Here is a 56,583-nt window from a genome sequence, read left to right on the forward strand (position 1 = left end):
ATTGCGGGCATGCCGATTATCGAGGCGTACAAGGCGCGTACGGTGATCGTCAACAAGCGTTCGATGGCGGCCGGTTATGCGGGTCTCGACAACGATCTGTTCTACATGGACAAGACCATGATGGTCTTCGGCGATGCGAAGAAGGTGATCGAGGATATGGTGAAGAGTGCTGCTTAAAAGGAGTCCGGCTATGAATGAGAAGTCAATGACAATGCCGGTAAAGAATCTTGGTGAAAGCCGAGCGGGGTTAGGGGCAGATGAGCAACTGAGCGGAGAAGGGGATGTAGCTATGCCGGCTACCAAGGAATATTGTTCGACGTGGGCATGGGTCAATACAACGGGATGGTATGACTGGATGGACTGGCATCACCCGTATCTGCTAACTGAATGACCACTATCTTCGCATCTGTTTTGCGGTTTTACCGCTGCTGATTTCGAGTCCTGTTAGCGATTTCGACGGCGTGCTTCAGCGTTATCGCTCGCGATCCCGATCGACCGGGTGGCCTACCGGCCATTGAGCCGCGATGAGATTGTCGGGACCGAGATGATCTGTCAGTTGCTGTACGGTCTCGTGATGGTCCTCATCACGCAGTACCGCTCGGACGGCACATGTTTTGGTATCCATAATAAAGTTAGTCAAACGTGCAGGGTTTGATGGATCAGCTCGCCCACCGGTGTGCCCAATCTACCTGTTTAAACACAGCTGTGAACCGCGTTACAGACAACGGTTGGTTCTCCATCGCGACCCTGCTTTAAAGGGACTCGCGTCGAAACGCCGGCGTCGCTTCTGCTCGGGCTAAAGCAGATCCGCGACGTCGGTGCTGGGTTCAAGTTGAGAAATTTGTCTGTTAGAACAGGTGATAAATGCCGATTCGGACCACCGATTGGTGGTTGTTAGTTGATGCATCGCCAACTGCACCGTCGAGGATATCAGCCACGCCGGCGCCGCCAACTGCCTTCTGCCATACGGCCATCGCGTAGAGAGATGTGCTTTTCGAAAGTGCGTAAGACGTCGCAAGCCCGACTGATTGATAGATTGGAACCTGTCCGCTGTAGTTGACCTTGCCGTGGGTGTACGTATAGGCGCCACCAACAGAAAACGCCGGGCTGATCGCGTAGCGTACAAACGCTTCGTAATTGTCGAAGCGCACTGAGCTCGTCGTGCCGTTCGCATCTTTAAAATTCGTATCGCTGAAATCCAGGCCGAGCGTTGTGTTACCGATCAGATAGGACACCCCAGCGCCCACGATTTGTTGACTGGCCGGCTGTCCGACGTAGCTGAAGGGGCCGGTCGCACCGATCCCCGCCCCCGTTGTATTCGGCACGTAGTCACCGTCCGTGAGGAGGGCGCCTGGATCCTTGATGTATTCGTAAGCGCCGCCAAAATTAAATTGACCGAAAGAGTAGCTCGCTCCAAGGCCCCAGAGTCCGGTCGTGCTCCGCCCGACGGCATTGGTGTTTGAGAACGAATACATCCCGCCAAACGTTACGCCAGCGATCTTCGGGCTAGCATATTTGATTGCGTTGTCTACACGGAACGAGTTGTCCGTATTGTCGATATCGCCCGAATGGACGAACGGGCCGCCAAATTGGCCACCTGCTGTCATAGGCTGGAGGAAATCGACAACGGGATCGTACTGGCGCCCGAACGTAAGCGTGCCGTATTTGTCGTCTGACAATCCGACGTAAGCCTGCCGTCCGAATTCCAGTCCCCCCTGTCGCATCTGGCCATTTTCGACGCTGAAACCTGCCTCCAGCTTGAAAATGGCGCTGAGCCCTCCGCCGAGGTCTTCGCTCCCCTTCAGTCCCCATCGGCTGCCGTACACGCCATCGTATGTGCCGTCTCGCATGCGCCAAAGAGAATGCCCTCCGCTGTTGGTTACGTAGTCGAGACCTTCGTCGAGTGCGCCATAGAGAGTTACTGTGGACTGTGCCTGCGCACTGAGTGTGAAGAATGCGCACGAGAGCGCAATTGCAGAGATCTTTAAGTTGACTGAAGAATTACTCACAGCGGTCTCCTATTCCATGGTTGGTTTTCACTCAAACGACGATTTAATTTGTATAACTAATCAAAACTCTGACTGGACAGTGACTTCAATGCCCCGTGTCGGCATCTGTTCGTCAAGCCCGGTGCCTCCTGTCCATGTCGTCGATTCTGCATATCAATAGACCTCACCGGGTAACCAATTGTGAGGAGCGGCTTGCAATGCGGGAAACTCCGGACATTTTGCAAATCCTTCGCACGTCAATCCATGAACGGGAACCGTGACTTGAGCATTTAGCAAGGTGGCCTGTTCCTGGAGCCTCGATTTCATGGTCCGATATCAGAACACGCGTTCCATAGGAGACCTTGACTTGATTATAGCCATCGGTTTTTTGTGAAAACAAATAATTTCGTCGAACTGATCGCAAACCCTGATGCCGGTGTCTCTTATATGCAGCTTCGCGTGGGGCCATATGTGGTGATGAGCACAATCTCGGCACCCATCTCGCGCGCAATGCGCACTGACTGGATTGCCGGGTCGACCGGGGTTAGGGCGATTGGTATGAGCGTGAAGGTAGAGATGGCAGTGCTCGAACCGATCTTCGAAGAGCATCTTCTACCTGCGCAGTGCGCTTTAAATTTGGGCCGGGCTGCTCAGCGGGCGTCAATCAAGGTGGAGGAACGGCTGTACGGAGGGAAAATGGGACGTTGTTGACGCTGATATAGCGGACTACTTAGTAAGTGATCGGCCCGACGTGATGTTGTCGCTGACTAATGTGCTATCACGCCTGGAGATTGATCGGCTTTCTGGCGGGGGCGTAAAGGAGGCAGATGGTCACCAATGCGCTAAAACGGAGTCGGGTGCCCTTGGTCGGGCCGAGAGGTCTCGCATCCAAGCAAAATTCGCCCGCGGGCGACGTGGCTCGAATTTCTTAAAAAGTCGACTCTAAAGGGACACTGGACCCATCTGACTCAATCTGGATTGCAGGTTTACTTAAATGCCTCGAAGCTTTCCGGCGCAAGGGGCGACTTAAGCGTCAAGGCCGCGACGGCCAAGAAGCTCGGAAATTTCGTTCGCGGACTGGACTAACAGATTGGTGATGTTCTGTATGTCGGCAAGCATTCGAGCGTTTGGACCACCGACGACCAGCGCCGCCAAAACCTCACCACTTGACTCAAGGATCGGCGCAGCGATCCCATATACATCGTTGGCGGAGCCGAGGTCTGCTGTATCGAGTCCGGACTCAATAACCTTAGCGAGTAAGTCCTTTAGCATGGACTTGCTTGTAACCAATTTCGAGGCGGGGTCGATCCGGACAGTCTTTACGTAAGCGTCCTGCTCAACCCGAGCCATATTTGCCAGGAGCAATCGCCCCGCAGAGGACGAATAAAGTGGTCTTCTATCCCCAACCGACACCATAAATCGCACTTCCTTAGGGCTATCGGCCTTGGCGATATAAACAATGTGTTGCCGGTCTTGCGTGAAATGAGCGATCAGCACAGTCTCACCTGAAGCAGCGGCAAGCGCTTCAATTGTCGATTGAGCAACCTCGGGAAAGCGGCGGTGAGCGACAACCGCTGATGCAAGCTTGAACGCTTCCAAACCTAAAGTGTACGTTCCCTGGACGTTTTTTACGTAGCCGCTTTCGGTAAGAGCCCGCAACAGCGTCAGAAGGCTTGTCTTGGGGGTGGAAGTAAGTTCGCATAACTTACTTAAATTTGCACCTTCGCGCAAATCGGCCAAGAGTCGCAGGACGTGGACTATCCGCGCGGCAGCTCGCGGTGACGGGCGACGCTCCTTCACCGAGGTACTTCCAGTTGCTTTACTCATGCTGATAAATGAATTTTGACTTGGTGTGGATACTGGCATTGCACTCTGAAACCGATCGGGAGGCATACCGCTAAAGTCGCGTTTCCTCAAGGAAGCGAAGACGTCTTGTCGTTCAACGCCCCGCGCCGCTTCCCGTGCCCCTCTAAAGCTTCTGGATGCCTCAAGACTGGTTGAGTCTTATGACGAGATCCGAATGTTTCGGTTTCCATATAGCACATCTCTATCCGCTAAATGACCAATGCAATCCTTCCTCGCGTTGACATCAAAAGAATGCAGCAATAGAATTGTCCCAATTCAGACTATAGGTCACATATCGGACCTTGTCAACAAAAACGAACCAGGTATTTCACCTCGGACACTACGCTTCCAGCCCTCCAGATCTTTGCACGGTTCACTTCGGGGAGCCACGTCGGCGCGAAGGAACACCGGACGGCTTGTACTTCAGTGCGGCTCCATCATGATTATCCACGCGAGGAGGATGAGCAGTGTATGCAATCACGGGAATCACCGGTAAGGTCGGTAGCGCGCTGGCCCTCGAACTTATAGCGGCAGGTCTCCCCGTGCGAGGGATCGTGCGTGACATCGCACGAGCCGCTTCGTGGACGGAGCGCGGTTGCGAGCTTGCCACTGCCCGCATGGACGACGCTACCGCGCTCGCCGCCGCGTTCGATGGCGCGGTTGGCGTTTTCATCCTGCCCCCTTCGGAATTCGACCCCACACCGGGGTTCCCCGAGGCGCGCGCAGTTAGCGACGCCGTATCCGCCTCGATTCTGAAGGCGCGGCCCGAAAAAGTGGTTTGTCTGTCAACGATCGGTGCGCAAGCTAGTGAGAGCAATCTGCTCACACAACACACGATGATGGAGCAGGCGTTGCGCACCATGCCTGTGCCGGTAGCATTCCTGCGACCGTGCTGGTTCATGGAAAACGCCGCGCGGGATGTCGCGTCTGCTCGTGACGATGGCGTCATCGCCAGTTACCTGCAGCCGCTGGACAAGCCCTTGCCGATGGTCTCCATCAGAGATGTAGGCCGCGTTGCGGCTGAACTGCTCCAGCAAACATGGAGCGGCGTGCGTATCGTCGAACTCGAAGGTCCACGCCGAGTGAGCCCTAACGACCTCGCCTTGGCCTTTGCCCGCGTGCTTCACCGCCCGGTACGCGCCGAAGCCATCGGCCGGGACACCTGGGACGCGCTGTTCCGCTCGCAAGGCATGAAGCATCCGCTGTCACGGATACGCATGTTCGATGGACTCAACGAAGACTGGATTGATTTCGAAAATCACCCCGATGAAATCATCCGCGGTCAGATTGAACTGGATGCGGTTCTCGGCGCGCTTGTGCCACGTCCGGCGTGACTGAAACCAGCTGAGCGGCAAGGGTCGCGACACATTCCCCGTCAAAGCCACTTCTCGATAAGTGTTGCAAACGAACGTGAACGAGGTTGCACTGCACTCCAACCCGCTCAACACGAGTTCCGCCTTGGGTCTGCTTCCCTCATTAACACCTCCTGAAATACCTGCCGTTCATCTCACGGTATTAGGTGACTTGAATAACCCAACGAAACCTGGACGCCCACCTCGCACGACTACCGTGGGCTGGCCAATCCCCACAGCCAGGTTTCGTTGACATCAAAGAGTTGGAACAATAGAATGGTCTTCATACGGACGTAATGTCCCATATCGGACCAATGCAGGGCGGCGTAGCGGAACGTAGGCTGCGGTCACTTTAGTATTGGTGGGCTTGCATCTTAAGTAGCGTCCGCGCGTAGGGTGCCAGCACTTCTCACGAATCGGGGAGTACGCAAATGAAACAGCTCGAAGGCAAGAAGGCACTCGTAGTTGCAGGTGCGAATGGCATCGCGCGAGCGTGCGTAGAGCGATTTGCTTTGGCAGGCGCTGAAGTCTGCTTTTCAGATATCAACGAGAATTCTGGTGAGGCTCTCGCAAACGAATTGCAGCGACAAGGTTTCAAGGCGACGTTTTTCCCCTCCGATGCGGGTGATGCGAAGCAGGTGCGGGCCTTGGTGCAGTCGTCGATAGATACCATGGGCGTAGTTGACATCTTGCTCAACAGCGCAGGGGTAGCAACACCGCAGGATCTGCTCGAAATCACCGAAGAGGTATTCGACCGCACCCTGAACATCAATCTCAAATCGGCGTTCATCGCGAGTCAGGAAGTGGCGCGCCACCTGCTTTCAAGAGAAAGCCCTGGTGTCATCATCAATATGTCATCAGTCAATTCCGTGATGACGATTCCTTCGTTACTTGCTTATAACGTTTCGAAGGGCGGAATTAACCAGTTGACCAGAAATATGGCGGTTACGCTCGCGTCTCACGGCATCCGCGTGAATGCGATTGGCCCTGGCACGATTGAAACTGAGCTGGTGCGAAACACGGTGCTGTCGTCCCCGGACGCCGCGGCAAAAATCATGTCTCGCACACCGATGGGCCGCCTTGGCAAGCCAGAGGAAATTGCATCTATTGCTCTATTTCTTGCGAGCAATGAGTCTTCGTACATTACAGGGCAAGTCATCTTTGCAGACGGTGGCCGAATGGGCCTCAACTATACCTGCTGAAGCAGCGCACTCCCGATCTCAAACACCCTGAAGCAGAACACGATCCCTAGCGTCTCACACAAACTGTATCGGACGGCATTTCATGCAATGTTCTCTTTCAACGCCGCGAACTGGCGGGCAAATCCTCATTGATCAGCTGGTACTTCACGGTGTCAAACACCTTTTTTGCGTTCCCGGCGAAAGCTATCTTGCCGCTCTTGATGCACTGCATGACGCGCCCATAGAGGTTACGGTTTGTCGGCAGGAGGGAGGTGCCGCCATGATGGCGGAGGCACATGGAAAACTTTCGGGACGACCCGGAATCTGTTTCGTTACACGTGGGCCAGGAGCCACTAACGCCGCGGCCGGCGTTCATATCGCGCAGCAGGACTCCACCCCGATGATCCTTTTCGTCGGCCAGGTCGAACGCAAAACCCGCGGCCGCGACGCTTTTCAGGAGGTTGATTATCGGGCGACGTTTGGACACCTTGCGAAATGGGCTACAGAAATCGACGATCCTTCCCGGATCCCCGAGATTGTGCTTCGTGCATTCCATGTAGCGACTTCTGGTCGGCCCGGACCTGTAGTGATCGCGCTGCCCGAAGATATGCTTGCAGAGACAGCCATCGCATTAGATCCTCAACCGTTCACGCCGGTCGAGACGTTGATCGGCGAAGCGAACGTTGCCACGCTCGATGCACATTTGCGGGCGGCCGAGCGCCCCGTCGCGATTCTCGGAGGCAGCGGTTGGGACGCCGAGGCTGTGTCCAACTTTGTCCGATTTAGCGAACGATATGGCCTCCCTGTAGCGGTTTCGTATCGTCGGCAGATGCTCTTTCCGGCAACACATCCCAATTTCATCGGCGATCTTAGCTTCGGAGCGAATCCAAAGCTGGTGGCCCGGATAGAAGAGGCAGATCTCGTATTGCTGATCGGCACCCGACTGTCCGAAGCAGCGAGTCAGGGTTATACGCTTTTACGAATTCCGACCCCTGCGCAAAATGTCATTCACGTGCATCCGGACACTAACGAACTGGGGCGCGTTTATCAGCCGACACTCTCCATCAACGCATCGCCGAGGTCCTTCGCCGCCGCGGTTGCAAGGCTGGCCACCCCTGAGCAGCCGTTATGGGCGTCTTCCACGCAGCTTGCGCGTACGAATTACGAAGGATGGAGTGACCTCAGCAGGATCCAGTCTCCGGGTGAACTCCAAATGGCGCGGATCATCGAGTTTCTCCAAAAAAGACTTCCCGCTGATGCGGTTATTTGCAACGGCGCGGGAAACTACTCGATCTGGGTGCATCGCTTTTACCGGTTCAGCGAGTTCGGAACGCAGCTCGCTCCTACATGCGGCTCCATGGGCTATGGCGTACCCGCAGCGGTCGCTGCGAAACGTGTTCACAGTAACAGAACCGTCGTTTCATTCGCTGGCGACGGTTGCTTTCTGATGCACGGGCAAGAATTTGCGACCGCGGTGCAATATGAACTTCCCATCATTTTTATCGTGGTGGATAACAGCATGTACGGCACGATTCGGATGCATCAGGAGAAAAACTATCCTGGCCGGGTTGTCGCCACCACATTACGTAACCCGGACTTCGCCGCATACGCGCAGGCTTTCGGAGGTTATGGCGAACGCATCGAAACCACCGAAGAATTTGAAGGCGCGTGGGATCGGGCATACGCCTCCGGAAAGCCCGCGATCCTGCACTGTCTGATTGATCCCGAAGCAATTACTCCTTTCGCAACTCTTAGCTCATTTCGCGAAGCTGCACTTGGTGCTTCAAAATAAAAGCAAGGTCGCAGAGCGAGAAGACATCGAATCGACAACAAAGGGGATGAAATGACAGGAGCACTATCCGTCAACAGCCCCAGGTATGAAGGCCGTTCGCGTTTCGCAATTACGGCACGGCTGTTTTGCTTCCACTGGAAGATGAAAAATCGTCCTTTTGCAAACCCTCGGCGACTGTGTACAGCCGCTCAACGATGGAGATGTCCATGTCCGAAGTCATTCATTTTCAACGTGACACTGTGTCCTTCGAACCGTTCGGCGAACAAGGTAGCGGATCCGCGTCGATCGCACGCCTGGTCGGTCCTGAACTAAGCAAAACCATGGGTGCGGGTCTCGCGCGTTTCGACAATGTCTCTGTCGAATGGACGGTCCACTACGACGAATTGATTTTTACGCTTGACGGGGCTTTTACGCTGCGCGTCGGTGAGCATGCCTATGAGACAAGACCGGGCGATGTGCTTTGGATTCCCGCAGGTACGTCAGTTCGTTACGAAGGCCGCGGCGCGACCATTTTCTACGCGCTTGCGCCGGTGGACTGGCGCGAGCGGAGCAACCTGACCTAAGCATCTGTCCACCGCTTTCAGATTTCAAAATATCATCGTCGCTGGTGATGTCGCGAGTGAGATTGCAGTCGCTTATTTTTTGGCGTGAGGCGAGGCTCTGGAGAGGTGGGGAAAATATAAAATGATATGCAGTACGTAGGAGTATTAATCATCAAAAAATAGCAAATAAATATGGTGAAAAATGTATGTCTCACACTATCTTTTTGCGGATGGAATGAGGAAGACACTCGGCGTTCTTTTGCCCGGATTAATGACGCTTCCGGCGACTGTTGACGATGTAATTGAGGTATTGGCTGGTCATTGCATGGTTAGGGCGGTCGGTAGAAATGATTGGAGCGAGTATCGCGCCGGGGGTTCGTTTAGTGTTCAACGCGAGAGCTAGATAGATGGGACGGTGTTTGAGACTGTCGATTATGTATGCAGCTACGATGATCGAAAGGTCTGACAGTACGGTCATGGTTCTGCCGCGACGGTGGAGTTCCACGGGAACGGCTGAGCCGTGACGGAATTGCGGAAGAGGACGCAATCAGGATTCCGTATGGAATACCTCCCGAAACGCTGCGTCGAAGCTTTCGGTGCGCCCCATGGTTCGTAGAGAACGCCACGCGTGATGCTAAGTCGACGGCAGAGACGTCCGGGCCAGTGCGAGGTGCAGCACTAGGGTTTGCGCTAAGTACGCAGATTTTTGTTCTTTCTAAAAAAGATCGGGGTCTATAATTAGGCTGTGCGTCCGATATGAAACCTATGGTCGCATATGGGACCTTGAGCGGGTCCGTAGCCCCGTTTGCTCAATCTGAGACTCAAACGGACTTCCCATATTCAGGATCACCGAGGACTCGCAAAAATGTTCAAGTCGCTAAAATTTCGTATGCGGTGTCTTGCAGCCAGCTCCGCACTTCTTGCTCATTCTCTCTTTTTGTCCGCCTACGCGAACGCGCAAGAGACGGTTGTTCAGATCGGGTTAGTGGCGCCTATGACAGGCCCCTATGCTGGCTACGGCAAAGACTGTGAAAACTCCGCGCGGCTCGCTATCGACGAAGCCAACGCGAAGAAGCTGTCGATCAACGGGAAGCCCATCAAGCTGCAACTGGTCTCCGCTGATGATCAGGGCGATCCTCGTATTGCTGTTCAGGTCGCTCAACAATTGGTCGACGAGAAAGTTGTTGCTGTGATCGGGCACTTCACCTCTGACACTACACTTCCCGCTTCACGAATCTACTCAAAGGCTGGTATTCCAATGATCTCGCCAGCTGCGACTAACCCGAGCATTACCCAAGGGGGGTTGTCGACGGTGTATCGGGTTATGCCGACCGATGCACAAAATGCCGGCACGGCTGGTAGATGGGCCGCGACAGCGGGCAACGCGAAGCGGATTGCAATCTTGGACGACCGCACTGCCTTCGGGGCTGGGGAAGCTGACGAGTTTGAAAAGGCGGCGCGGGCTAGCGGCGCAACGATTGTCAGCCGCGAATACACAAACGATAAGGCAGTGGATTTCAGCGCCCAGTTGACGAGAATCAAGAGTACAGGTGCAGATCTGCTATTTTTCGCAGGAAGTGGTGACACGCCTTCTGCCATGGTCGTAAAGCGCATGCGTCAGCTTGGAATGAAGGCGACGTTCGTTGCGGGCGGCGGCGTCGCAGATGCAAACTTTATCAAGATCGCTGGCGATGCTGCGGAAGGCGCATTTGTTTGGGACTACGGTTTACCGCTGCAATCGCTGCCGAACGGCAAAGAGTTTGTTGCGAAATACCGAAAAACCTATGATATTGACCTGCTCCCCTATGGCCCGTTTAGCTATGACGCAGCCAGCGTGCTGATTCACGCCATAGAAGCAGCCAATTCGACGGAGCCGGCCGATATCAACGCAGCAATCAAGAAAATCCAGTTCACTGGGATCACCGGTCCTATTGCCTTCCTTGCCAATGGCGATATCAAAACAGCAATTTCAACACTTTACCAAGTGAAGCAAGGTCAATGGGTCGTTGTGACATCAACCAACAAAGGTGTATGAAATTTAACAGTATGGGGCCATGATCCGGCGGCTGGAAGGGACAGTTTCTTATGAGCTGTAGCAGGTCAGTGAAAACCTGTCGGTCTATCAAGTAGTGGACGCGTGATTGAGATAGGGCAGCGGCCATTGCTTGTGTAGGTCTCGTTACGCGTATTGCTGTGGTCTCAGATTGCAGACCTGGCCGCGCCATAAGCGAAGTTGGTTTTGAATGGGCGTTTTGAAACACTGGACCTGACTTCGCCTGGATAGCCACGTGTGTTGAACAACAAGCCAACCGTTGAGAAGAACTTGATCTCATTCTTCAGTGATCGCGATGCATGGCTTCGAGGAAAAAAATGTACGATTTTGCGCCAGTTTTTAAACAACCAACGGGTTCCCCCATCCGCGAGCTTTCAAGATATCTGAACCAACCGGGAATGATTTCGTTTGCAGGCGGAGTTCCAGCGAGTGATCTGTTCGACGTCCACGGATTTAAACGCGCGAGTGAAATAGCGTTCGAAAATCCAGTGGCGTGCCTGCAGTATGGTGCGACCGAAGGAATGCCCGCGTTAAAGGAACAAATTCTCCGGTTTGTGGAAGAAGATGATATTAGACGCGACGATTCGGAGGTTATAGTCACCACGGGGTCTCAACAAGGGTTCGATCTCCTGTTGCGAGCATTTGTGTCGTCTGGTGATGTGGTTTTTGTCGAAGAGCGTACCTATCCCGCCACGTTGCAAGCACTAAGGCTGCAACAGGCCTCGGTCACCGGAGTCGCTGTGGACAGCGACGGACTGGATACGGTTGCGCTAAAACTACTCCTCGAATCGGATACTCTAAAGGCAAAGCCGAAATTGCTCTACGTCGTGCCTTCGTTTTCGAATCCAAGCGGACTTACGCTGAGCCTGGAGAGAAGGATCGAACTGCTTGAACTGGCTGTTAAGCATCAGTTCGTAATCGTGGAAGATGATCCGTATCACGGGTTGCGTTTTGATGGTGAGCCTATCCCTTCCTTGCTCAGTCTCTCAGGTCGCGTCGAAGGTGCTCGAGACTGGGTGGTTCATCTGGGGAGTCTGTCTAAGATATCGGCGCCAGGCTTGCGGGTGGGATGGACAATCGGACCGGCTGATATCGTGCGCAGATGTGTCATTGCGAAGCAGACCGCCGATCTATGCAGCTCCACCTGGATGCAGGCCGTTGCAGCCGAGTATCTAAAAAGTGGGGCCCTCAGACCTCATCTGAAAAAAATTGCTGACGAGTACGGGAAGAAGTGTGATGTGCTGTGTGACTTACTAAAGCAGGAATTTAGTGACGGCATCGTCTTTGATCGCCCAATGGGCGGAATGTTTCTGTGGGCACGCTTGCGATCCGGAAGTGATACCTCGGCGCTTCTTTCTAAGGCGATTGCAAATGACGTTGTTTACGTTCCAGGAAGGGTGTTTTTTGCTGACCAGCCCGACATTTCGTCACTGCGTTTGTCGTATGCCGCTCCGGGCGAAGTACTGATCAGGGAGGGGGTGCGGCGGCTCAGGCGCGCTTTCGAAGGTTCGCTTTAACACGCACGCAAGCCTCGTAGTCGTAGGTCTGGCCGAGTGCGAGGAACAAATGAGCCTGCTGGCAGACGTTAGTGAGGCAGGGATAGCAGCTCTGCTCAAAGCGCCGTACAGACATGGCGGTTCAACGAGGGTTACCGACGATCGACGAGATAAAGTCGAGGAACGCATTCGTCTTCGCGGGCATATGATTTCGAGAGGGATACAGCACATAGAGAGGCCAGCGTTCGTCGCACCAGTCGGGGAACAGATTGACAAGTCGCCCACTTGCAATCAAGCCTTCAATGCCCAGCTCCATGACCTGGGCGATACAGTATCCAGCCAAACATACCGCATGCATCGTACCTGCATCATTAACCATTAATTGGCCTTCGGGATAAAGCTCCATTTGCGTGCCATTGCGATGGAACTCCCATTTAAATGGCAGGCCTGTCTCAGGATTCCGATATCTCAGGCAAATATGTGAGGAGCCACGCAACTCATCGGGGCTACGCGGGCGGCCGTGCTCTTTCAGGTAAGAAGGCGACGCCACCGTGAGTATTCGTGTTTCGAGCAACTTGCGAGCTATCATGGACGAGGACTTCGGCTCGCCGAAACGGATGGCGAGATCGAAGCCCTCAGAGACGGTGTCGCCGAGTTGGTCGCGTGTGACCAAGTCAAGCTTGAGTTCGGGATGGGCTTTGAGGAACTCGCTTAGGCGTGGTCCAAGAATAAGGTTTGAGAAGAAAGGGTGAACGTTCACTCGCAGACGTCCACGCACGGTCTCCTTGCTGCAGGCAGCTGACTCAGCGGCCTCCTCCAGTGCGGTGAGCAGCGGCACCACCTGTTCGTAAAGGCGACGTCCCTCGTCCGTAAGGGTTACGGAACGAGGATGACGGTCGAACAGACGCGCGTCAAGCCGACCCTCGAGTCGCGCGATCGCACGGCTGACGCCGGGCTGCGACATATTTAGCGCCTCAGCGGCGGCAGCAAAGCTGCCGCTATTGGCCACTGCAGCAAGTACGCTCATCCCATTGAGGGTTCGCTCGTCGAAAGCCATATGGCTTCTCCTGTCGGTGGTATCTTTTCGCAACAGCGATGGTAGCGAAAAGCGAAGGCCTATTGATAACGCATTCCAAGAGACAAGACGGAAGTGTTGTCATTGCCATATCGTGCCGCGCTTGCACTACGTGCCGGTATGCAGATACGGGAGCGAGTGAAACGCGCCTTAATGCCGTCTGAACTACCTATAGCCTCAAAGTATCGGAAATGAGACCGCCGCAAAAGTCCGGTGCGACTTTGACCGAGGGATCACGATGAAAAGGTAACTCATCGGTGCCATAACATGTCAATAATGTGTTGGGTCGTACTACGACCAGCATCGTCTCCATGTGTCAGCGTCCGACAATTCTGCGGGTGTAAATCGACTATCCATGGAGAGCTTTAGCATGAAACGCAATATGATTGCCAATGAAGGTAGTGATGAAGTAGTAGCTATGATCGAATCCAGGATAGAGCCTAAGTGTCAGGGGATGGCCGACGGCTTCACAGGAAGCCTTTAACAGATGAGGTTTGAGCTGAGTCTCAAGAAATTCATCTGCAGCGCCTTGATCAACCAGTAGCGGAAGCTTCTCTGCCGCGGACCTGACGAGGTCGCACGCATCGTATTGCCTCCATGCTGTACGGTCTGGACCCAGGTACGCCTCGAATGCTTTCTTGCCCCATGGCACCTGGGCGGGAGCGACGATCGGCGAGAATGCCGAAACGCTGCGATAGCGGCCCGGATTGCGCAGCGCCACGACGATTGCACCATGGCCGCCCATCGAGTGTCCGCTTATGGAGCGGGCTTCTGAAGCAGGGAATTCCGATTCGATCAATTCGGGAAGTTCCGTGACAACGTAGTCGTACATCCGGTAGTGGGCTGCCCAAGGTTTCTGGGTTGCATTGACGTAAAAGCCTGCACCTTTTCCAAGGTCATAACCCATATCGTCAGCAACCTGTTGCCCGCGAGGGCTGGTGTCCGGAGCGACTATGATGACGCCATGGCGACTCGCGTATTGTTGAGCTCCGGCCTTCGTGGTGAAATTCTGCTCGGTGCAAGTCAAACCGGAGAGCCAGTACAGTACGGGTAGTTTTTTCCTGGATGCCAGCGCCGGGAGAAACACAGAGAAGTTCATTGAACAGTTGAGCGAGGCCGACTCATGCCGGTATACGTCCTGCCATCCGTCAAAACAGGCACGGTGTTCTATCCGTTCCATTGCGACTCCTATAAATAGCGGACGGATCGGTATGAACGATCCGCCCTGGCTTTTTTGCTACTTCAGCACACCACTGCGCTTTGCGATGTGCGCGGCTATCGCGTCCATTAGCGGTGGATTGAGTGCGTCGTGCGGTGCGAGCCCAAGCTCGGTAAGTCTGGCTCGAACGTCATCCATTTGTTCCGGCTTTGCGCCGCCACCTTCGATCACCGACGAGACGAATGCCGCAAAACGTGGCTCCTCCCAACCTTTGTCGTTGGACAGTTCGGTGTGCACGAAGTCGAGACCGTAGAAAGGATGGTCGCGGTTCTCGATCCGACCATACATGTGAGTTCCGCACGCCTTGCAGGCATGGCGCTGGATAGCGGCGTTCTCGTCGACTACCTGCAGCTTTTCCGGGTGAGCCGTGACTTCGACCTTGTCTCTCGGGACGACTCCCACTACCGAAAAAGCGGCGCCAGCGGGTTTCCAGCACTTGGTGCAACCACAAGCATGGTTGTGTGCCACGTTACTGGTTATCCGGACTTCGACTTTGTCCTTCTGACAATTGCAATGGAGGGTACCGCCGGCGAAGCCGGGTGTACCCTTCTTGATACCGGTATCGACTGATGGGTGGATTGCCACAGTGCTCATTTTGAATTCTCCAATGTTTTCAGAATAGGAATCGGCGCAACAACGCTACGCCAATGACTGCGCACGGTCGTGTCCTAATAGTTGATCACGGTGCGAATCGACATGCCGTCGTGCATCAGGTTGAATGCTTCGTTTATCTGATCAAGCGGCAATCTGTGCGTGACAAATGGGGCGAGCTGGATGTCACCTCGCATGGCGTCTTCCACCATGCCTGGTAGTTGTGAGCGCCCCTTTACGCCACCAAATGCTGTGCCTTTCCATGTACGGCCTGTCACCAGTTGAAACGGACGCGTCGAGATTTCCTGACCGGCCCCCGCGACGCCGATGACTATGGACTGTCCCCAGCCACGGTGCGCGCACTCCAGCGCGGCACGCATGACCTTGACGTTGCCGATGCATTCGAACGAATGATCGACGCCCCAGCCGGTCATTTCGACGATCACCTGCTGAATCGGCCTTTCATGGTCTTTCGGGTTGACACAATCGGTAGCGCCGAAGGCTTTCGCGAGATCGAACTTCGAGGGGTTGGTGTCGATCGCAAAGATGCGCCCGGCCTTGGCCTGACGCGCTCCCTGAATTACTGCAAGGCCGATTCCACCAAGTCCGAACACGGCGACACTGTCACCCGGTTGAACCTTCGCGGTGTTGTGCACCGCGCCGATACCCGTCGTTACACCGCACCCCAGCAGACAAACCTGTTCATGGTTGGCAGCGGGGTTAACCTTCGCCAGCGAGACCTCGGCGACTACGGTGTATTCGCTGAAGGTTGAGCAGCCCATGTAGTGGTAGATCGGCTGGCCGTTATAGGAGAAGCGGGTTGTACCGTCGGGCATCACACCTTTGCCTTGGGTCGCACGCACGGCGACACACAGGTTCGTCTTTCCGGATTTACAGAACAGGCATTCGCCGCATTCGGCCGTGTACAGCGGAATCACGTGATCGCCAGGTTTGACAGATGTGACGCCTTCGCCGATTTCCACGACGACGCCTGCACCTTCATGCCCGAGCACGCAGGGGAACAGGCCTTCTGGGTCGTCGCCCGACAAGGTGAAGGAGTCTGTATGGCATACACCCGTGTGAGTGATCTTTACTAATACTTCGCGTTTCTTTGGCGGTGCAACATCGATCTCGACGATCTCAAGGGGTTTTCCTGGCGCGAATGCAACTGCAGCACGTGATTTCATGACAGCTCTCTCAATTGGACGACGAAGACAGGCGATATGAGTATCTGGACGGACTGGGCTGCACATCATCACCGCAGGTAGGTGCGAACGAGATTGATAACGCCGTTGATCGATGCATTGGCGCCGTCCTGGCGGTTGGTCGCGTTAGAAAACTCCTCGCGCAAATGGCTTTCAAGCACGCAGGCCATCAGGCCATTGATCGCGCCGCGCGCTGCGGCGATCTGCTGCAGAATCGCCGCGCACTCAGCACTCGCCTCCAACGCCCGCTCAAGCGCTTCGACCTGCCCACGCAAGCGTCTGACGCGGGTAAGCAGAAAATTTTTTTCCTGGGGTGAATGCGGCACATGACCTCCGTTAGATACTGGGCGTGAGTATGTGGTATTGCCACCGTCTTTCTTTATCTCAACGTCCAGCTTTCTAAGGACGTAAGTGAAAACTCCAGGCTCGTGACGACTAACAGGTTTGTTGCTGAGACCTATGCGGAGAGCACGGTGTAAAACATAACGGACTTCGGGAAAGACCTGGGCAACGCGTTAGACGATCCGATAAGCGTTCGGCCGGACGCAGGTCTAGTATTGATACATAGGATTAACCGGCGAAATTTGTCCGGACAATGCTTGAAACGCGAGGGGCGCTTCCTCGCACGAATAGATCAAATACAGGAGATAGCGTGATGTCGACCGTACAAAAGAACCCTGTCCAACTCGAAGTTGTCGGTTCTGATTCGAAGGAGAACGGGCAGCCGAATACGCGGTTTTTGCAGAACGTCTGGTACTTTGCCGCGTGGTCTGCGGATGTCTTGCAAGAGCCTCTCGAACGGCTCATCATCGACCAACCCGTCGTTTTGTTTCGTACCTCCGAGGGTGAGGTGGCGGCTCTGCGAAACGTGTGCCCGCACCGCTTTACTCCGCTTAGCATGGGCACAGTGGTTGGCGACACCATCGAATGCCTCTATCACGGTCTGCGATTCGCACCTTCGGGGCAATGTGTTCACAATCCCCACAGTGCGACCATTCCCAAAGCGGCTTGTGTCAGGCGCTACCCGGTGGCGGAGCGCGACGGGATCGTGTGGATCTGGATGGGCGCAGCCGAACTCGCCGATGAGTCCACCATTGTTCGTTATCCGGAGTTGAATCAACCCGAAAAGTTTACGTACACCCGTGGGCAAACGATGGAGATGCCCTTGAATTATGAGTTGATGACAGACAACCTGATGGATTTGAGTCACGTTGCCTTTACGCACAAGAATACCTTGGGTTCTGATGGGCTCGTCCCTGGTCAGACGGAAGTACGTGAGGATGGCAACTCGATATGGAGCATGCGGATGGCGCCAAACACAAAGCCCGCGCCATCCTTTTCGATGTCAGGTGGGTGCTCGAAGGACGACGTCGTAGATTACTGGCTGGACATCCGTTGGGATGCGCCAGCGAACTTCTATCTCACATCTGGGCACGCACCGGCCGGACAGGGACGTTATCACGGAGCTCAGATTGATTCCTTGCAGGTAGTGACGCCGTCGAGCGCTAACCGGTGTTACTACTTCTTTATACATCTGCGTAACTATCGTCGCGACGATGATGCCATGACGCACGAACTGGCGGAGTTTATCCGTCAGGCGTTCGCCACGGAGGATGAGCCAATGATCGCGAGCGTCCAGAGGAATATGGACGGTCGCACGCTAGAAGAAATGAAGCCGGTGCTGCTGACATGTGACGCAGCTGCAATGCGGGTCCGCAGGGCGCGCGAGCGGCTTCTGGACCTTGAGGCGAAGAGTGATAGTGATGGGATGGTGGAGCGTCGTAAATGAATGAGTCGTGGATTGAAGTAGAAGTTTCGGCCAAGGAACTCGAGGCGGATGGCGTTGTCCGTCTTGAGCTGGTGGACAGGGAGGGCGGGGAGCTCCCCGGGTTCACGGCTGGCGCACACATCGATGTCGAAGTCGCACCTGACCTGATAAGACAATATTCGCTTTGCAACAGTCCGCGCGAGCGCCATCGCTACGTGATCGGTGTGCTGCGGGAGCCGTCATCGCGTGGCGGCTCACAAGCTGTGCACGACAGCATTCAGGCCGGTCACACAATCCGGATCAGAGCGCCGCGTAACCACTTCGCGCTTGATCCCACTGCAAGCCGCTACATCCTGTTTGCAGGCGGAATCGGCGTGACGCCGATACTGGCCATGGCCGAACATCTCAGTGATTCGGGAAAGCCCTTTGAGTTGCACTATTGCGTGCGCACGGCAGCTCGTGCCGCCTTTGTCCGGCGCATGACGAAATCGTCATTTTCGGCTCATGTGCATCTTCATTTTGATGACGGGCTTCCAGAACAACGGCTTGAGATCCGGCAGGCATTGGGGAGTTCGGACGACGACGCGCACGTGTATGTTTGCGGACCTGCGCCGTTCATTGGATATGTTCTGGAGAATGCGCGCGAACGGGGTTGGCCAGAAGCGCGGCTGCATCGAGAGTTCTTCGCTGCATCGACATCAACCGCCGCGTCTGCAGAGGAATCCTTCGAGGTACAACTAAGCAGCACGGGGCAGATCCTCACGGTTCCTGCGGATCGAAGTATCGTGGAGGTTCTGGGCGAAGCCGGTGTCGCTCTGGAAGTCAGCTGCGAGCAGGGGGTCTGCGGAACGTGTCTGACGCGGGTGTTGCAGGGCGAACCCGATCATCGGGATGTGTATTTGACGGATGCGGAACATCTTCGCAACGACTGTATGACAGTCTGTTGCTCCCGCTCGAAAAGCGCGAGACTCGTTCTCGACTTGTAGGCACCGGACCGGCACGTCATCGGGTGTATTGATTGATGGTCAGACGCGTCAACCAGCGTCGCTATGAACGCGGCGCGGGTCTCATGAATCCACACTGGAATGGGAGCCACACGACCCTCGTCGCCGACGCTAGCCGTGTCCGATTGTCATCTGTCCACTCGCATTCGACTATTGGCCTTTGCATATTCGACCAGGTGCTCCGACAAGTTTTTCACAAGCGTCGGCAGCGTGTCGGGCGGTTGCGTCACCAGGCTTACCTCGCGTATGGCCCAGGGATCTTCGAGCGCGATATAACGTATGTTCATGCTCTTCACGTAGCGCTCCACTGAGGAAATCGGCGCGATGCCGATTCCGACGCCCGCCTCGACCATGCGGCACATGGCCTCGAAGTTGCTGACCTGCACTCGAGGCCGGAAATTCCCGCCGGATTGCGTTGCCACGCGCGCCATGAACCGGTGTAGGGCTGTGTCGCCCGGCAAAGCGATGCAGGAAAGCCTGAGCGTCTCGGTGAAAGAGATCGAAGAGACGCGCGCCAGTTCGGAAGAAGGCGGCAAGATGACGACCAGCCTGTTACTGCCGAAAGGGCGGGCCCACAATTCGCCCGTTCCGACCGGACTGGACACGACGCCGATATCCGCCTCGCCGGCAGCGACCGCCCGTACGATATCGTCGCTGAGTGCCTCTCTGAGCTCGATCTCCACGTCCTGGTGCTGCGCTAGGAATCCGCTGAGCGCCTGGGGCATGAATTCGGTCATCGAAGTCGTGTGCGCGTAGACTTTCACCTGACCCCGCAAGCCACGGCTGAAATCGCGCATGTCGAAGCTTAGGTGCTCCATCTGCTGTATGATCTGCTGCGCATGCGCAAGCAGTGCCCGGCCAGCCGCAGTCAGCGTGGCCCCCTGAGGCGTGCGATTGAGCAGCCGCGCACCAACCGTGGCCTCCATGTTCCTGATCCGCGTGGACGCGGCGGCGGTGGAAATGGCGCTGCGGCTGGCACCTTGAGTCAGGCTGCTAGCATCGGCGATATGGATGAAGAGTTGTAGATCGAACAGATCCAGACGTAGGTTCATGGCGCATCATGATACCGCGGTGAATGAATCATTCGCCTACATGTCGCCATTCAGTTCCAACCGATAAAGGCGTCGCGCGTTTCCACGGAAGAGGCCTTCCACCTCGTCGGCGCTGTAATCTTCGAAATATCGGACATAGTCTTGCCAGACTTCCCGATAGGGCGTGACGATACTCTCCACGGGGTAGTTGCTGGCAAGCGCACACCGGCCAGAGCCAAAAAGATCAACGGTATAGTCCAAAATGGGACGTATCGAATCCAGCGTCCATGCGGTGTCGAACATGCCGAACCCGGATATTTTCACCGCGACATTAGGTAGCTGGGACAGCTTCCGCATGTTCTTGCGCCAGAGCGCATGGCGTTCGGCTTGGTTTGCATAGGGCATGCCGACGTGCGTAAGAATAAATTGCGTGTCTGGGTGCGCGCGCACCAGCCGGACCACGTCTGCTCCCTGTTCGGGGAAGAATTGCAGATCGAAGGTCAGATCGAATTCCTTGATCAACCGAAAATTGCGTTGCCATACCGGGTCGTGCAGTGGGTCGTAGGCGGGCGACGCGTCGAGCCGCCGATGCAAGGCCTGGCGGACGCCCCTGGTATTCCTGAATGCACGATGGCCTTCGAGGACTGCACGCACATCAGGCGCCGCCAGATCGACATTGCCCACGATGACCTGAGGGACCCCTCCGGAACGAACGACATCGTCGGCTACACCTTGCAGCCAGCGGGTTTCGCGGACATGGTCAGAAGGATCGTGCTCTGCCTGGATATGCACCGCAGCAAGCAATTCGAAATCCTCTGAGTCCAAAAGAAAATCCGTCACCAGATAGTTACGCCGTAACGAGCAGTAGTCCGGCACGACCGAAGATCGATTGCCGTCGTTTAGCCACGGGTAATAGTTTTCCTTCAAATCCCACAAATGGAAATGTGCATCGATGATTTTCATTCGAGCCAGCTCGTATGTTGAACACCCGAACATTGTGCGGACAGGTCGCTGCGGCTGGCAATCAGGATTGCATTAACACCGTGTTAGGGATGCGTTGACGGGGGCTTTTAAAAATACTGATAGTCACTTTTCCTCTGGAGCTACATCATGCGTGTTCGATTTCGTTCGCGCCAAGGCATCATGCAGCTATTCGCAACCCCCGCATCGCCCTGGGTCCGCCGGGTCATGATTTGCATCATCGAACTGGGCATCCAGGACAAAGTCACCACGATCCAAACCCGATGGCCGCACTCGTGGGGAACGCACACCGTGCCATTCACGCCCGAATTCGGCCAGGCTACACCGGTTGGCCGCATCCCCGCGCTGGTGACGGATCAAGGGCTGAGCCTCGCGGATTCGATGGTGATCTGCGATTACCTGAACGCTGAGTATGGTCAATACCGGCTGCTTCCTCAGGCAGGCGAACGCCGGTGGCGCATCCTGTCCCAAGTCGCCATCGCGAACGGCATACTCGAAGCGCACATCAGCCGGCGCGCGGAACTGCTCCGCGATCCGGCGGGACGATCCGCCGCTTTCCTCGAAAAGATGAAGGTCCGGGCACAGCGCTGCTTCGTGGCGCTGAATGAAGACGCGGTGGATTTCGCGCCAGAACCGGATCTTGCCCAGATAACCATTGCCGCTGCTTGCGGGTTTTCCGATTTCCGCTATCAAGGCGATCAATGGCGCGCGACATCTCCCCACCTTGCGTACTGGTATGAAAACTTCTCACAGCGTTCTTCCATGGTGCTGACAAGACCCGCGGAGACCCCGCAATAGCCCTCCCGAGTCTCCGATAAAAAATGGCAGCAAGGTTCTACATCAGGAAATTCTAAACAGTCACGATGCCTCGCGAGCTCTCGTTCGCCGCGGACACCATTTTCCAATTTCCTTATTTCAGGAGACGTTCCGCCATGTCTGCCCCGTATTTCCTGTTTCCTTTCGTCGCGATACTGCTATGGGCTGGTAACGTGATGGTTACGAAGCTGGCGGTCAACGCCATCGATCCGACGGCTATCACGTTCTGGCGACTTGCTTTTGCTGTTGCATTGATGAGCACGTTTGTTCAGAAGCCGGTGTGGCGCAGCCGCGCCGTGATCGTGCCGCAATTGCCAAGACTTGCGATTCTAGGTTTTCTCGGCATGGCGCTGTTTCAATGCCTGGCATATCAGGCAGCGAAAACCACCACCGCGACCAGCATGGCGGTCATCACCTCGCTTGTGCCACTTCTGACTATGCTTCTCTCTGTGCTGTTTTTGCGCGAAGCCCCGACGGTGGGCATGCTATGCGGCGGCCTTCTATCCTTGGTTGGTCTTGTCTACCTGGTCAGTTCAGGAAACCCGGCGGCTCTTCTCTCAGGCGGCGGCCACGTGGGTGATCTGCTGATGCTGATTGCGGCTCTTGCTTACGCACTGTACGGCGTGTTGCTCCGACGCTGGAACGTCGGCCTACCGTCATGGCAGTCGACCTATTTGCAGGCAATCGCCGCGCTGGGCTTCATGCTGGTTTTCGAATTTCGGCTACCGCTGCACGCGGCGCTCCCGAATCGGGCGAGCGTACCGTTGATCGTATATGCAGGCATGTCTGCTTCCGTCGTACTGCCGTATTTGTGGATGCAGGGAGTCAAACATCTAGGCGCTAACCGCTGCAGTATGTTTATTAACCTGCTACCTGTCGCGACAGCCGTCATCGCGGTTGGCTGGTTCAGAGAGCATTTGCATGCATATCACCTCCTCGGCGGCGGAGTCACTCTTTTGGGCGTATTGCTGGCACAGATGATTCGCCGACCGTTGCTGATCGGCTGCCGCGCGACTCACAGGCCAGCGAAATGAGGTAAGTGGGAATCCGTAGACCTGGCGCGAATGCATGCTGGACACGCAATCGCCGGACGCGATATCAAGGCCTAAAATGTTGGATGAACTGATCGAGTGCGGGGTTTTTAGCGTCCGCGCTCCATACGAATTCAACTTCATAGGTGCTGGACAGGTCTGGATGACTGATCAGTTGAGCATCAGGCGGGCAGCTGTACTCTGATACATCCGGCACAATCGAATATCCCATGCCCGCAGCGACGAACCCCAAGATGGTGGAAGTATCGACCGCCACTTCTACCAGGCGCGGCACGAACCCCGCTCGCTGGCACTGATCAATCCAAAAATCGTAGTGCGACGGTGCGTTTTCGCGAGCGAACCAGATACAGGGTTCATCTTTGAGTTCGGCAAGTGTAGCTGGCGGCTTACGGGCAAGATTGCTTTGGCGCGGCACCGCGAGCATCAGCCTGCCGCCAAATATGGTGTGCCCAAAAAATGCTTTATCGCTTCGATCCCTAAGCGCGAGAAATCCGCCGTCGAGACTGCCATCAGCAATTTCCTCGATCTGTTTCATAGCGAGTACCGGCTCAAGCGTAACGGCTATATTGGGATGAGTCGTTCTGAACTCGCGTAGTAGTCGCAAGATTGAAGGGTGCCAACTGTAGCTGGCAGATACCCCGATTCGGAGAGCGCCAAGTTGACCGCTTGCTATTCGCGAGACCCGCTCAGTCGCCATCTGTAGGTCATCAAGCAGGCGTGTTGCGTCTACGACAAGCTGTCGTCCCGCCGCAGTGAGTTCAACACCTCGAATGCTGCGGACAAAGAGAAAGGCTCCTAATTCTTCTTCCAGATCCCTGATTTGGCGGCTCAAGGCTGGCTGAACGACGTGCAAGTGTCTCGCGGCCTCGGCAACGCTGCGATGCTCGGCGACGGCGAGAAAATATCGTAAATGGCGAAATTCCATGAGGGACCTCGTTCCCCTATACCTCAAAAGCATAGCATCAATTTTTAAATAGTATTTTTGTTGCTTTTGTCATCCGGTTACCCTAGTGCAGATCAGAAATTTTCCACAGAAATCTACCATCGTCGACGTCGAACCCGCGCGTCGATTGGGCTATGCACCTCCCTGGGTGATTGGCCCCCTCACGATGCTCACACTGGTTTCTCTGTGCCTGTGTTTCGGGCACTAAGGGAAAACGCAACGTACCGGTGTAGGCAAGTCGCTGGCGTCACAAAGGAGAGGGTGTGGCCATCGCGAACTGTCAGATCCTTGAGCGGGTCTGCGCGACAGCGGGCTCCGACCTCTTCCGTGGACGCTCCGCGGATGGGTCGACGGTACTGTTGAAGTTGCCTGCGGAAAACGCCGACCCAGTCCAATTCGCTCTGCTGAAACGCGAACACCTCCTGCTGCAATCTTTAAACGTCGCGGGGATTGCGAAACCGCTCACGTTAATCGATGAGCGAATCGGCCCGGTGCTGGTGCTCGAAGACTTCGCCGGCGAGTCGCTCGAAGCCGTTTTGGGTCGTGCGCCGCGAATGGACCTGCCTGTTTGCCTGCGTATCGGCCGTCATCTGGCGGATACGTTCGCGGGTATCGATGCCGCGCAGGTTATCCACCGCGATATCCGACCCGCCAATCTCCTCGTCGAGCCTGGCACTGGCCGGGTTCTACTGGTGGATTTCAGTATGGCGACGGCAAAGGAAGCCAGCACCGTCCCGACGAGGGAGGTCACCGCCCCCGCTGGAGATTGGGCTTACGTGTCCCCCGAGCAAACGGGCCGCATGAATCGTCCGGTTGATTATCGGACCGACTGCTATTCGATGGGTGTAATGCTCTATCGGATGCTGACCGGCCAGCTGCCATTTCAGGCGAACGACCCGCTGGAATGGACGCATTGCCATATCGCCCGTATGCCGATACCACCGACGGGGATCACGCCCGAGGTGCCACAGCCGGTGTCGGATATCGTGATGAAGATGCTGGCCAAGCTACCAGAAGACCGCTACCAAAGCGCGCAAGGCCTGAAGGCCGATCTCGATCGGTGTCTGGTGCAATGGCGGACCTCGGGTCAGATCGAGCCGTTCCCGCTCGGCAGGGAAGATATCCCGGTACGTTTCCATGCCCCGCACAAGCTCTACGGGCGGCGCCACGAAGCAGCGAGGCTGCTAGGCGCCTTCGAGCGGACGGCGGCCACCGGCGAGGCCATGCTGGCGATCGTCTCCGGGTACTCCGGCATCGGCAAGTCGACGCTGGTCGAGGCGTTGCGCAGGCCGATTGTGGCGAACCGTGGTTACTTCATTTCGGGCAAGTTCGATCAGGGCCAGCGCTATTTTCCTTATGCTGCCATCATCAAGGCGTTTCGCGAACTGGTGCAACAACTACTGGCGGAAAGCGAAGCGCGCGTCGCCGGCTGGCGGCAACGGATCCAGGCCGCGGTCGGCACCAATGGCCAGCTTATTGTCGATGTGCTGCCCCAGGTCGAGTTGATTATCGGCGCGCAATTGCCGGTGTCGGCGTTGCCGCCGACCAAGGCACAAAACCGGTTCCGCGTGGTGTTCCGGCAATTCGTCATGGGGTTCGCGAGCGAGGCACATCCTCTGGTTCTCTTCCTGGACGATCTGCAGTGGATCGATCCGGCTAGCCTGACGCTCGTCGAGGACCTGATCACACACCCGGACACACGCTATCTGCTGCTAGTGGGTGCTTTTCGTGATAACGAAGTGAGTGCCACGCACCCGTTGATGACGAGCGTCGAGAGGATCCGCCAGAATGGCACATCGGTGAACGAGCTTCAGCTCGCGCCGCTGTCGGTCGTGGATCTGAACCGGCTGGTGGCCGACACGCTCCGTGCACCATCTGCTGCCGCCTGCGAACCGCTCACGCGGCTTGTTCGCGAGCGCACAGGGGGCAATCCGTTCTTCTTTATCCAGTTCCTGGATGTGCTGCACCAGGAGGGGTTGCTGCGGCACGATGCGCAACACCGGGCCTGGCGGTGGAACCTGGATCAGATCAGGGCTAAAAATTTTGCCGGCAACGCCGTCGACCTGACGGTGGGTAAGTTGCGACAATTGAGGGTCGCGGCACAGGAAACCTTGCGACTGGCGGCATGCCTCGGCAACACTTTCGACCTTCGCCATGTCGCGCTGGTCAGCGGCAATTTGGCGTTCGCTGCATGGCAAGGCGTGAGGGAGGTCAAGGTCGAGGTCGAGCAAGCCCTCGCGGCCGCGGCGCGCGAAAATCTGATTGTGCTTGCCGACGGCACCGGCAAGTTCCTGCATGATCGGATCCAGCAGGCCGCCTACGCGCTGATTCCCGACGCGGAGCGCGCCGGCGTCCACCTAAGCATCGGTCGCGTGCTGCTGGCCAACCTGACTGCTGACGAACTTGCAGAGCATGTGTTCGATGTCGCGAACCAGTTCAATCGGGGCGCAACCCTGCTCACCGGGCATGATGAGAAAGTGCAGATCGCGGCGCTCGACCTGAGTGCCGGGCGCCGGGCTAAGTCCTCGGCAGCTTATGCGTCTGCGTGCGTGTACCTGGCGGCCGGCATGGACCTGCTCGACGACGGCAACTGGGTCAGCCACCGTGACCTGATGTTCAGTCTGCGGCTCGAACGCGCGGAGTGTGAGTATCTGACAGGTCGCGCCGACAAGGCTGAGCAACTCATCGAGGAGCTATTGCGGCGATGCGTGTCGAGAGTCGATCATGCGGCCGTCTGCCATATGAAGGTGCGGCTGCATATCGTCAAGTCGGAGAACCGGCAGGCCGTCGACAGCGTGCTCACCTGCCTGCGCCTGTTCGGCATCGATCTCCCGGCGCACCCGTCTCAGGAACAGGTCGAGGCCGAATACGAAGCGGTCTGGCGCAACCTGGCGGGTCGCCCGGTCGAGAGCTTAATAGACGTGCCGCTGATGACCGATCCGGAACTGCAGGTCGCGATGCGTCTTCTCTCGACCCTGTATGAATCCGCCTACTTTATCGATTTCCAGTTGTTGTGCCTGCACCTGTGCCGCATGGTGAACATCAGCCTGCTGCACGGCTCGAGTGGTGCGTCCGCGTACGCCTGCTTCGGGTTTATCCTTGGCCCGGTGTTTCGCCGCTACCGCGACGGTTACCGTTTCGCCAGGCTTGCATGCGACCTGGTCGGCGAGGGCGGTTTCCCTGTCGATAAGGCATTAGTCTATATCGCAACGGGACACGTTGCTTTCTGGACCCAGCCGATCGAAACCGTGATTGACTTCCATCGGGCAGCGTTTCGCACCGCGACCGAGACGGGCGATCTGACGACGGCTTGCTACAGTGCGTTCCATTGCACCAGCGACCTTCTACTGCGGGGCGATCCGCTCGAAACGGTCTGGCGCGAGTCGCAGCGGAGCCTCGACTTCGTGCGCAAGGCCGGGTACCTCGACGCGGCGGACGCCATAGTGTGCAACCAACGCTTCATTGCGACCATGCAGGGTCATACCGCGAAATTATCCACGTTTAGCGACTCGCAGTTCGACGAAGCGGCGTTTGAGGCGCAACTGACGGACGACCGGATGAGCTCGATGGTCTGCACGTACTGGATCTTCAAACTGCACGCGAGATTTCTGGCAGGCGACTACGTAGCGGCCCTCGACGCCGCCCAACGGGCGCAACCGCAATTGTGGGTCCTGGTCGGCCTCTTTCAGTCACTTGACTATTTTTACTACACGGCGCTGACGTTGGCTGCACTCTATGAGAACGGGTCCGCTGGCGAGCAGGTCGCGTGGCACGCCCTCCTCGACGAGCACCGGGAGCAATTGCGCGAGTGGGCTGACACCTATCCGCCTACGTTCGCGGACAAGCACGCCTTGGTGTCGGCTGAGATCGCCCGGATCGAAGGGCGGAACCTCGATGCGATGTGTCTGTACGAAGTGGCCATTCAAGCGGCCAGCGATCAAGGGTTTGTCCAAAACGAAGGCATCGCTCATGAACTGGCCGCCGGATTTTGCCGTGCCCGCGGATGGGCGAGCGCCGGCCGCGCCCATCTGAACGAAGCGCGCAGCTGTTTTGAGCGCTGGGGCGCACACGGCAAAGTCAGGCAGCTCGACGCGCGCATATCGCCAATACGCGAAGTGGCAACGTCTCGGCTCGCCACGCCTGTTGGCAATGTGGTGCAACTCGATCTGCTGTCGGTCGCCAAAGCCTCGCAGGCCATATCTAGCCATATCGTGCTTGACGATCTTGTCGACACGCTAATGCACATCCTGCTCGAAAGTGCCGGCGCGCAAACCGGCCGGCTGTTGCTAGCCCACAATGCCAGCTTGGCACTCGTGGCCGAAGCGAGCCTCGCGCAGCAGACCGTTCACGTCCGGCGGCACTTGGGCGACGTGTCGCACGGCTCGGCCCCGCCGGAGTCAGCCGCGCGCGAAGCGGCGTTGCCGGACTCCATCGTCAACTATGTCCAGCGCTGCCAGGAGCGGGTGCTGCTGGATGATGCGACGCAAGCGAACCCCTTTTCGGCAGACGAATACCTTACCCGCCGCCAACCGAAGTCCGTGTTGTGTCTGCCTCTCATGCGCCGTTCCGAATTGATCGGCTTGCTGTATCTGGAGAACAACCTGGCCATCCAGGCGTTCACGCCTGAGCGCATAACCGTCCTCGAATTGCTGGCCTCGCAGGCCGCGATTACCCTCGAGAACGCTCGTCTGTACCGCGATCTGGCGGAACGCGAAGCAAGGATCCGACGTCTCGTCGAGGCCAACATTGTGGGTATTTTCACTTTCCATCTCGATGGCCAGATTCTCGAGGCCAATGAAGCGTTTCTCCGGATCGTGGGATACGACCGCGAGGACCTCGAGTCGGGACGGATGTGCTGGACCGACATGACCCCACCCGAGTGGCTCGAGCGCGACAACCAGCGAATCGCGGAGCTCACGACGACAGGGACATTACAGCCCTTTGAGAAGGAATATTTCAGAAAGGATGGCAGCCGTGCGCCCGTGCTGATCGGCGTGGCGACGTTCGAAGTAGGGCAGCACCAAGGTGTCGGTTTCGCACTTGATTTGACCGTGTGCAAGCGGGCGGAAGCCGAAGTGCGGGAGAGCGAGGAGCGCTACCGTGAAGTGCAGATGGCGCTCGCGCACTCTAACCGGGCCGCGACGATGGGGCAGCTCACAGCCTCGATTGCCCATGAGGTCAGGCAGCCGATCACTGCGGTAGCGACCTATGCTTCGGCCGCCTCGCGCTGGCTGGACGCGAGGCCCGCTAACCTTAATGAGGTCAGGCAGGCGCTCGATGGCATCGTCTATGAGGCAACACGCGCTGGCGGCATCATTAGCGGGATTCGCGACCTGGTCAGAAAAGCGCCTCCACGCAAGGACCGGGTAGACATTAACGAGGCGGTCGTCGAGGTGATCGAACTGACGCGGGGCGAAGCGGCGAAGTACGACGTCTCAGTGCTGACGGCACTCGGCGATGCCTTGCCTCTCGTCCTGGGTGATCGCGTTCAGTTGCAACAGGTGATGCTCAACCTGATCGTCAACGCCCTTGAGGCGATGGGCTCAACGAGCACGGGTCCCCGTGAGCTACTGATCAGCACAACTGCAGATTTATCGGATGGCGTGTCTATCGTCGTGCGGGATTCTGGTCCGGGGCTCCCTCCGGATGAGTTCAGTCGCGTCTTCGATCCGTTCTACACGACGAAGGAGAATGGCCTAGGCATGGGCCTGTCGATCTGCCGTTCAATCGTCGAGACGCACGGGGGGCGGTTGTGGGCTTGCAAGAATGAACCGCGAGGGGCTGTCTTTCAGTTCACGTTGCCTGCTGGGGGGGGAGAGTAAAAGTGGTACCTGCTTCGCTCGGGGGCGTAAAATAATTGCATGCCAACGGGACGCGGCCGCGTTCCGGTTTCGCGAGGTGGCCGAATGACTACTGGAACGAACTCCCGTAAAACAGCCGAAACCGCAGCAACCGAAGGCTCCGTCGTCTACATCGTCGATGATGACAAGGGAATCCGGCTTTCCCTTAGCACCCTTATGCGCTCAGTCGGCCTGCGGGTCGAAGCGTTCGAATCCCCGGACGAATTTCTACGGTGCCCGCCTGCCGCCGGACCAAGTTGCCTCATCCTCGACGTGCGACTCCGCGGAAAGAGCGGCATGGCGATTCACGAAGATATCGTGAATCGCGGCATGCGTATTCCCGTTGTATTCATGACCGGTCACGGAGACATCGAGATGGGCGTGAAGGCAATGAAGGCCGGCGCGCAGGACTTCTTTGCGAAACCGTTTAAGGACCAGGACATGCTCGACGCCGTTGCTCAGGCTCTGGCGCGAGACAACGAGCGGCTCGCGGCAGAAGCCGCGCTGGCCGATCTGCGTGCGTTATACCAGTCCCTTTCGCCGCGCGAGAAAGAAGTGATGGGCTTTGTGCTTTCCGGTCTTCTGAACAAGCAGATTGCCTATGAGATGAACCTGAGTGCGATCACGGTTAAGGTTCACCGTGGACACGTCATGCGTAAAATGAACGCGTGCTCGATGCCGGATCTGGTCCGCAAGGCCGAATCGCTCGGTATAGGGCCCTCTCTGCCTCGCGGCGATCATCATTGAGCGTCATCGTGTCAGGTAATTCGGACTTCTTCTCAGCGCCGTTCCATCGCTAAGGACTACCAAGTGCTACCGAGAGCCAGTGAGTCAAAGTGGCTGTGTCATAAGGTTTCGGCAGCAACACGAGTGCGCCGGCACTCACGACTTGCGCCCGTAGAGGTGAGCTCGGACAGGCGGTGATAAATATGGTCGGTGGATTATGCCCCTGAGCACGAAGGTGCTCATACATCTCGATACCGGACATCCCTGGCATCAAAAAATCGGAAATCAGGCAGGCGGTGTGAGCAGCCTCCCCTGACGAAAAAAATTCCTCCGCCGACTTATACATGCGCACCTGCCAACCCAGCGACCGGATCAGGCTGTCCAGGGCATGACGAACCGCTTGGTCATCATCGACAATCGAAACAACAGGCGAAATTTGCAAAATGCCCTCTCGACCTCTCGTTTTAAGGGACGGCGTGAGGCCGGTGCAGTCCATCTCTTTTTCATCTGCAGATTAGCTTATAACCATGTGCGGCGACATGATACGAACGTATATGCGAATCGAACCAACTCTGCGGCAGTCTCGTCTTTGCGCAGATCGGCGCCGCGCATGAAGCTTCCTTGCCGCGCTTATACCCTCGTATATGCGACTTACCTCAATGCGGCGTCAGAATATCCTACCGGGGAATAGATTCGCTCTTCCGCAAGAGCTACTCTTCTCACATTGAGGCCACACACCGTTACGACAGTGCAAAGCGTGCGGCGCGGCTTGGGCCAACATTGCTGCGGAACTGCCGCCCACCCCGTTTGAGCGTTTAACTTCTTCGAAGAGTCATCTCAATATGTGTCCAGTAGCCGTAAGTTAGTGGTCATTCGACCGTACTGCTAAATTTGATTGATCTTCACTCGTCGCTAAAGAGAGGAACGCGATGTTGAACGCTGAGTGCGATTCGCCCCTTGAGACATTCTTAAACAATGATTCTTACCATGCGTCTATTGGCCCCATGCTGCTAACGGCCGACCTCCTATCATCGCATCGGCCAGCCGGTCATACTTCAGCGGACCCTTGGACTTCGATGCTCGCAACCATCCGTGAGTTTTCTTCACCGCCAGATCCGAAGCGACAGCCTCCGCATTTGTCTAGGCGTTCCTGGTCCGATGGCGGCCAGCGCCTTCCACGCAAGAGCGACCGCGGGGAAGTGCGGCCTTATACGGTAAGGGTTGTGGAGGCATTGTCCAATTCGCGCTTCTCCCTGTGCTGGCACGATCCGACGCTTTGCAACTACGAGGAGCAGGTCTGGGTGCCGTGCCGCGCTCGCTCGTCCGGGCGTTGTGCCTTGTCTGGCAAACGTATTGGCCGCGGCGATTGCGTCTATCGACCCCGAGGCCGCGGACCATCGAGGCCACTCAACGGCGACGCCATGATTCTGGCCAGCGAGCTGGCCACGCACCGCGCAATCGCTTGAGACGCTGTGGGGAGGGGCGATTCGCGCTTACTGGTGAAGCATTGCCAGGGTGTTGCCACTGCAGTCGTGTACTCCAATATCAGGCCGCACGAGGTTTAGCATGAAGCTAGAGTCCGCCAAGTTTTTGCAACTGCGCCGTCTCGCTCCCGTTCTCGATGACGTATTAAGCGCGGGCGAGGTTGAGTACGCGGAGCAGGCCTTGGGACTTGCTTTACTCGCCCAGCTGTGTTTACAGTTGTTCGACGCGTACCAGCGCCAATACCCAGACGAGATCGCGCAAGCGCGGCTTGACGCTCTCCATTTGTAGTAGCGCGTCAGCGCGAGAGAGGCAGCCTACGTGGTCATTCCTTTGTGTGACCGTGCTTGCGTTCGCCTTGAGATTGGCAGACGTATTATCTCCACTTGTTCGTCGTATGAAGGACCGGACACTAACTTCGGTACGCGGTCAGTTCACCAATCCCTTCCTGCATTGCCGTTACCACACCGACGCAAAAAGAAGCGGCCTCTTCGCGCCGAGGCATTCCAGGCGTGGGAAAGCGTGACGCGCGCTCCGGTGCTGTAGCGATACTCTGATTAGAGTCGGCGTCTTTATACACAGTGTGTTCGAGAGCGTGCCGTTCGATAACGTGACAATGCCAGGGGTTGACCGACGGCGCGTCTTTGGAGGGTGTGCCGTTCCGTTTCCATTCAGAGGAAGGCATGGGAATACCAGATGCTCTTCGGATAGAACTGCGGGAGCGACTGTGGCAACTAGCGTAGTGACGGAATTTCGGAAAGGGCAACGATCGTGACAGACCCAAAATTGACGTGAGACGTTTCTTTGCTCGCCTGCGCGAAATGTCGAAATTGAACCTCGAAAAAGTCACGTTCGAGGTTAGCTATGCCATACCGTTATTAAAGACATGACGAAACGGGGGTCCTAATTTGATGCAAGAAGAACGAGAATGATTAGACACCGTATTTGATTCGGCTCTAGCAATATAGGATCCTTTATGTTCTCGGTTGTTGGAGTCGTCAACTAGGTAAGAGGCGGTGGCGCCCGGTCGACTCTAGTGAACGGATGTGACGTTCGCGCTGTTATTCTAAATCCCGAGAAGGTGTCTTCGTTGGTGCCAGGTGTGATGACGCGAATACCATTCGCAGCGAATACCGTATCGATGTTGAAGATCGCAATGATAAACGTCGTGGCGTATCGGAAGTGACTCTTCAGCCAGAGACTGTACAGAAACATTGAGCGGTTCGCCAGACGACAGGCGAGCGTAGCTTTCGTGTCGGTCGTCCGTCTTTATTTTGATTTCGCACGAGATGCACATGGGCTTGTGACGCGCATCGGCGCTGCCATGACGAAACTGCATCTGAAAGATGCCATCTTTGCTGTCGGAAAAGCGGACTTGCTGGGCCAGAATGCGTGTGATGTCGTGATGGCATTCAATCGCTTTTTTTACTTCGATGTGAGCGAAAAACTTTACACGCATCAGGTACAAGACGGGGTGACCGGGGCGCAGCGGGGCAGTGTCTCAGGAACCGAGGATCAGGCAAACGAAGTAGCGATACTTTCAAATCGACGAGGGTCAAGTAATGTCTCAACCAACGACACATTTCTTTAAACGAAAGCGAATCGTACTCCAGATAATGACGCTGGCGGTCGTCGTGGGCAGTAGTCTGCTGCTTAAAACGCATGCATCCGCTTCGGCCGATTCGGTGAACGCCGCGCCAGCACCTCAGGTGACAGTAGCGCAGGCCCGTACGTTTCAGGTGGATGACCGTCAGGTATTCACCGGCAGATTACAGGCCGTCGACACGATTGACGTACGACCACGAGTGAGCGGATACGTGGATGAGGTGCTGTTCAAGGAGGGCACCCGGGTACACAAGGGCGACGTACTGTTCCGGATCGATCCGCGTCCTTATCGCGCCGAGGTAGACCGTCTGACAGCGGAACTCGCGCAAGCTCAGGCGGAGGCGGTGCAAGCCCGGTCCGATTCGGATCGAGGTAAGCGATTGCTGATGCAGAGTGCCATTTCGCGCGAAGCGTCGGAGCAACTTGACACCGCGGCAAGCACATCGCATTCGAAGGCGCTTGCGACCGGCGCCCAGCTCGACGCGGCGCAACTGAATCTCAGCTTCACAGACGTGCGTGCGCCGATCGACGGGAAGGTCAGCTATGCGATGATCACTGCCGGCAACCTGGTCACGCCAGATGCGGTCCTGACCCGCGTCGTCAGCGTCGACCCCATCTACGGATATTTCGACGTCGACGAACAGAGCTACCTTACGCTCCAGCATTTTCGCGATGACGGTCATAGCGTGCCCGAAGTTGCAATGGCCCTCGCGGACGAGCACGACTTCACGCACGTCGGTCATCTGGATTTCGTTGACAATCAACTCGACTCTGGTTCGGGAACCATTCGCCTTCGAGCTGTATTTCCCAACGCGCAAGGTGCGTACACGCCAGGACTCTATGCACAGATCCGCCTTCAGGAGAGCCATCCGGTGCCGCGCATCCTCCTGAGGGACACGGCAGTGGGAACTGATCTGGGGGATCAGTTTGTTTACGTGGTCGGGCCAGATAGCAAGATCATCTACCGCAAGGTGTCGACAGGTCCGGTCTTTGCCGGCTTGCGCGTCGTCGAAAGCGGTATTCAGCCAGGCGAGCGGGTGGTCGTTGATGGCCTGCAACATGTTCAACCGGGCATGGTGGTACTGCCGATCACCGTCTCAATGGATGCGCAGCTCAACGACCGCCAAAAGGCTGAGCTCGCAAGTGTAACCAGACCGGTTGCCGGATCTGGCACAACCGCACTGGCTGCACGATAGCCGCTTCATCGAGACTCAAGTCATGAAAGGTATAGCTAATTATTTTATCGACCGACCGATCTTCGCTGGTGTTTTGTCGGTTCTGTTCGTGATCGCTGGTGCCATTGCGCTAGTGATGCTGCCAGTCAGTCAATATCCGGACATCGTACCGCCGACTGTTGTCGTGCAGGCGAACTACCCGGGGGCAAGTCCCGAGACGATTGTGCAGACCGTGGCCACACCTCTTGAGGAGCAGATCAACGGCGTCGAACACATGCTGTACACATCGTCGCAGGCGACGAGTGACGGACGGCTTGCGCTGACAGTTACCTTCGCACTCGGCACCAACCTCGATACGGCGCAGGTTCAAGTGCAGAACCGGGTGGCGCAGGTGTTATCGCGCCTGCCCGATGAGGTTCAGCGCCTCGGCGTGACGACCCAGAAGAGTTCGCCGGAGGTCACACTGGTAGTGCATCTGGTGTCGACGAACCATCGCTATGATGGTCTCTATCTCTCGAACTACGCCCGCACACACATTCGCGATGAATTGTCTCGTCTCGATGGCGTCGGTGACGTGCAGATCTTCGGTGCGGGTGAATACAGCATGCGCGTGTGGCTGGATCCGCAACGTATGGCACAACGCGGACTGACGGCACCTGACGTTATAAAGGCGATTCGGGAACAGAACGTTGAGGTGGCAGCAGGCACGCTTGGCGCTCCCCCGATGCATACGGACGACGCATTTCAATTGAATGTGAATACTCAGGGGCGTCTCGTTTCCGAAGACCAGTTCCGCCGAATTATTTTGCGCAGCAGTGGCGACACGGGTGTCGTGCATCTTGGCGATGTCGCGCGCGTCGAACTCGGCGCGGACCTGTACGCGCAGCGTAGCCTGCTGAACAACGATCCGGCTGTTGGTATTGTGTTGTTCCAGCGCCCAGGCAGCAACGCGATCCAGACGTCGAACGAGGTCATGACGACAATGAAACGCCTGAAGGCGAATTTTCCGGAGGGTCTGGACTTTCGAATCATCCGCGACGATACGCAGTTCGAGCGGGCGTCCATCGAAGCGGTCGTTCATACGCTTTTCGATGCAATTGCGCTTGTGGTGCTGGTCGTTATTCTTTTCCTGCAGACGTGGCGTGCATCGATCATTCCACTTATTGCGGTGCCCGTGTCGCTGATCGGCACGTTCGCTGTTATGGATGCAGTCGGCTTCTCGCTCAATACGCTGTCGTTGTTCGGGCTCGTGCTGGCGATCGGAATTGTTGTCGACGACGCAATCGTCGTGGTTGAAAACGTTGAGCGGCATATCGAGCTGGGACAGAGTCCGAAGGAGGCGAGCCGACGTGCGATGCGGGAAGTCACTAGCCCAATCGTTGCCACGGCACTGGTACTGTGTGCAGTGTTCATACCGGCTGCTTTTATCAGTGGGCTCACCGGCGCGTTCTATCGCCAGTTCGCGCTAACGATCGCAATCTCGACGGTGATCTCCGCGTTCAACTCCCTGACGCTGAGCCCGGCGCTTGCCGCAATACTGCTCAAGTCTCACGACGCGCCTAAAGATGCGCTGACAGTATGGATCGACCGCCTGTTCGGCTGGTTATTCAGACCCTTCAACCGGCTGTTCGTGACTGGCGCGGGTCGTTACGTCGGCGGTGTGAGTCGGGTGTTGGGCCGTTCGTCGGTTGCGCTTGTGGTGTATGGCGGTCTGATTGTGCTCGCGGCGGTCGGCTTTATGCGAGTACCGACTGGTTTCGTGCCGACGCTCGACAAGCAACTCATTCTCGCATTTGTCCAGTTACCGAGCGGCGCGTCACTCGACCGCACGGAAGGCGTCGTGCGCGAGATGACTGACATCGCAGCTCATCAGCCTGGCGTCTGGCGCTCCGCGTCATTTCCGGGTCTGTCGATCAATGGCCTCACGAATAGCAGCGATTCGGGTGTGATCTTCCTTCTTCTCAAGCCGTTTGAGGAACGGAGGGATCCGTCGCTGTCGGCCGACGCGATCATTGCTGCGTTGAACAAGAAGTATGCGGCTATCTCTGGCGCCAGCATTGGCGTCGTGCCCGCGCCGCCGGTGGACGGCATGGGCGAGACGGGCGGGTTCCGGATGCAGATTGAAGACCGTGCTGGCTATGGTTCGATGGAAATGCAACGCCAGATTGATAAACTCATTGCGCTAGGCGCGAAAGAGCCCGCATTGAGCCCGCTCTATTCGAGCTTCGACGCACGCGTACCGCAAGTCCGCGTGGACATAGACCGCGAGAAGGCGAAGCTTGAGGGTCTCGACATGACCGACGTCGCCGACACGCTTCAGGCGTTCACGGGCACCTTCTACGTGAATGACTTTAACCGCTTCGGTCGCACGTACCAGGTGAATCTCTCCGCTGAACCGGACTTCAGGCGCACGCTTGACAACATCGGGCAACTGAAGGTCCGTAACTCTTCGGGGGTCATGGTGCCACTAGGCTCGTTCGTGTCAGTGCAGCGCACCGTCGGGACGGAGCGTTCGATGCACTACAACGGTTATCCCACGGCGGAAATCAACGGCGGCGCCGCGCCGGGTTACAGCACCGGACAGGCACAGGAAGCGATGGAGCGCATTGCGCGTGAGAATCTGCCGAGAGGGATGACGTTCGAATGGACCGATCTGACGTACCAGCAGATCCTTGCGGGTAATACGGCTGTACTCGTATTTCCTTTGTCCGTGCTGCTGGTGTTCCTCGTGCTCGCCTCCCTGTATGAGAGTGTTTCGCTCCCGCTGGCGGTCATCCTGATTGTACCGATGGTACTTTTGTCAGCTATTGGTGGCGTGTGGCTCACACATGGCGACAACAATATATTCACGCAGATCGGTTTGATCGTGCTGGTAGGCCTCGCGTGCAAGAACGCAATTCTTATCGTGGAATTTGCACGCGACGCACAAGGACGCGGTATGGATCGCAAGCAGGCAGTCCTTCAGGCAGCGCACCTGCGTCTGAGGCCGATCCTGATGACATCGGTGGCATTCATCATGGGTGTTGTTCCACTGGTGTTGGCTCACGGCGCGGGGGCGGAGATGCGACACGCGATCGGTGTGGCGGTGTTCGCTGGGATGTTAGGCGTGACGGCGTTCGGATTGGTGTACACGCCTCTTTTCTATGTGTTGGTACGCGGGTTCGTGGAACGGCGTGAGGCGCGCCGCAGTAAGGCTATCCAAAGCGCGCCGGTTCTCGGGGAGCACTGAAATGAATAGGCTGAATCCTTTCTCGGCTGTTGCAGCAATCCTGTCTGCGCTGGCGCTCGCTGGGTGCGTGTCCGTCGGGCCCGATTACCACGCCGCCGCCCCAGCGGTACCGAAGCTGCTCAACGTCGATCCGATGCGTGAGAACAACGGGAGCTTCCAGGCACAATGGTGGAAGCAGTTTGGAGATCCGACGCTTGATGCCCTTATACAGATGGCGGCGCTCGATAACCTCGATCTACGCGTTGCACAGGCACGCCTCCGTGAGTCGCGGGCCTTCGTAAGCGGCGCGGAGTCGGCGGAGATTCCAACCGTTTCGGCTGGGACCAGTTTTGCGCGCACCTATGGTCAGTATCCGGGAATAACCACGGACCAGGTTAGCTACGACGAGTATCGCGCTGGGTTCGATGCCAGTTGGGAACTTGATCTGTTCGGTGGCATCCGACGCGAAGTGGAATCGTCGAAGGATGAACGCGATGCACGGCAGGCGGCATTGCGCGGCGCCCAGGTTTCCGTCATTGGCGAAGTGGCCCGTAATTACTTCATGATGCGCGGTTCACAGGCACGAATCGCCATTGTCCAGAACGACATCAAGACGCTCCAGGAGACGCTGCGTCTCGTGCAGGCGCAGGCGAATGTTGGCACGGGCTCGGAGCAGGATGTCGCAAGCGCGGGCGCTCGGTTGAGTGCAGTGGAGGCGCAGTTGCCCAATCTCAGGATAGACGAGCAGACCGCACAGTTCCGGCTTGCGGTGCTGCTTGGCAAGCGCCCCGGCGAACTTGACGTCGATTTGTCGCCGCGCACTTCCGAGCCAATCGCCGTGAGCCTACCCATGGGGTCAATAGGCGATGTGCTTGCGCGTCGACCTGACGTGCAGGAAGCGGAGCGTCGACTGGCGGCATCGACCGCGCGTATCGGCGTTGCGGAGGCCGACTTCTATCCGCATGTTTCACTGGTCGGATTTCTCGGCTTTCTCTCGAGCCAGGGCACGGATTTCTTGACGGCGGGTTCGCAGGCATGGTCGATCATGCCGGGTATTACCTGGGATGGTTTGAATGTACAGCGCGTGCGTGCAAACCTTCATGCGGCGCAAGCCCGCTCGGACGCTGCGCAAGCCGCTTACGAGCAAAGCATTCTTCTCGCTATCGAGGACGTTGACAGCGCGCTCACGTCTTACAACGAAACTCATGCTCGGGTCGGCAAACTGATCGATCAGTTTTCGCAGAGTCACCGCGCAGCTGATCTCGCGCGCGTCCGCTACCGGGAGGGATCGACAGGTTTTCTGGAACTGCTCGATGCCGAGCGGGTAGAGCTCGCTGCGGGGGATGATCTGGCGCAGGCCGAGTCGGATATTAACGTACGCGCTGTGGCACTGTACAAGTCACTCGGCGGAGGGTGGGAAGCCTGTGGGGGTGATCGTTGCGATGCACTTGCGCTGACCCAGACCTCAACACAACCCTCTACGGCGCGCTGATCTGGCCGCCTTAACCTCAGCGGCGGTATCAACGTTGAGAGCATTCCGTACATTGATCGCCTCGTTTTCTGTGCCGGAGGTCGCTGGTTGAGACTGGCGGCCTCGATTTTTTTTGCATTTTCAGGTTTTTGCGCAAAGCTCTGCGCGCCATCCATAGATCGTTCGGCGCCTACCTGATCTCCTCGTGACAGGCCAGCGCACCGCCTTAGCATCATGCGCCTTCCGATACCCGATATCCGGCGTGCGCCGTGACAACGTGGGTTGTTGCTTCCCCGCGATTGTCGTCGCATCGCCCTCAATCTGCCAATACCTCTGAAAGATCGCTGGCAGCACCACGGAGCGTTCGAATTGCAAAGGACCTCGGGAAAGACCTGATCACGCAACTGGATTCTTCGATACGCCGTGAGACGATACGATAAGCCAGTAGTCAATTACACACCTAAAGTTGCTTCGCAGGGCTCACGGGCGGATGTGATCTAAGCGAAGTACGAAGACCGAGGGAAGTGACTTCTTCTACTAGATGAAACTGGGAGGTGGTGTCAGGTTGGCCGCATACCGGCGGCTGGTACAACTCGGGACCTTTGGGGCAGATATGAACGAGCGCGGCTCCGGTTCCAGTCGGGACCAGACGATAACCCATCGGTTGTTGCCAGCCTCAAGCGAAGAGTAATGGAGCCTGACGTCACAGTGCGGAGCAATGTGGAATGGACAAATCTATTGTGATGGCAATGATTCAAAAAGTCAGACTGGAGTTTTTCTAACGTATCGGAGGAAACGGTGTCGCTTAAAGATAAACGGATTGTGATTCTCGGTGGATCGTCGGGACTCGGTTTCGCGACGGCGAAAGCAGCGGCAGATGAAGGTGCACTCGTGGTCATTGCATCTAATAGTCAGGCGCAGATAGAGCAGGCGAAGGACAAACTCCCCTCGAGTGCTGAAGGGCACGTGATCAACCTGCTGGATGAGGACAGCATCAAGTCATACTTTGAAAAGATCGGAGCATATGATCACCTCGTGTATACCGCCGGCGATCCTTTGCGAGCGGTCAATCAGAAAGACATGAGCTTTGAGGAAGCGCAAAGGTTTTTTGGAGTTCGCTACTGGGGCGCCTTTCTGGCCACAAAATACGGTGCAGGAAAAATTCGCGAGGGTGGCTCGATCGTCCTTACTTCGGGGATGACATCGCAACGCCCTCTTAAGAGCATGTCGGTGGTTTCGAGCGTCTGTGGGGCGGTTGAAGCGCTCGCGCGTGCCCTTTCAGTAGAACTGGCGCCGCTGCGGGTCAATGTAGTTTGCCCAGGAACGGTCAAGACTGAACTTTGGAATACCTTTCCCGAGGCCGCCCGTGAAGCGATATTCCAAAGTGCGGAACAGAGTCTGCTCGTTAAGCATGCCGGTGAACCTCATGAAGTCGCCGAAGCTTACCTCTATCTGATGCGAGGCGGCTTCACGACCGGTCAGGTAGTGGTAGCCGATGGAGGGTTAGCAGTAGGCTGAGGCATTGTCGCCATGTAAATGTACCGAGTGGCTTTGCGGTGACTTGCCGCTCGGCTCAGTCGAAACAGGGGGCATCCACGGAAAAGTAGCTAACGACGATGGATGTTTGATGCATCAATCACCACAACTTACATAGGACTATTTAGGAAATGACTATTGCGAAAGATTCTGTGTAGCCCATCCGTTTGAAGCGGACGAAGTGGTGGCAGCCCATCTGTAATTGATTCGCAATGGCGGACGTCGATCGTAGACGCCGCGTTAGAGTGGAGTCAGGAAGGCGAAAATCCCTGCACTGACAGTCGTAATAAAATTAGTTATCCAAATGTGTTTTCCACATGAAGAAGGGAGGTTGATTGAGATGTTCTACGAACTGCGCACCTATATCTGTACGCCCGGTCGGCTCCACGCTGTCGCGGAACGATTCGAACATCCGGTACTGGGTATCTTTCATGAACTGGGCATCCAGACAATCGGATTCTGGACCACCGAAGCAGACAGTAAGTCCGAACTGATTTATCTGCTGAAGTGGAACAGCGAGGCCGAACGCGCCGAAAAGATGGGGGCGTTTCTGAAAGACCCACGCTGGCTGGAAGCGAAGCTGAGTTCCGAGCGTGACGGCCCGATCGTCGAATCGTTCTCGGCGAAAACATTGACGCCCACTACGTTTTCCGCGCTGCGATGAGAAAACGCGGGACGCCTCAATCCGAATCTCAGGTAACGGACATTCGAACGAAAGAGACATCCCTGAGTGAAGTCAACACGCAAGATGTGAGCTTTCTCGAGCATGAATGAGGGCTGAGCTTCGCTTACATCGTCGCTAACTGGTCCATTGGACTTTGTCTTGTTTTTGGGTTAGGTCCGCTCGCCATTACCGGCGAGCTGGCCAGCAAACACGTGGGTCTTGAGAAGGAATTACGTAGTCACCTTCGCGTCTTGGTGCCGCTTACGGCTCTGGACGCTAATGATACTTAAATGGAGATATGTTATGAACAGGCTTTCGAACAAGGTGTGTCTGGTTACCGGCGGGGGAGGAGCGATTGGACATGCGACAGCCAAGGCCTTCAAGGACGAGGGCGCAACGGTCATCATTTCGGATATCAGCGAGCGTCTGTTGGATGAATCCGCTGAAGAAATCGGGTGTTCGTCGGTGGTTCAGGATGTCACGAGCGAGGAGCAATGGACGCAGGTCATCGATGAAATCGAAAAGAAGCATGGTCGCATCGATGTTCTTGTGAACAATGCAGGCATTCTGGGGTCCACGGAGAACGTAAACCCGGAGACCACGCAGGTCGACGAATTCCGTCGCATCCAACTGGTCAACGTCGAGTCGGTGATGCTTGGGTGCCGTAGCGCAATTCCTGCAATGAAGCGTGCGGGCGGAGGGTCCATCGTCAACATCTCCTCGATTGCCGCAGTACTCGCAACGCCGTTTGAGGTCGCATATGGTGTGAGCAAAGCAGCGGTTCGCCACCTTAGTTGGTCTGTAGCGGCGCACGGCGCTCCGTTCGGCATTCGCTGCAACAGCATCATGCCGGGCCAGATTGAGACGGGTGACGGCGGCATGATGGATTCGATTTTAAAGGGTGCTGCGCGTCGTGGCGAGTTTTCGGACCCGGAAGCAGCACGAGCCACGTTCACGGCGCTCATTCCGCTCGGTGCGCTTGGGACGCCACACGACGTTGCGATGGGGGCGGTCTACCTGGCCTCAGACGAGAGCCGGTATGTCAGTTCAATTTCGCTGCAAATTAGTGGAGGCTGGCTGGTGCTGTAACGGCGGATTCCGGCGTACTGAAAGCGTTCGAAACCGGTCGGAGACGGCGGTTGTTCTGCAAAGCGCGGGGCGAACCGCCGGCAACCGGAAAAGGCACACTCCGACCGTTCCCATTCATAGTAGTGTTGTCGCGTTGGTGGCAAGTTGAGGGTGACGCGGCGACAACTGCGGGCACGAAACGGACCACGTTGCCGCGGCGCCACCTTCAAAATGAGTGTGTGATGCCGACGCGAGTGACAACCTGGTTTTGCGTGCTGGATGGGTTGAAGGAGGTTATCTGCGCGTATTGGGCGGCCCCAGCGGCGTGTTGGTAGATTCCCATTACGTAGACGGACGTGCGCTTCGAGAGACTGTATTGCGCAATCAGGTTAACCTGGTGGTACTTCGGCGACGTGTCGGTTGCATGCTCGAGGCCGGTCGTGAATGTATATCCAGCTCCGATGATCAACGCGGAGTTGACCGAGTAGATACCCGATACCTCATAGTTTTGGAAGTGCAGGTCATGTCCTCCAGGGCCCGCGGCAAAATCGACGTTCGAATAGTCGGCCCCGACCTTGAGCGAACCAAGCACGTAGGCGGCGCCGGCCGACAGAGCACCCTGATAACGCGCGTTCGCGAGTGCGTCGCCGTAGATCGTGTTGACGTAGCCGCCGCTGCTGCCATAGCCGGCGACCGCCGTGATCGGATCGTTGATGCGAAGGTAGCTGACGCCCGCACTGAACGTGCCATGCGAGTAACCCGCGGCCGCACTGTACGAAGAGTTGTTGGAGAACTGGCCGGCAACACCCCCGAACGAGTAGTGACCCTCGAACGTAAAACCCACGAGATTGGGGCTCACATACTTGACCGCGTTGTTGATTGGGAATCCGTTGTCCAGATTATCCATATCGTTCGGGTGTGCGAAGTACCAGCCGCCATACTGGCCGTTCAGCGTGAACGGCTCGACGATGTCGACGGATGCATCCCATTGCTTGCCAAACGTTAGCTGACCGTATTGATTGGACTTGATGCCGACATAAGCATTACGGGAAAACGCCAGACCACCGCCCAAACCTCCCGTCGCCGCGTCAAAGCCGCTTTCGAGCCGAAAGATCGCCTGATTGCCACCACCAAGGTCTTCCGTGCCGAGAAGGCCCCACCGGCTACCGAGGGGAACGCCGCTTTGCATCTGCGTGAGCTTGCCACCGCTGCCGGGCACAACGTTCCCGTTTGAGCCGCTGACAACGTTGTTCGCGTAATCGATGCCGACGTCGATTACGCCGTAGAGCGTGACGGTGCTTTGGGCATGAGCGCCTGCCATTGCGAGCGCCAGCGGCAGTGCCGCAAGAGTGTTTCTTTTCACTACTGTCTCCTTGTAATGAGGCCGCGAGCGGCGGCCAGGTCTTCTTCGTGTCGAACTTCATGCGCTATGTCGCTTTGCGCAAGGCGACGTATCACCGGCTTCGAAATGTGAAGACAAGTGCGGCTAGCGCAATAATTGCTCCTTGGACCATGGCTTGACCGGCGGCGCCGAGTCCAAAACCGATTAACAGGCTAAAAAGGTAGGTAAGCATGAATGCGCCGACAGCCGGCCCCAGCATGCGTCCCTTACCGCTGCCGAAACTCACGCCACCGAGAATGACTGCCGCCAGCGAGTTAAGTACCAGGTCCTGACCGATGTTCGTGTTGCCCACCGAGACTGAGCCAACGAGCAAAAGAGCGGCCAATGCGGTTGTCAGTCCAGAGAAGATATGGGTAATCGACATGACGCGAAGGCTTGGTATGCCGGACACGGTTGCGGCGGTCGGGTTGGATCCAACCGCGTCTAGATAGCGACCGAACACGCACGTGCGCAAGCTAAGGGCGAATGGGATGAGCACTGCGACCCACACAATCGCCGCGATCGGAAGCGACCCGATGCGACCCGAACCCACGATCCGCAGAAGGTCGGGTGTTTCGCCGGGTTGATGGTATTGGCTCGCTGCAACGACGGAGCCTGTTAGGACGATGGCCATCGCGAGCGTGACGACTACCGCCGACGCCCGGAGGCGAGTGATGATCAGGCCGTTGATGGTTCCGATGAGTGCCCCCGCAAGCAGTGCCAGGAAGACCAGAGCGGGAACCGGCAGCGGGATTGCCCCGCTGGTGACTATCCAGATGACGACTACGACGACCCCACTGATTGAAAGGTCGATGGAACGACTCCGGACCACCAGAGACTGTCCTATGGTGACTACACCCAGGATCGCACCCTGCTTCAGGATTGCAAGAAGCAGCAACGGGGAGAGCAGGGCCGGGCGCGTTGCCCAGGCCACTAGCAGCAGAATTCCGAGGCCATACCAGGATGGCGGTTGATTAGAGAGAAAGCCATAGAGTCTGCGAGCGGCGCGTTGGCTATCGGGAGTTTGTTGGACTGTGATTGCTGGCATGGTATTAAAACCCTATGATCGTTCGACGCTGAAAGCTGATAGCAATGAGCAATAGCACCCCAGTAGCGGCAGATTGCAGGAACGCGTCGATACCAACAAGGTTCATTCCATTGCGCATCAGGCCCAAGGTGAGAACGCCGCAAAATGCTCCCACGGCACTGCCGATTCCGCCGGAGAATTGGACTCCGCCAAGCGCGACGGCTGTAATCGTTGCGAGTGCGAACTGCGCTCCTATGACGGGGTCGCCAGCGCCGATTCGACCTGTAAGTACAACACCAGCACAAGCGGCAAACAGACCTCCGGCAGCGTACGCTGCAACGATGATCTGACGGTCCGTTACGCCGTTAAGCGATGCGTTGCGCGGGTGTGCGCCGACCGCATAAAGGCGTAGACCAAAACGCGTACGGGCGAGAAGCCACCCTACGACTATCACGCAGCCTAGTAGCAGCAATATGCTGACCGGCAGGCCGGCGATAGTCGAGTTGATGAAGGCCGGTAAGAACGGAGGAGCAAGCCCTCCGGCCGTTGGGAGCCAGTACAACGCCAGTCCCTGGACGAACGTCATGGAGCTGAGCGTGGCGATAATCGGATGCATACGGGCCACGGACACCGCGAGACCGTTGGCGATACCGATGACACAACCCAATAAAAGAGCGAGTGCGATACCCGCGGTTGACCCGACAGAAGCGGAGGCGACGCAGGTAGTCAGACTGATTACTGAACCAACGGACAGGTCGATTCCGCCCACCAGGGCGACCAGCAACTGGCCCAATGTAGCAATTGCAAGCGGTGCGATCTGGGCCGAGAGATTAGAAAGATTGCCGCGATTCAGGAAATCGGTGGCGGCAAAGGAAAGCCCAACGATAAGCGCGATCGGCATCGACACGACGTAGGGTTTAAGGCCGGAGCGGGAGTTGGGACCGAATGGGTTCATTGCGTCTTCTCCGTTGATTGTCGCTGTGAGACGCCGAGCGCGTGCGACATGACAGTTTCTTCTGATGCTTGAGTGCCATCAATTTCAGCGACAATAGTGCCTGCCCGCACGACAAGAATACGGTCACACAGCCCGATGAGTTCTGTCAGTTCGCTGGAGCCGACGAGTACCGCTCCACCCTCGTCGGCAAATCCGCGTAGTAGCCGATAGATATCTGCCTTGGCGCCTACGTCTACGCCGCGGGTTGGCTCCTCGATGAGCAGGATGTCGATGTCAGCGATTAGCGCTCGTGCCAGTAGAACCTTTTGCTGATTCCCGCCAGAAAGGGTTGTGACAGACTGCTTTGGATGCTTTACCTTGAGACCGATCCGCGCAATGACGTCTTCTACAAGCGAAGATTGGGCTGAAGCGTGGCCGTATAGCGCACTATCCCGATAGGTGCCTATAACGACGTTTTCCGCAACCGAGAGATCCAGGTACAGGCCTTCCGCTTTGCGGTCGCCGGGTACGAAGGCTATCCCGTGGGCGAGGCGCCGCGCCACGCCGGCACTCGGGTCGACTGGATGGGCTTTGCCGACGCTATTGAATTTTTCAATCGTCGCATGCGGTGTTTGCATGAGACCTGCTGCGGCCCGGATGATTTCCCGCTGCCCTTGTCCCTCCAGTCCAACGAGTCCGACAATCTCTCGTCGGTTCAGATTCAAATTCACGGCGCTGCGTCCAGGACCGGAATTCAGGCGTTCACATCGCAACGCACTGGATAGCTGGCCAGACGACCTGTGCGGGAAGAGGTCCTCGATAGGGCGACCGACCATCAGCGTGACGAGTGTGTGTTCATCCAGTTCGCTGCAAGGAGTCGTAAGAACATGCTGCCCATCCTTCAGCACGGTGACGGTGTCGCACAATCGAAAGATTTCATCGAGTCGGTGGCTAATATAGAAGATGGATTTGCCTCTTGCCTGCAGGTCCTTGATGAGTGTCTCAAGCTTTTTCACCTCGGGACCATTTAGTGCTGCCGTAGGTTCATCAAAAATGAATACCGACGCATCTGTCGTGATGCCCTTGGCGATCTCCACGAGTTGCTGTTCGCTCACGGAAAGGCTGCCTGCGAGCGTCCCAGGATCGATGTCTACGCCGAGGGAGTTCAATGTACGACTCGCACGTTCATGCATTTGCTTCCTGTTGATCCATCCGCGCCTGCCAGACTCGCGTCCGATGAAAATGTTTTCGGCGATAGTCAGATTGGGCAGCAGAGTGAATTCCTGGAATATCGTGGAAATGCCATGCTCTCGGGCACTGCGTGGATTGCGCAGCGTTATGGTTTTGCCATGCATGCGCAATTCGCCGGCGCTCGGCCGATACACACCAGCGAGAATCTTCATGAAGGTCGACTTGCCAGCACCATTTTCGCCAGTCACGGCATGAACGGAGCCAGCGTGGCCGGCTATTGAAACACGAGAAACCGCGCGCGTATTTCCAAAATTCATGGAAATGTCGATGCCTTCGATAAGCGGTGGCCACGCCTTCCGATGCGGGGCTTTTTCAGCTTGATACAGCATGTTTGACTCCGTGTGTCAGGGACAGAATGCACATGGGAGGGACGCCTGCCGGGTTGGAGACTATTTGTTTTGATAGAGGTGCTTAAGCGTTGCATCCGGAAGCAACGAACCCACCCAGTAGGAGTCGTTCAGGTCGGGACGGTAATACTTGGTCAGGTTCTCGCGTGTGATGACTTCTCCCCCGTCGCTCCAGTAGCTTCGATACATCTGGTCACCTTCAAGGAGCAACAATGCCGCTCGAAGTGCGACCGGTCCCAGGGACGGAGGGTAGATATATGCTACAAACGGTCCCCCCGACTTCTGGGCGGCTCTGAGAAAGCCATTGTTGCCCTCACCCGTCACAGGAACTGGAGCTTTTCCGACTTCCTGGAAAACCTCCAGGCATCCTCGCGACATCTCACCTCCGGAGGCCCAGATGCCGTCGACCGGCTTTCCTGAAAGGAGCAGGCTTTCACATGCCTGTTTGCCCTTGGCATAGTTCCAGTCGGCATAGACTTCGGCAGAGACCGGCAACCTGGTTACTTTCAAGGACTGAGCGAGTCCCGCGTAGCGGTCAGTGTCTTCTGTGTTTCCGGCGATGCCACGAAACGCCCAAATGCTACCTTTGCCACCCAGTTGCTTTGCAAGCCAGTCGGCCATGATCTTTCCTTCAGGAGCCCCGCCGGATAACACGGCGACCGCGACCTGGTCTGAACTGGCGGTGGCCGTGAAGGTAACAACTGGAATCCCTTTCGCGGCCGCTTTGGCGATCTGCGCATTAATGGCGGTCGAGGAAACCGGCGATACTACGATGGCGTCGACGCCCTTCGTTATCTGATCTTCGAGGTCTGCAGCCTGTCTGGCGGCATTCGAATCACTCGATATCACCGTGAGTTTCCCGATTTCGGGATGCAACGTTGCCTCGTGGCGCACCTCCTCGGTTTCCTGGATTAACCATGTCGTAAAAAGACCAGGCATAGCCAAAACGACGTTGTAGGGAGGGCTTTTCTTGAATGCGCCAGCCTTGGTCAGTTGTGCGGAGGTCGGCTTGTATTGTGGATCCTTGAGATCGCCGACCTGCGCGGACGATGGCTGTGCAGCCGTTGCCGTCGAAATTAGTATAACTAATGAAATAAGAGGTGTTTTGAGAGAAATCACGATCTTGTCTCCTTGTTTGAAATTTAATCGTCAGCTATAGCAGCGTTGCGGGATGCTCGTCACGCATCAAGATGGACTCCATACATCAGCACTTCGCATTACGAGTGCGTACGTGGACATCGGGAGAATCTGGTGTCCGGCGGTCGTAGCGTGGCTTGGATCTCCATGCTGTCAGCGTCCTCTCAACCTTAAGCAAACCCAGCGAAAAGCGAAAATCGGCTGGTTGCGTTCACGCATCCCGGTCTGATGGTTTCGAGTTGTATTGCGTTCTCTTGTGGGGTGAGCATGACGTCGTCTCCTGGTTTCATCTATTGGAGGAAGGAACAGACCTCTCGTGTTCTAGATCATTCGGACAACGCTTGCCGACTGCTCCTGCGCTTCCGGCAACTGCTCATGTGAAGCAAGTGTAAGGATGTGTTCGATTTCAGACTTATCGGATCGTCTTGTGACGTATCGGATCGTCCAGTTCCGTCATGAGGTATTTCCCGGAGTTCCATGTGTTGCAATCGTCCGACGACGCTTGTAATTACGCACTTCCTCGTCGAGAGATCTGGTGGCGTGGCATGCACCAATACCAGGTTATAGAGGGAGGGGCGGCAGATGCGGATAGTGTCTAGGCTTGGAGCATCAACGCGCGCGATTCCCTGGATGAGCGCTGGCGTATGCGTTCCTGAGGGCTTCCGCAAAGGGTGCGGGACAGCCTGGGTCAAAGCATTGTGCCTGCTCGTCAGGATCGGCCCGCAACTATGGCCTCCATTCAGCCTTCGACTGGCACCACGCGAAACGCAGAGGACTTCGGGAAAATCCTGACTACGAAGCTGGATTCATGGATATACGACGGGACGTTCCGATAAGAAATAGGACCAACGTGCATCTACGATTGATTTACAGGATCGGCTGGTGCGAGCTTACTAAACCGACTGCACCGAACAATTTATATTTCGTTTAACGAATGTTTCCACCATGAGAAAACGTTGAGCGGATTGGTGTGAAGGTGGGTAACTGCGAGATGGGGACATTGAAGTTCGAGACCGGTTTCTGTGAAGGGAAGCGTAGGGCATGGCGGTGCGGAAGGAAAGGTCCTGTTGGGATATCCGTGCACGCATCAGATTTTTTCTTGAAAGGAGACATCAATGAAGCGAACGCGTCACCCTCTCATGACTGTCCAACTGGACGGCACAGAACTGCGTGCCGATTATTGCGAGCAGACCGGGCGTCTGCGGATTCTTCAGGGAGAGACTGTAGTTCGGAAGTGGCTTCCGCCCAATTCGTGGATTGCCATCGCATCAGTGGTCGGCTCCCGAAACTGGGGGACACGGCCGGACTGCAACGAACTGCAGACTGTGCTGGAGAGCCAGGCATCGCTGCTGCAGATCGGTTAGGCGCGTTGTGGCGCGCCTGGGTCCGAATTTCCGTTGAAGTGCTGAAAATTAGCTGCGTGGGCTGATAATCCAGTTGCTCGTTTTTAGTTTCGAAAGTGTTCTTGGTTGCGGGCTGGCGAACTGTGAGAGCGCGCAGTTTGGCGTACCTGTATCGATCGCCGCCGGTATCGACGTTATGAAAAACTCATGCTCGGACGCTCGATCTCCTGTGGATAAACGCTCCACATGCCGTCATCGTGAAGGAAGAAATAAATTGTCAACGCGCCTGTCGGCCGTAATGTCTCAACGCACACATATCGGCGCCGATTTGGACGTATGTGACCGAACCGGACTACCCGAGTCAGTGTTGCGGGATTCGCTCCAAGCCATCTAGCGACCAGGGAACGCAAAGAACGGTCCATCGTACTCATTGCTTTCTCCTTCAAGTTCGCATCGCGTAAACGCGATAATCCCATTAAAAGTTAAGGATTGCGAATTGTTTGTCATAAGGAGCGCGGTTATCTTGTCAGAGTTGTAGAGGCTCGTTGCAAATCAGGTTAAATTGCTACGAACTTAAGCGCGTTCGAGTGAGAATATATAAATTTCGTCGCCAAATGTCTGATCGTTGTTAAGATGACTTGGCGAATCCTGAGATTCAACTCTAGGCGTAGACTTGATTTTAGGGTTACCAGATCGTCTCGTCGTTTATCGAGGAATCCAGTTCTGTTATTAGGTATTACCCGGGGACAGAGGTGATTCATCCGGCTGGGATGCATGGTCGTGCGGTGAGAACGAGTGGTCGAGCGGCAAGTCAGGCGTCTCTCCCTGACATTGTGCTCGATGAAAGAAAAATAAATTTCGACACGCGTTGATATCGAGATTGTTGACAGGCGCTATAGACTGCGTGGATCGGTCGGCGTGGTGGGCGCGTCGACCGATCCACGCGACCCGATGTTGTTTTTTTAACGGGTCTTCCCACGGGCGGTGTCAATTGACCGCCCGTTTTTTCTCACTAATCAAAAGATGCCCCTGTCCCTGGCTCGACAAGGGATGCTAGATGCGCGCTATGCGTGGCAGGCGCGCGGCCAAGGTTGTGTCAGAGGTGAACTAGGGCGTGTTGTGTAGCCTTGGCGAGGGTATGTACGACCAATAGAACGTTATACCGATCGGCATGGCGCGTTCGCTCGAGGGTGCTCGAGGGAACATAAAAATGTTTGATTGAAAGAGACCGTTCAGTGCTGGACGGAACGGTCCGATGATTCCACCTTGGTGTCCCTCTTGGCGCGCTTACGGCAAGAGAACGGTCGAACCGGTGGTGCGGCGGCTTTCAAGTTCGATGTGTGCCTTCGCAACTTCGGACAGCAAGTAGCGCTGGTTGATGCTGGTCTTGACCTTGCCAGACACCAAAACTTCAAACAACGCGGTCGACATCGCCTCGTAGTCACTGCGCTTGGCGATGTGTGTAAACAAGGTCGGCCGGGTAAAGAAGAGCGAGCCGCGTCCGACGAATTCGGAGGAGTCGATCGGTGGCAGCGGACCGGATGCATTGCCGAAGCTCACGAACAGGCCAAGCGGCGCGAGGCAGTCGAGCGAACCCGCAAACGTGTCCTTGCCTATCGAATCATAGACGACGGGCACGCCTGCGCCGTTTGTAATCTCGCGCACGCGCTTGGTGAAGTTCTCGCGCGTGTAGACGATGGCGTGATCGCAACCATGTGCCCTGGCGATTTCCGCCTTTTCGTCCGAGCCAACTGTGCCGATCACCGTCGCGCCCAGCGCCTTGGCCCATTGAGACACCAACAGGCCAACGCCGCCTGCAGCTGCCTGGATCAGGATCGTGTCACCCGCCTTGACAGGGTAAGTGCGTCGCAACAGGTATTGCGCGGTGAGCCCTTGCAGCATCACTGAAGCGGCCTGCTCATAGCTCAGTGCATCCGGCAGCTTGACGACCTGAACGGCCGGCAGCACCCGTTCTTGAGCATAAGCGCCTGGAGGGCGCGCCACATACGCAACCCGGTCGCCAATCTTCAGACCTGTCACGCCGGCGCCCACCGCCGTGATCTCACCCGCCGCTTCCATGCCGAGGCCGCCCGGCAGCGGCAACGGGTACGAACCGGTGCGGACGTACACGTCGATGTAATTGAGACCGACCGCATGCTGCTTGATGCGGATCTCGCAGTTACCCGGCTCGCCTACCTCGACATCGACCCACTTCATCACCTCGGGGCCGCCTGTCTTATCGAAACGAACTGCTTTGACCATGGTGTTTCCTATATCGACCAGAGTTAGACGGTGCCACGTTCAGCCCAGAAATGGCTCAGGCAAGAGACGCGAACACGAAACGGCTGTCATCCAGCTCGTCATATCGGAGACCGGAGCGACATCGTTTTGTTTATTCTCTCGCTAATTGCGAGCGACATAGCATCATGTCAGTAATGCCAAAATGGCATGAACCGGCTTTGCCGAAAGATTTTGCTGGATTGGATCGGCTTGACAAACCGTCTGTTGCGTAGGGCCTGAGATTGTGCGGCTCACCACGGGATTCGACATGAGCGTGATCTATCACAAGAAACCGCGATGTGGCCCGCGCGAATCGCCAGGCGGACCTCGTCCGCCACCATGCGAGCCGGTTGCGCGGTGGGTCGACCGAAGAAATAGCCTTGGCCGCAAGCAATCCCCAAGTCGCGCACGACGATCAGGTCCGCTTCGTTTTCGATTCCCTCTGCAACCAATTTGGCGCCGCTCGCGTGTGCGAAGTGCTGTATGGCACGAACAGCTTCGAGCTTAAGAAGATTGCTCGCGATGTTATGGATGAAGAACCGGTCGATTTTCACAATGTCCGGTTGCAATTGCACCCACAGATTCATGCTGGCGTTGGCGGTACCATAGTCATCAAGTGCGAATTGCGCACCAGCGGTACGCAAAGTCGTAAGCACCTGCAACAAGCTGTCGATGTCACGAATCGTGCTTTGTTCGGTCAACTCGATCACGATTCGCTCAGGGCTGATGCCTGACTCGCGCAGCAATGTGAGCACGTCGTCACTGGCCTCAGCGAATCGACGTATCGTATCCGCGCTGAAGTTGAGGAAGAGCTTGCCCGCACACGCGAGCTTAGCGAAGGTCTCAATGCAGGTACGTGCGGCAGCCTGCTCGAGTTCAATCACGCAACCTTCGGTGCTAGCCTGTGCGAAAAGGTCGTACGGGCTCTCGAGCGGGGAACCCGCTGGCCCCCGAATCAGCCCCTCGTAACCGAGAATCGCCCCGTCGTCGAAATTCATGATGGGTTGGAACACGGCAGACAACTGACCCCGATCGATAAGGTCCACGATACTGATCGCGTCGAATCCTGGGGATGGGCGAAGTGACATGGTAGTTGTCCGAAGCGGAGGGGTGTGGGTTGGTCGGAAGTTCTTCGAAAAGATTTAAATGAAATATTCGTGATACACGCGTGCCTGAGAGAACTCCGGATCAAGTAGTGGACCTGCGCAAGATACCTAAATTGCGATTTCCATGTAACGACTCTCCAATAGATGAGCTAGGCAACACGTGCTCCGCGAATCGTACTGGAGGTGCCGGAAAAATTTAACACGTATTTCATCATGGGCAGTCATTTTCCGGATTAGAACTACCTCGATGGCATACCTAAAATGACAGCCCTGCATGGCGATCGCGAACGGATAGGTCCTTGCCGGTGGATCATGTTATCAGCCGGTCCCAGATTTTTCACCAACGTCGATTTTCTGTATCGTCTCATCCGGCGGCAAAGGGTTTTGGTTTCCTGTCCGAGAAAATTCCGGCTCGCGTCGTTCTATCTGTCCCGCAAGGTCGTTGATATTTGTCGTAGTCGCCATCGCGCTGGATTCGGATGTGATTTTTTTAAATGGTTAGCAAACCGAAGGAAATGTGAGTGTTTTTAATACGTCCGCAGTCATAGCTTGATCTACGGGAGCTGTATTTCGCAAAAGATAATTGCTAGTGAGACAACCCGAGGGGCGAAGCGCCGCGACCTTAAGAGCAGCAAGAATACGGAGTTGGATTTCCAGATATGCGACGGGACGCTCCGATAAGCCCGGAGCCATACATTCACCTAGAATCAATGCACAGGATTTTCTGACGGTCGTTGCCGGACGGCGTTGAGAGAAGCGATGTCGGAAATTGATCGGATTGCAGATTAAACGCAGCAACGATCGGAAGGTGCGGTCTAGTTAATCGGTGCAGTTGGTCTTGGCGTCGTCCGTCGACCATGAGCCGCTGCATGTGAAGATCCGACAGATGACTCTGTAGATTGATTTTTTGTCGGGTTCGTCAGGCAAGCAGCGGCTTTGCTTATCGGGAGCGAGCGATTGGCCGTGCATATCGGAAGCATTGATAGGAGTAGAAAGCAATGAAACTCAACAACAAAGCTGGGTCGAAGGTTGAAAACCTCGGTGCCGACCGGCGAGATCCAAATGCGGATCCAGAAACACTGGAAGGTGCGAGTAGTGAAGCTGCAGCTCAGTCACCCAGGTCGACGCAAAATTGGGCATGGCTTGCGGACAGTAGTCGTTATGATTGGATGGATTCGCATACCCCATCATTCGACCCCGAAAGTTGGAACGACACGTCTTTCGATTAGCAATGACCGGTTACAAGGCAGCCCCATTTCCGCGAGGCAGAGGCCAGTGTCCGCCGCGGGCATCAGATGCACCTTCCGACCGCCTCCGGAGCGGTACAGTGCCGACACCGCACGAAGCAATCATGCCGGAGCGAATGAGAAACGTCTTATGTAGTCCCGCATCTGGAAATACGGACGCTGCCGCGGGTATCAAAGAAAATGGTCGGGTGCACAGGCCCCGACCTGATTGCGTGGATTTGCTACGCGAGTCTAGTCGCGATTGGCAATGTATTTGCCAATCTGCTCGATATGGGTTTCCATTGCACGACGAGCTGCTGCAGCATCTCGTCGAAGAATACTGCTCACGATTGCGCGATGCGCAGCAACTGTGACCTCAAATCGTTCGGGCGTAACTGCGAAGTACTTGACCTGGCTCCAGGACGGTGACTGCCTGACCTGATGCAAAGCCTTGAACGTGAAAGCAATGAAGCTGTTGTGAGTTGCCTTCGCGATCGCCATGTGCAGGTTCGCATCCCAAAAGTCGACCGATTTGACATCTTTAGCGTTCTCGCACTCAAGCATGCATTTCTCGATCGATGCGAGATCGGCCGCTGTTGCGTGAAGCGCCGCATGCTCTGCTACACCAGGTTCAAGTAGAAGGCGAGCCAGGTTCAGGTCGGCCGGGCTGATGTCGGCAAGATCCTCTTGCTCGAAGCTGGGTGGCAAACTGCCGGCAACAAAGGTTCCCCGTCCCACACTGCGGACGATCATCCCTTCGCGCTCAATGTTGGCAAGCGCCTTTCGAACGCCGCTTCGAGGGATTCTGTACTCGACAGCGAGTTCTCGCTCTGTAGGCAAGCGCCCCTCCGGAAGAAAGGCACCGTCCGCAATGCGCTGCGACAATGCAGCCGCGACAGCTTCAAAGTCTTCCATATCAGACCTTCACCATAGTTGTCATTCCTCTCGCGTTTTGTTCGATTATAAGGCACTTAGCCCGTCGTAAACCAATTTTTCAACCGGTTTGCGGAAAGGTTCACTCGTGTTGGTAGAGCCTAGCACGCGCAATAGGGGCGTGGGATTGGTCGGGCATCTGGATTGCATGCATGGGCGCTGAAAAATGGACTTTCTGATAACGGAGCGCCGACGGGTCATCGGGCATCTGAAATGTTAGGGACTCCCGCAGAAATTCAGACACTGAGCTAGATTGCCGGATACGCGACTGGACAATCCGATAAGCGTCCGATTGGACACCCTCCTAGAATTTGTTCACGGGATTCACGGTGCCTGGATGTTTAACGACGGTTCGGGCACCTTGGGACAGTTCCCTCCTCGAAAAGATAAAACCAGGAGACGGTGTCATGCTCATCGCACACGAGAGCCCAACGCAATGTCGATCGTCAGTCAGGATATGAGCGAGCACGGCCGTTCGACGACCGTCGCGACAGGCTGCACCTGCCCGAGAGACCGACAGGCGATGTCGGGTGACGTGCCCGTCACTACGTTTTCGACGCTGTTGCAAAGACAGGTCATTGCGACTTCGCCGGAACAGCGAAGTCACACTTCATAAAAAGCGGCGCCCTGACGCACCGATCACCTTCGATTCACAAAACCTATTCAGGAATGACATATGAAACTCAAATACGATGACGTAGGAGCAGGTACGCCGGTCGTGCTCGTGCACGGACTCGGCGGCACGGGTAACGTTTTCGGAGCCCAGGTTGCGGCACTCTCGCCCAGCTTCCGGGTTGTGGTTCCGGACGTCCGCGGCTGCGGCCGCAGCGACAAGGCACCGATTTCCATCGATGCGCTGGTCGCCGATGTCGTGGAGCTGATCGACGGTGCGGGTTTTGAAAGTGTCCA

The 56,583-nt window shown here is 56.4% G+C and carries 46 protein-coding genes and 1 pseudogene; 28 read left to right on the top strand and 19 right to left on the bottom strand.

Features of this window, described 5'->3' with window-relative positions; all coding sequences use genetic code 11:
* Both P3T24_RS37360 and P3T24_RS37365 read left to right on the top strand, forming a co-directional pair.
* On the top strand, positions 1–177 hold a 177-nt coding region (locus tag P3T24_RS37360), incomplete at its 5' end, for an NAD(P)(+) transhydrogenase (Re/Si-specific) subunit beta (protein ID WP_429441727.1).
* 13 nt (positions 178–190) lie between these two features.
* A complete protein-coding gene (locus tag P3T24_RS37365; protein ID WP_143787663.1) occupies positions 191–391 on the top strand; it encodes a hypothetical protein in 201 nt (66 codons plus the stop codon).
* A 457-nt stretch (positions 392–848) separates the two neighbouring features.
* Here the strand turns inward: P3T24_RS37365 and P3T24_RS37370 are convergent, their stop codons facing one another.
* Positions 849–2,009: a porin gene (locus P3T24_RS37370; protein ID WP_083611622.1), complete on the bottom strand. Its 1,161-nt coding sequence runs from the start codon at positions 2,007–2,009 to the stop codon at positions 849–851.
* A 369-nt stretch (positions 2,010–2,378) separates the two neighbouring features.
* On the opposite strand from P3T24_RS37370, the gene P3T24_RS37375 reads away from it, so the two are divergent.
* On the top strand, positions 2,379–2,699 hold the full coding sequence (locus P3T24_RS37375; RefSeq protein ID WP_429289442.1) for a hypothetical protein: 321 nt from the start codon (positions 2,379–2,381) through the stop codon (positions 2,697–2,699).
* Between the two features lie 315 nt (positions 2,700–3,014).
* Here the strand turns inward: P3T24_RS37375 and P3T24_RS37380 are convergent, their stop codons facing one another.
* Positions 3,015–3,854 carry an IclR family transcriptional regulator gene (locus P3T24_RS37380; RefSeq protein WP_167379437.1) on the bottom strand — a complete coding sequence of 280 codons (840 nt, stop codon included), beginning with the start codon at positions 3,852–3,854 and terminating at the stop codon, positions 3,015–3,017.
* Positions 3,855–4,300: 446 nt separating this feature from the next.
* Here P3T24_RS37380 and P3T24_RS37385 point away from each other — a divergent pair, with 446 nt between their 5' ends.
* The 7 genes from P3T24_RS37385 to P3T24_RS37415 all read left to right on the top strand — a co-directional run bounded on the left by P3T24_RS37385 (position 4,301) and on the right by P3T24_RS37415 (position 12,270).
* Complete coding sequence (locus tag P3T24_RS37385) at positions 4,301–5,167, top strand: NmrA family NAD(P)-binding protein (protein WP_074296373.1); 867 nt, start codon at positions 4,301–4,303, stop codon at positions 5,165–5,167.
* Positions 5,168–5,616: 449 nt separating this feature from the next.
* Positions 5,617–6,387, top strand: a complete 771-nt coding sequence (locus P3T24_RS37390) for an SDR family NAD(P)-dependent oxidoreductase (protein ID WP_074267523.1) — start codon at positions 5,617–5,619, stop codon at positions 6,385–6,387.
* A gap of 82 nt (positions 6,388–6,469) precedes the next feature.
* The gene (locus P3T24_RS37395) at positions 6,470–8,158 is read left to right on the top strand and encodes a thiamine pyrophosphate-binding protein (RefSeq protein ID WP_074296372.1); all 1,689 of its coding nucleotides are present in this window, start codon (positions 6,470–6,472) and stop codon (positions 8,156–8,158) included.
* A 194-nt stretch (positions 8,159–8,352) separates the two neighbouring features.
* On the top strand, positions 8,353–8,721 hold the full coding sequence (locus P3T24_RS37400) for an AraC family ligand binding domain-containing protein (protein WP_429441722.1): 369 nt from the start codon (positions 8,353–8,355) through the stop codon (positions 8,719–8,721).
* Positions 8,722–8,971: 250 nt separating this feature from the next.
* Positions 8,972–9,103 carry a hypothetical protein gene (locus tag P3T24_RS37405; RefSeq protein ID WP_253190147.1) on the top strand — a complete coding sequence of 44 codons (132 nt, stop codon included), beginning with the start codon at positions 8,972–8,974 and terminating at the stop codon, positions 9,101–9,103.
* Positions 9,104–9,565: 462 nt separating this feature from the next.
* Positions 9,566–10,735 carry a branched-chain amino acid ABC transporter substrate-binding protein gene (locus P3T24_RS37410; RefSeq protein ID WP_074267525.1) on the top strand — a complete coding sequence of 390 codons (1,170 nt, stop codon included), beginning with the start codon at positions 9,566–9,568 and terminating at the stop codon, positions 10,733–10,735.
* Between the two features lie 335 nt (positions 10,736–11,070).
* Complete coding sequence (locus P3T24_RS37415) at positions 11,071–12,270, top strand: PLP-dependent aminotransferase family protein (protein WP_074267526.1); 1,200 nt, start codon at positions 11,071–11,073, stop codon at positions 12,268–12,270.
* 121 nt (positions 12,271–12,391) lie between these two features.
* Here the strand turns inward: P3T24_RS37415 and P3T24_RS37420 are convergent, their stop codons facing one another.
* The 5 genes from P3T24_RS37420 to frmR all read right to left on the bottom strand — a co-directional run bounded on the left by P3T24_RS37420 (position 12,392) and on the right by frmR (position 16,665).
* Positions 12,392–13,306, bottom strand: coding sequence for a LysR family transcriptional regulator (locus P3T24_RS37420; RefSeq protein WP_074267527.1), 915 nt, complete (start codon positions 13,304–13,306; stop codon positions 12,392–12,394).
* Between the two features lie 367 nt (positions 13,307–13,673).
* Positions 13,674–14,504, bottom strand: coding sequence for an S-formylglutathione hydrolase (gene fghA, locus P3T24_RS37425; RefSeq protein WP_074267528.1), 831 nt, complete (start codon positions 14,502–14,504; stop codon positions 13,674–13,676).
* Between the two features lie 57 nt (positions 14,505–14,561).
* Positions 14,562–15,137, bottom strand: a complete 576-nt coding sequence (gene gfa, locus P3T24_RS37430) for an S-(hydroxymethyl)glutathione synthase (protein ID WP_074267529.1) — start codon at positions 15,135–15,137, stop codon at positions 14,562–14,564.
* Positions 15,138–15,211: 74 nt separating this feature from the next.
* Positions 15,212–16,321 carry an S-(hydroxymethyl)glutathione dehydrogenase/class III alcohol dehydrogenase gene (locus P3T24_RS37435; RefSeq protein WP_074267530.1) on the bottom strand — a complete coding sequence of 370 codons (1,110 nt, stop codon included), beginning with the start codon at positions 16,319–16,321 and terminating at the stop codon, positions 15,212–15,214.
* A 68-nt stretch (positions 16,322–16,389) separates the two neighbouring features.
* On the bottom strand, positions 16,390–16,665 hold the full coding sequence (gene frmR / locus P3T24_RS37440; protein WP_074267531.1) for a formaldehyde-responsive transcriptional repressor FrmR: 276 nt from the start codon (positions 16,663–16,665) through the stop codon (positions 16,390–16,392).
* A 329-nt stretch (positions 16,666–16,994) separates the two neighbouring features.
* Here frmR and P3T24_RS37445 point away from each other — a divergent pair, with 329 nt between their 5' ends.
* On the top strand, positions 16,995–18,128 hold the full coding sequence (locus tag P3T24_RS37445) for an aromatic ring-hydroxylating dioxygenase subunit alpha (RefSeq protein WP_167379438.1): 1,134 nt from the start codon (positions 16,995–16,997) through the stop codon (positions 18,126–18,128).
* Entirely contained in the window at positions 18,125–19,093 is a 969-nt protein-coding gene (locus P3T24_RS37450) for a PDR/VanB family oxidoreductase (RefSeq protein WP_074267532.1), read from the top strand. The genes P3T24_RS37445 and P3T24_RS37450 overlap by 4 nt, the downstream gene beginning before the upstream one ends.
* A 146-nt stretch (positions 19,094–19,239) precedes the next feature.
* On the opposite strand, the gene P3T24_RS37455 is transcribed toward P3T24_RS37450, so the two are convergent.
* Both P3T24_RS37455 and P3T24_RS37460 read right to left on the bottom strand, forming a co-directional pair.
* A complete protein-coding gene (locus tag P3T24_RS37455; RefSeq protein WP_074267533.1) occupies positions 19,240–20,163 on the bottom strand; it encodes a LysR substrate-binding domain-containing protein in 924 nt (307 codons plus the stop codon).
* Between the two features lie 36 nt (positions 20,164–20,199).
* The gene (locus P3T24_RS37460) at positions 20,200–21,105 is read right to left on the bottom strand and encodes an amidohydrolase family protein (RefSeq protein WP_074267534.1); all 906 of its coding nucleotides are present in this window, start codon (positions 21,103–21,105) and stop codon (positions 20,200–20,202) included.
* A 147-nt stretch (positions 21,106–21,252) separates the two neighbouring features.
* Here P3T24_RS37460 and P3T24_RS37465 point away from each other — a divergent pair, with 147 nt between their 5' ends.
* Together P3T24_RS37465 and P3T24_RS37470 are read left to right on the top strand one after the other, a co-directional pair.
* Complete coding sequence (locus P3T24_RS37465) at positions 21,253–21,921, top strand: glutathione S-transferase family protein (RefSeq protein ID WP_074267535.1); 669 nt, start codon at positions 21,253–21,255, stop codon at positions 21,919–21,921.
* Between the two features lie 134 nt (positions 21,922–22,055).
* Positions 22,056–22,973: a DMT family transporter gene (locus tag P3T24_RS37470; protein WP_074267536.1), complete on the top strand. Its 918-nt coding sequence runs from the start codon at positions 22,056–22,058 to the stop codon at positions 22,971–22,973.
* Positions 22,974–23,037: 64 nt separating this feature from the next.
* Here P3T24_RS37470 and P3T24_RS37475 read toward each other — a convergent pair whose 3' ends face one another.
* Positions 23,038–23,916, bottom strand: coding sequence for a LysR family transcriptional regulator (locus tag P3T24_RS37475; RefSeq protein WP_074267537.1), 879 nt, complete (start codon positions 23,914–23,916; stop codon positions 23,038–23,040).
* A gap of 281 nt (positions 23,917–24,197) precedes the next feature.
* On the opposite strand from P3T24_RS37475, the gene P3T24_RS37480 reads away from it, so the two are divergent.
* Together P3T24_RS37480 and P3T24_RS37485 are read left to right on the top strand one after the other, a co-directional pair.
* Entirely contained in the window at positions 24,198–29,756 is a 5,559-nt protein-coding gene (locus P3T24_RS37480; RefSeq protein WP_083611626.1) for a trifunctional serine/threonine-protein kinase/ATP-binding protein/sensor histidine kinase, read from the top strand.
* A gap of 84 nt (positions 29,757–29,840) precedes the next feature.
* Positions 29,841–30,521, top strand: a complete 681-nt coding sequence (locus P3T24_RS37485) for a response regulator transcription factor (protein ID WP_074267538.1) — start codon at positions 29,841–29,843, stop codon at positions 30,519–30,521.
* Positions 30,522–30,570: 49 nt separating this feature from the next.
* Here P3T24_RS37485 and P3T24_RS37490 read toward each other — a convergent pair whose 3' ends face one another.
* The gene (locus tag P3T24_RS37490) at positions 30,571–30,996 is read right to left on the bottom strand and encodes a response regulator transcription factor (RefSeq protein ID WP_429441724.1); all 426 of its coding nucleotides are present in this window, start codon (positions 30,994–30,996) and stop codon (positions 30,571–30,573) included.
* Between the two features lie 580 nt (positions 30,997–31,576).
* On the opposite strand from P3T24_RS37490, the gene P3T24_RS37495 reads away from it, so the two are divergent.
* The 9 genes from P3T24_RS37495 (at position 31,577) to P3T24_RS37535 (ending at position 42,730) form a co-directional block, all read left to right on the top strand.
* Positions 31,577–31,966 (top strand): DUF3331 domain-containing protein, encoded by a 390-nt coding sequence (locus tag P3T24_RS37495; RefSeq protein ID WP_083640394.1) that lies wholly within the window; start codon positions 31,577–31,579, stop codon positions 31,964–31,966.
* Between the two features lie 100 nt (positions 31,967–32,066).
* A complete protein-coding gene (locus P3T24_RS37500; RefSeq protein WP_074267540.1) occupies positions 32,067–32,273 on the top strand; it encodes a hypothetical protein in 207 nt (68 codons plus the stop codon).
* Between the two features lie 961 nt (positions 32,274–33,234).
* On the top strand, positions 33,235–33,573 hold the full coding sequence (locus P3T24_RS37505; protein WP_074267541.1) for a hypothetical protein: 339 nt from the start codon (positions 33,235–33,237) through the stop codon (positions 33,571–33,573).
* A gap of 43 nt (positions 33,574–33,616) precedes the next feature.
* Entirely contained in the window at positions 33,617–34,783 is a 1,167-nt protein-coding gene (locus tag P3T24_RS37510) for an efflux RND transporter periplasmic adaptor subunit (RefSeq protein WP_217272836.1), read from the top strand.
* 22 nt (positions 34,784–34,805) lie between these two features.
* On the top strand, positions 34,806–37,991 hold the full coding sequence (locus P3T24_RS37515) for an efflux RND transporter permease subunit (protein WP_074267543.1): 3,186 nt from the start codon (positions 34,806–34,808) through the stop codon (positions 37,989–37,991).
* Position 37,992: 1 nt separating this feature from the next.
* Entirely contained in the window at positions 37,993–39,462 is a 1,470-nt protein-coding gene (locus P3T24_RS37520) for an efflux transporter outer membrane subunit (RefSeq protein ID WP_074267544.1), read from the top strand.
* A gap of 777 nt (positions 39,463–40,239) precedes the next feature.
* Entirely contained in the window at positions 40,240–40,959 is a 720-nt protein-coding gene (locus P3T24_RS37525; RefSeq protein WP_074267545.1) for an SDR family oxidoreductase, read from the top strand.
* A gap of 358 nt (positions 40,960–41,317) precedes the next feature.
* Entirely contained in the window at positions 41,318–41,641 is a 324-nt protein-coding gene (locus P3T24_RS37530) for an NIPSNAP family protein (protein ID WP_074267546.1), read from the top strand.
* A 279-nt stretch (positions 41,642–41,920) separates the two neighbouring features.
* Positions 41,921–42,730 (top strand): SDR family NAD(P)-dependent oxidoreductase, encoded by an 810-nt coding sequence (locus tag P3T24_RS37535; protein WP_254368980.1) that lies wholly within the window; start codon positions 41,921–41,923, stop codon positions 42,728–42,730.
* Between the two features lie 205 nt (positions 42,731–42,935).
* Here P3T24_RS37535 and P3T24_RS37540 read toward each other — a convergent pair whose 3' ends face one another.
* From P3T24_RS37540 to P3T24_RS37560, 5 genes are all read right to left on the bottom strand, one after another.
* Positions 42,936–44,030, bottom strand: a complete 1,095-nt coding sequence (locus P3T24_RS37540; protein ID WP_429441729.1) for a porin — start codon at positions 44,028–44,030, stop codon at positions 42,936–42,938.
* Positions 44,031–44,163: 133 nt separating this feature from the next.
* Entirely contained in the window at positions 44,164–45,138 is a 975-nt protein-coding gene (locus P3T24_RS37545; RefSeq protein WP_074267548.1) for an ABC transporter permease, read from the bottom strand.
* Positions 45,139–45,142: 4 nt separating this feature from the next.
* Positions 45,143–46,072, bottom strand: coding sequence for an ABC transporter permease (locus P3T24_RS37550; RefSeq protein ID WP_074267549.1), 930 nt, complete (start codon positions 46,070–46,072; stop codon positions 45,143–45,145).
* On the bottom strand, positions 46,069–47,631 hold the full coding sequence (locus P3T24_RS37555) for a sugar ABC transporter ATP-binding protein (RefSeq protein ID WP_074267550.1): 1,563 nt from the start codon (positions 47,629–47,631) through the stop codon (positions 46,069–46,071). The genes P3T24_RS37550 and P3T24_RS37555 overlap by 4 nt, the downstream gene beginning before the upstream one ends.
* A gap of 60 nt (positions 47,632–47,691) precedes the next feature.
* Positions 47,692–48,768 (bottom strand): ABC transporter substrate-binding protein, encoded by a 1,077-nt coding sequence (locus P3T24_RS37560; RefSeq protein ID WP_083611630.1) that lies wholly within the window; start codon positions 48,766–48,768, stop codon positions 47,692–47,694.
* A 1,133-nt stretch (positions 48,769–49,901) separates the two neighbouring features.
* Here P3T24_RS37560 and P3T24_RS37565 point away from each other — a divergent pair.
* The gene (locus tag P3T24_RS37565; protein ID WP_074267552.1) at positions 49,902–50,150 is read left to right on the top strand and encodes a hypothetical protein; all 249 of its coding nucleotides are present in this window, start codon (positions 49,902–49,904) and stop codon (positions 50,148–50,150) included.
* Positions 50,151–51,416: 1,266 nt separating this feature from the next.
* Here the strand turns inward: P3T24_RS37565 and P3T24_RS37570 are convergent.
* Together P3T24_RS37570 and P3T24_RS37575 are read right to left on the bottom strand one after the other, a co-directional pair.
* Positions 51,417–52,391, bottom strand: a complete 975-nt coding sequence (locus tag P3T24_RS37570; protein WP_429441726.1) for a quinone oxidoreductase family protein — start codon at positions 52,389–52,391, stop codon at positions 51,417–51,419.
* Between the two features lie 287 nt (positions 52,392–52,678).
* Positions 52,679–53,497 (bottom strand): annotated as a pseudogene (locus P3T24_RS37575) (EAL domain-containing protein); the annotation flags it as partial.
* 1,016 nt (positions 53,498–54,513) lie between these two features.
* Here P3T24_RS37575 and P3T24_RS37580 point away from each other — a divergent pair.
* On the top strand, positions 54,514–54,744 hold the full coding sequence (locus P3T24_RS37580) for a hypothetical protein (RefSeq protein WP_143787664.1): 231 nt from the start codon (positions 54,514–54,516) through the stop codon (positions 54,742–54,744).
* 249 nt (positions 54,745–54,993) lie between these two features.
* Here P3T24_RS37580 and P3T24_RS37585 read toward each other — a convergent pair whose 3' ends face one another.
* Positions 54,994–55,656 carry a FadR/GntR family transcriptional regulator gene (locus P3T24_RS37585; protein WP_074267555.1) on the bottom strand — a complete coding sequence of 221 codons (663 nt, stop codon included), beginning with the start codon at positions 55,654–55,656 and terminating at the stop codon, positions 54,994–54,996.
* 694 nt (positions 55,657–56,350) lie between these two features.
* On the opposite strand from P3T24_RS37585, the gene P3T24_RS37590 reads away from it, so the two are divergent.
* Positions 56,351–56,583, top strand: a 233-nt coding sequence (locus P3T24_RS37590) for an alpha/beta fold hydrolase (protein ID WP_429289447.1), incomplete at its 3' end; no start/stop codon positions are given.

The sequence above is a fragment of the Paraburkholderia sp. GAS33 genome, from assembly GCF_050436645.1.
Lineage (GTDB): Bacteria > Pseudomonadota > Gammaproteobacteria > Burkholderiales > Burkholderiaceae > Paraburkholderia > Paraburkholderia phenazinium_B.

Excerpts from the sequence above, each read along its gene's own strand:
- P3T24_RS37500 (WP_074267540.1), top strand. The coding sequence starts at position 32,067 with ATGAAGCTAGAGTCCGCCAAGTTTTTGCAACTGCGCCGTCTCGCTCCC.
- P3T24_RS37485 (WP_074267538.1), top strand. The coding sequence starts at position 29,841 with ATGACTACTGGAACGAACTCCCGTAAAACAGCCGAAACCGCAGCAACC.
- P3T24_RS37455 (WP_074267533.1), bottom strand. The coding sequence starts at position 20,163 with ATGAACCTACGTCTGGATCTGTTCGATCTACAACTCTTCATCCATATC.
- P3T24_RS37515 (WP_074267543.1), top strand. The coding sequence starts at position 34,806 with ATGAAAGGTATAGCTAATTATTTTATCGACCGACCGATCTTCGCTGGT.
- P3T24_RS37550 (WP_074267549.1), bottom strand. The coding sequence starts at position 46,072 with ATGAACCCATTCGGTCCCAACTCCCGCTCCGGCCTTAAACCCTACGTC.
- P3T24_RS37435 (WP_074267530.1), bottom strand. The coding sequence starts at position 16,321 with ATGAAATCACGTGCTGCAGTTGCATTCGCGCCAGGAAAACCCCTTGAG.
- gfa (WP_074267529.1), bottom strand. The coding sequence starts at position 15,137 with ATGAGCACTGTGGCAATCCACCCATCAGTCGATACCGGTATCAAGAAG.
- P3T24_RS37520 (WP_074267544.1), top strand. The coding sequence starts at position 37,993 with ATGAATAGGCTGAATCCTTTCTCGGCTGTTGCAGCAATCCTGTCTGCG.
- P3T24_RS37460 (WP_074267534.1), bottom strand. The coding sequence starts at position 21,105 with ATGAAAATCATCGATGCACATTTCCATTTGTGGGATTTGAAGGAAAAC.
- P3T24_RS37450 (WP_074267532.1), top strand. The coding sequence starts at position 18,125 with ATGAATGAGTCGTGGATTGAAGTAGAAGTTTCGGCCAAGGAACTCGAG.
- P3T24_RS37580 (WP_143787664.1), top strand. The coding sequence starts at position 54,514 with ATGAAACTCAACAACAAAGCTGGGTCGAAGGTTGAAAACCTCGGTGCC.
- P3T24_RS37400 (WP_429441722.1), top strand. The coding sequence starts at position 8,353 with ATGGAGATGTCCATGTCCGAAGTCATTCATTTTCAACGTGACACTGTG.
- P3T24_RS37530 (WP_074267546.1), top strand. The coding sequence starts at position 41,318 with ATGTTCTACGAACTGCGCACCTATATCTGTACGCCCGGTCGGCTCCAC.
- P3T24_RS37380 (WP_167379437.1), bottom strand. The coding sequence starts at position 3,854 with ATGCCAGTATCCACACCAAGTCAAAATTCATTTATCAGCATGAGTAAA.
- P3T24_RS37585 (WP_074267555.1), bottom strand. The coding sequence starts at position 55,656 with ATGGAAGACTTTGAAGCTGTCGCGGCTGCATTGTCGCAGCGCATTGCG.
- P3T24_RS37535 (WP_254368980.1), top strand. The coding sequence starts at position 41,921 with ATGATACTTAAATGGAGATATGTTATGAACAGGCTTTCGAACAAGGTG.
- P3T24_RS37545 (WP_074267548.1), bottom strand. The coding sequence starts at position 45,138 with ATGCCAGCAATCACAGTCCAACAAACTCCCGATAGCCAACGCGCCGCT.
- P3T24_RS37415 (WP_074267526.1), top strand. The coding sequence starts at position 11,071 with ATGTACGATTTTGCGCCAGTTTTTAAACAACCAACGGGTTCCCCCATC.
- P3T24_RS37565 (WP_074267552.1), top strand. The coding sequence starts at position 49,902 with ATGAAGCGAACGCGTCACCCTCTCATGACTGTCCAACTGGACGGCACA.
- P3T24_RS37420 (WP_074267527.1), bottom strand. The coding sequence starts at position 13,306 with ATGGCTTTCGACGAGCGAACCCTCAATGGGATGAGCGTACTTGCTGCA.
- fghA (WP_074267528.1), bottom strand. The coding sequence starts at position 14,504 with ATGGAACGGATAGAACACCGTGCCTGTTTTGACGGATGGCAGGACGTA.
- P3T24_RS37465 (WP_074267535.1), top strand. The coding sequence starts at position 21,253 with ATGCGTGTTCGATTTCGTTCGCGCCAAGGCATCATGCAGCTATTCGCA.
- P3T24_RS37490 (WP_429441724.1), bottom strand. The coding sequence starts at position 30,996 with ATGGACTGCACCGGCCTCACGCCGTCCCTTAAAACGAGAGGTCGAGAG.
- P3T24_RS37470 (WP_074267536.1), top strand. The coding sequence starts at position 22,056 with ATGTCTGCCCCGTATTTCCTGTTTCCTTTCGTCGCGATACTGCTATGG.
- P3T24_RS37390 (WP_074267523.1), top strand. The coding sequence starts at position 5,617 with ATGAAACAGCTCGAAGGCAAGAAGGCACTCGTAGTTGCAGGTGCGAAT.
- P3T24_RS37495 (WP_083640394.1), top strand. The coding sequence starts at position 31,577 with ATGCTCGCAACCATCCGTGAGTTTTCTTCACCGCCAGATCCGAAGCGA.
- P3T24_RS37555 (WP_074267550.1), bottom strand. The coding sequence starts at position 47,631 with ATGCTGTATCAAGCTGAAAAAGCCCCGCATCGGAAGGCGTGGCCACCG.
- P3T24_RS37445 (WP_167379438.1), top strand. The coding sequence starts at position 16,995 with ATGTCGACCGTACAAAAGAACCCTGTCCAACTCGAAGTTGTCGGTTCT.
- P3T24_RS37570 (WP_429441726.1), bottom strand. The coding sequence starts at position 52,391 with ATGGTCAAAGCAGTTCGTTTCGATAAGACAGGCGGCCCCGAGGTGATG.
- P3T24_RS37405 (WP_253190147.1), top strand. The coding sequence starts at position 8,972 with ATGACGCTTCCGGCGACTGTTGACGATGTAATTGAGGTATTGGCTGGT.
- P3T24_RS37410 (WP_074267525.1), top strand. The coding sequence starts at position 9,566 with ATGTTCAAGTCGCTAAAATTTCGTATGCGGTGTCTTGCAGCCAGCTCC.
- P3T24_RS37365 (WP_143787663.1), top strand. The coding sequence starts at position 191 with ATGAATGAGAAGTCAATGACAATGCCGGTAAAGAATCTTGGTGAAAGC.
- P3T24_RS37475 (WP_074267537.1), bottom strand. The coding sequence starts at position 23,916 with ATGGAATTTCGCCATTTACGATATTTTCTCGCCGTCGCCGAGCATCGC.
- P3T24_RS37395 (WP_074296372.1), top strand. The coding sequence starts at position 6,470 with ATGCAATGTTCTCTTTCAACGCCGCGAACTGGCGGGCAAATCCTCATT.
- P3T24_RS37540 (WP_429441729.1), bottom strand. The coding sequence starts at position 44,030 with ATGGCAGGCGCTCATGCCCAAAGCACCGTCACGCTCTACGGCGTAATC.